Here is a 57671-nt window from a genome sequence, read left to right on the forward strand (position 1 = left end):
GCCTTGCTGCGAACTGCTGGCAGATGCTTTGGCAGTGCTGGTAAAGCGCTGAAATCACGCCACCGGAGTTGCCGCATCACTGTCTCCGAATGTTCTTGGTGGATCGGCTCGTGCGCTGCTGCCGCCCGTTTATGGCCTTCGGAACCGGGTTTGCATTCTTCGTGAAGTGCCGGTCGGAGGTGTTTGTCCAGAAGGTGGAATCAACGATATAGGCTTGGGGCGGGGGCAATTGTCGGGATACGACCTGCATGTACCGGCAGACGACATGGCCGTTGCCGCGCCATCACGGTCCGGCGCTCGAGGGCGCCCGGGCGTCGGGCTGCAGCCCATCCTGGCGAGCATGCGTCCCGCGGGCTTTGCGGGGTGCATCGCCGCCGCCGGTGCATGCGGATGGTGGTAATCGACGAGCTCCTGTCGTTTCCAGTAACGGCCTGGTCGGTTCCGGATTCGGCGGTGCGGCGGAAATGCCCATGATATGTGCCTGGGGCGGCTGCCGTTTCTCACTGCGATGCGGGCAGCGCTGAAACGGCAACAGACCTCAGGAACACATTCTCTTCCCGGAGCCATTCATGGCAATCAGCGTATTCGACATGTTCAAGATCGGCATCGGCCCCTCCAGCTCGCACACGGTCGGGCCCATGCGTGCCGCCGCCCTGTTCGCCAACGCCCTCGGCGAACAGGGGCTGCTGGCGCGGGTGCGGCGCGTCGAGGTGCGACTGTACGGTTCGTTATCGGCGACCGGTGTCGGCCACGGCAGCGATCGTGCGGTGTTGATGGGGTTGATGGGCGAATGGCCGGACAGCATCGACCCGGCGACCATCGCGCCGCGTATCGAGCGGTTGCTCAGCGAGGGGAGGCTGCACCTGCTCGGGCGCCAGGCGGTACGCTTCGATTGGCAGCGCGACCTGCTGCTGCTCGACGAAAACCTGCCTTATCACGCCAACGCGATGATCCTGGTCGCGGAGGGTGACGACGGCGTGCTATGGCAGAACACCTACTATTCCATTGGCGGCGGCTTCGTGCTCGATGCCGGGCAGGCGGCCCTGGGGCGCCTGGACGGCGATGCCAGCGTGCTGCCGTATCCCTTCGCCACCGGCAGGCAGTTGCTGCAGTTGTGCCGCGAGCAGGCTATGAGTGTCGCCCAGTTGATGCTGGAGAATGAGAAAAGCTGGCGGGACGAGGCCCAGATCCGCTCGAAGCTCTTGCGCATCTGGGCGGTGATGTGCGAGTGCGTCGAGAACGGCTTGCGCCATGATGGCATCCTCCCCGGTGGCCTCAATGTGCGCCGGCGGGCCGCCAGGCTGTATCGCAGCCTGCAGGCGCTGGAGCAGCCGAACGTGATCGGCTCGACCCTGAGTGCGCTGGAATGGGTCAACCTGTTCGCGCTGGCGGTCAACGAGGAAAACGCCGCCGGTGGGCGCATGGTCACGGCGCCGACCAATGGTGCCGCGGGCATCGTGCCGGCGGTGCTGCACTACTATATGAAGTTCAACCCGGCCGCTTGCGATGACGATGTGGTGCGTTTCATGCTGTCCGCGGCGGCGGTGGGCATCCTGTGCAAGATCAACGCTTCCATCTCCGGCGCCGAGGTCGGCTGCCAGGGCGAGGTCGGTTCGGCCTGCGCGATGGCGGCCGCGGGCCTCGCCGAAGTGCTCGGCGCCACCCCCGCGCAGGTCGAGAACGCCGCCGAGATCGCCCTGGAACACAACCTCGGCCTGACTTGCGACCCGGTCGGCGGGCTGGTCCAGGTGCCCTGTATCGAGCGCAATGCGATCGCGGCGGTGAAGGCGATCAATGCCGCGCAAATGGCCTTGCGCGGCGACGGCGAGCATTTCATCTCGCTGGACCGGGTGATCCGCACCATGCGCGACACTGGCGCGGATATGCATGACAAGTACAAGGAAACGTCCCGTGGTGGCCTGGCGGTCAGCTACATCGAGTGCTGAGGTGCGAGCCGTCGTGATGGCCCGGGGCCGGCCTGTGGCGTGTCGCTGCGACTGGACTGGCAATAGTGTGTCCGGCTGGCTTCTGGATCGTAGAGCGTGATCTCGGGATCATCGTCCCTGTGCGGATGCCAGGTGGCGGGACGGGGCACGCGCGAATACATCCCTGTAGCTCTTCGCCGCATCCGTACAGCCACCTCCAGCAGCGCCTGTGGGAAAGGGCCTGCGAAACCGCAAGCCCTGCCAATGATCCCGCAGTGCGCTGACGGCTTCTTCCATAGTCGCCATAGTAGTCGCCGCGGCCCCGGCCACCACCGCTACGAAACCTTCGCCGACAGGGGCGCCGACGAAGAACGCCCCCTTATTCATATGGGCGACGGGTTCATGCGTGTTTCGTTGCGAGGCTGACCGGGTTCGCGACAGTTCGGACAACAGAACACCGCCAGTGACATACGATGAGCTACAGACTTGGTTGCCAATACGGTCGTAGCGACCTATGCGCGCCCTGCGGCATACCCTGCGCCAGGCTGTTCGCCGAAACACCGATTCGCTTCAGGCCGGCGAGACAGCGTGCGATTTTTCCTGGGCGCCCGGAGCTATCATCTCGAAGACTTTGGAAAGGGTAGGGGGTGAATCCTTTTCGCCCATTCACTGGCTTGACCGCCTTGTTGTAGTGCAATTAATGGAGGCGGGGCGAATGCTCACACCGAGCCTGGTATGCCTGTACGAGGTGCCTGGCGCGCTTCCACGGGAGCTTCGCGGGGCAGGGGCTTTTATCGGGATTTACACTGTTCGGGAATGCCATTTGCATACCGATAGCGTCACGTTCGTAAAAAATGATGACATTCCCGGAGAGGAACCCTGCCGTGTCCCGTGTGAGGAGTAGCATATGTCGCAGTTCGACGCGAAGGTCTTGTCCCAGAACGCCGCCTCCCAGTCCGTTGGCTTTCTGCTGCTGGACAATTTCACCCTGATTTCCCTGGCTTCCGCCGTTGAGCCCCTGCGTATGGGCAACCAGCTTTCCGGTCGTGAGCTGTATCGCTGGTACACCATCAGCGTCGATGGTGCCGCGGTGCAGGCCAGCGATGGCCTGAAGATTACCCCCGATTGCAGTATCGCCCAGGTTCCGCCGATGGACATGCTGATCGTCTGTGGCGGCATCGATATCCAGAACAGCGTGCGCCGTGAACATCTCTCCTGGCTGCGTGCCCAGGCCCGCCGTGGCTGCCGGCTCGGAGCGGTGTGTACCGGCAGTTGGGTGCTGGCCCATGCCGGGTTGCTCAACGGTTACGAATGCAGCGTGCACTGGGAGTTGCTGGCCGCTTTGCAGGAAGCCTTTCCCCGGGTCAATGCCAGTACCCGCCTGTTTTCCATAGACCGCGACCGTTTCACCTGTTCTGGTGGTACCGCGCCGATGGACATCATGCTGCACATGATCGGCCGGGATCACGGCCGCGAGTTGTCGGCGGCGATTTCCGAGATGTTCATCTATGAGCGTATCCGCAACGAACAGGATCACCAGCGCGTGCCGCTCAAGCATGTGCTCGGCAGCAACCAGCCGAAGCTGCAGGAAATCGTCGCGCTGATGGAATCCAACCTGGAGGAGCCCATCGACCTCGACGAGTTGTCGGTATATGTCAATGTTTCCCGGCGCCAGTTGGAGCGGCTGTTCCAGAAATACCTGCACTGCTCGCCATCGCGCTACTACCTGAAGCTGCGCTTGGTGCGCGCCCGGCAGTTGCTCAAGCAGACGCCGATGTCGATCATCGAGGTGGCGTCGATCTGCGGTTTTGTCTCCACCCCGCACTTTTCCAAGTGCTATCGCGAGTACTTCGGTATTCCTCCACGCGACGAGCGCCTGGGGCGGAGCGCCGATGAGCCGGCCCAGGCGTTGCCGCTCGTTTCCATTCTACCGCCGGATGCCATCTCTTCCGGTTTCTCCAGCCTGTCGTTCGACGCGCTCAGCCGCGCCCGTGGCGAGGCTACCTTTGGTAGCGTGCGTATCTGAGGGCCGCTCTTCGGCAGGCGGGCAGGGCATGGAGATCGGCCCGGGCGGTGCCCGGGCCGGTTGGGGTGGGATCAGAAGAAGCTGTAGGGGTACTCGACGATCAGGCGGATCTGGTCGCTGGAGCTGTCGGAGGCGTCGTTGCCGATCCGGTGCGTCGCCTGGCGCAGGCGCAACGACAGGTCCTTGGCCTTGCCCGATTGCACCACGTACTGGATGTCGAAGTCGCGTTCCCAGTGTTCCTCGCTGCTCCCGTCGGCGTACCAGGTATAGGCGCTGTTGGCCGGGATATCGCTGGCATCGACATCGCTGCCTTTGATATAGCGGACGCCGAAGGTCAGGCCGGGCACGCCGTAGCCGGCGAAGTCCAGGTTGTAGAACACGCCATAGGACTTCTCGTTCGGTCCGTTGAAGTCCACCAGTTGCGATGAGTTGGCCAGGTAGATGGAGTCGTGGTAGCTGCCCGGGCCGAGGCCGAGGTAGTCGAACGGCGCATCGCCGTCGATTTTCTGGTAGGTCAGCTTGAAGGTGTGGGCGCCGATGCTATAGGCACCCGCCAGTGACCAGGCGGTGACGCCGAGGTCGCCGGCCAGGGCCTTGCCTTGCTCGTTGGTGCGGTAGATGTTGAGGTCGAAGTTCAGGCTCTGGCTGTCGTTGATCGGGTAGGTGTAGTTGGCGTTGCCGTAGTACTGGCGCCAGATGTCTTCGTACTCGGAACCGTAGAGGCTGAAGCTGAGCTGGTCGCTGACGGCGTAGCTGCCACCGATGAAGTCAACGCTGTTGCTGCTCACGCCGGCGTAGGCGGCGTAGAAGTCGTCGCTGCCGTTGGTGCTGTTGAAGTCCTTGGCCGCAGTGAGGTGGGCCGCCTCGGCGGACAGTCCGCTGATCTCGCTGCTGGTCAGCCACAGGCCGGTGGCGGTGCCGGGCACCAGGCGTGCATCGGCCGCGGCGAACACCGGGTTGTAGGGGCGCAGGTTGTTGCCGTATTTCAGTTCCGTTTCGGAGAGGCGCACTTTCACCGCCGCGCCGGCCGAGCTGGCCTCTCTGGCGCTGCCTCTGCCGTCCGGCACCAGTACGCCGGCTTCGCCCGAGTAGCCATTACCGCCGTCCAGCTTGATCAGGGCGTAGGCGCTGGCGTCGATGCCGAAACCCAGGGTGCCCTGGGTGTAGCCGGAGTTGTAGTCGAGGCGGAAGCCCTGGCCCCATTCGCGGCGGTCGTTGAGTTGGTCCTTGCGGTCATGGTTCCAGTACAGGTTGCGTGTCAGGAAATCGAGGTGGCCGTCCTCGATGAAGCCTTCGCTGTCCGCCTGGCCGGCCATGGCCAGCGGGCTGCCTGTCACGGTGGCGATTGCCAGCGCGAGTAGTTGCGCTCTTCTGGGTGTGGGCATGTTTTTCTTCTCCCTATTGCTGTTGGTCATCTCGGTGGCAGTGGAACGTTGTCGCGACGGATGTGAGTACCATGTTCGGCGCGAGAGCGTCCAGGCCTTGCCTGGCAAGGCTCTCTGCGAGCCTACGTCGCTGGAGGAATACGACTTGGACGAGAACGACCGCCACTGGCCTGAAAGCGACCCGCATGAGCCGATGGCGATCGAATGTGCGTTTCATCGCCGGCCGCCGGTGCTGTCCTGGTGCCCGTGCCGTCGCTAACCCGGCCAGCCTCGCGGCGAATACCGTGGTGGTGATGGAAAGAGCCGTCGGTGCGCTGCCCGAATCATTCGCCGTGCCGGCTCTTTCCCACAGGCGCCGCCAATAGTGGTTGTGCGGATGCCAGGTGGCGGGACGGGTCTGGCATTCGCACCGGGACGATGAGCCCGAGTTCACGTTCTGCGATCCTGAAGCCAGACACGCTATTGCCAATCCGCCCGCAATGAGGGGGCGCACGATTGCCCGGTCGGCACGACCATGGGCCGGGATTCCATGCGGTGCCATCCGGCCCTTGATCGTTGTTACGGCGCCAGGGCTGGCAGCAGCAAGCGGCAGATCGCCTCGCGCACGGACGGCAAGACACTGGCGCCACTGCCGAGCACTTCGGTGACCATCTGCCGCAGTGCCTGCGCCTGCACCGGATCGAGCCCTTGCAGGGCGTATTCGCAGGCCTGATATGGGTCGGCGTCGGCTGGCACGCGGATGCCCAACGCCTGCAGGCGATGACGGAAGTCCTCCTGGTCGATCAGCTCGGCGTACATCATGGTGTCGATTCCTCGGCGGCTTGGTCTGTTGATTCTGCTCGGACGCTGCGCCCGTGGGCAAGCGGACGCAACGCGGATGTCCGTGATGGGCAAATGGAGGTCGTTTTCGAACAGGGTCGGTCCCGGCCCGCTGCCGCATGTCCATCCGCGACCTGGGTTTGACGCTTTCGGCAATACCTCGGTCGTTTTTGTACCGGGTCGCTCGCCGGCTCAGGCATATGCTCCCCTCCAAGCGCCGCCCACCAGGAGCGGCGGATCGTTCGAGAATTTGAAGGGGACAGCCTGATGAGTCCAGCCGAACTGCACGCCGACAGCATCGTCATCGACGGTCTGATCATCGCCAAATGGAGCCGTGAACTCTTCGCCGACATGCGCAAGGGCGGCCTGACCGCGGCCAACTGCACCGTGTCGGTGTGGGAGGGCTTCCAGGCCACGGTCGACAATATCGTCGCCAGCAACCAACTGATCCGCGACAACGCCGACCTGGTGATCCCGGTGCGCAGCACCGCCGACATCCGCAGGGCCAAGGAGCAGGGCAAGACCGGCATCCTCTACGGCTTCCAGAACGCCCATGCGTTCGAGGACCGGATCGGCTACGTCGAGGTGTTCAAGCAGCTCGGCGTGGGCATCGTGCAGCTTTGCTACAACACCCAGAACCTGGTCGGCACCGGCTGCTACGAGCGCGACGGCGGGCTTTCCGGCTTCGGCCACGAGATCGTCGCCGAGATGAACCGCGTCGGCGTCATGTGCGACCTGTCCCATGTCGGCGGCAAGACCTCGGAGGAGGTCATCCTCGCCTCGAACAAGCCGGTCTGCTATTCCCACTGCCTGCCCTCGGGGCTCAAGGAACACCCGCGCAACAAATCCGACGGGGAACTGAAGTTCATCGCCGACCACGGTGGCTTCGTCGGCGTGACCATGTTCGCGCCGTTCCTGGCCAAGGGTATCGACTCGACCATCGAGGACTACGCCGAGGCCATCGAGTATGTGATGAACATCGTCGGCGAGGACGCCATCGGCATCGGCACCGACTTCACCCAGGGCCACGGCCACGACTTCTTCGAGTGGCTGACCCACGACAAGGGCTACGCCCGCAGGCTGACCAACTTCGGCAAGATCGTCAACCCGCTGGGCATCCGCACCGTCGGCGAATTCCCCAACCTCACCGAGACCCTGCTCAAGCGCGGTATGCCGGAACGCACCGTGCGCAAGGTCATGGGCGAGAACTGGGTGCGAGTCCTCGCGGACGTCTGGGGCGAATGAGCGATGCCTCGCCGGCCCTGCGGGTCGGTTGCCGGGCCACGCCCGCGGCTAACCCACCCTGTGACAGGCGCACCAAACACATTTGCCGGATGGGGTGAGCACGGCGATACCCATCAAGCACTACCACAACGAATTCTGGAGTCCGAACACATGTCCACCCACGCCCCTGAAATGCCCATTGAAGTCGACGACGAAACCGGTGTCTGGAGCACCGACGCGCTGCCGATGCTCTATGTGCCGAGGCACTTCTTCGTCAACAACCACATCGGCATCGAGGAAGTGCTCGGCGCCGAGCAGTACGCCGAAATCCTCTACCACGCCGGCTACAAATCCGCCTGGCACTGGTGCGAGAAGGAAGCCGAGTGCCACGGGCTCGAGGGCGCCGCGGTATTCGAGCATTACATGAAGCGCATTTCCCAGCGTGGCTGGGGCCTGTTCGACATCGAGCAGCTCGACCTGGAGAACGGCCATGCCCAGGTGCGCCTGCGCCACTCGGCCTTCGTCTACGTGTACGGCAAGGTCAAGCGCAAGGTGGACTATATGTTCACCGGCTGGTTCTCTGGCGCCATCGACCAGATCCTGGCCGCCGCCGGCAGCCCGCTCCGTACTGTCACCGTGCAGCAATACAGCGGCGCCGAGGAAGGCCACGACGATGGCCTGTTCGTGACCCGGCCGCTCTGACCATAAACACGCCGAGCGGCCCCGTGGCGGGCCGGCCGGCGCAGAAATGCCAATCCGCGAGGCCCGTGCCGCGGATGTGTTCCCGTGAGGTGCCGTGATGGCCTTTGAAGCGATGTTCCAACCGATCCAGATCGGTAAGCTCACCATTCGTAACCGGGTGCTTTCCACTGCCCACGCCGAGGTCTATGCCACCGACGGCGGCATGACCACCGAGCGCTACGTGAAGTACTACGAGGAAAAGGCCAAGGGCGGCATCGGCCTGGCCATCTGCGGCGGCTCCTCGGTGGTGGCCATCGACAGCCCGCAGCAGTGGTGGAGTTCGGTGAACCTGGCCACCGACCGTATCATCCCGCACTTCCAGAACCTGGCCGACGCCATGCACAAGCATGGCGCCAGGATCATGATCCAGATTACCCATATGGGCCGCCGGTCAAGATGGGATGGGTTCCACTGGCCGACCCTGATGTCGCCGTCCGGCATCCGCGAGCCGGTGCACCGCGCCACCTGCAAGACCATCGAGGTCGAGGAGATCTGGCGGGTCATCGGCAACTACGTGCAGGCCGCGCGCCGGGCCAAGGAAGGTGGCCTGGATGGCGTGGAACTCTCGGCGGTGCACCAGCATATGATCGACCAGTTCTGGTCGCCGCGGGTGAACAAGCGCACCGACGAATGGGGCGGCAGCTTCGAGAACCGCATGCGCTTCGGCCTGGAGGTGCTCAAGGCGGTGCGCGCCGAGGTGGGCGATGACTTCTGCGTCGGTATGCGCATCTGCGGCGACGAGTTCCACCCGGACGGCCTGTCCCACGAGGACATGAAACAGATCGCCGCCTACTACGACGCCACCGGCATGCTCGACTTCATCGGCGTGGTGGGCTCCGGCTGCGACACCCACAACACCCTGGCCAACGTCATCCCCAACATGAGCTACCCGCCGGAGCCGTTCCTGCACCTGGCGGCCGGGATCAAGGAAGTGGTCAAGGTGCCGGTGCTGCATGCGCAGAACATCAAGGACCCGAACCAGGCGACCCGTATTCTGGAAGGCGGCTATGTGGACATGGTCGGCATGACCCGCGCGCACATCGCCGATCCGCACCTGATCGCCAAGATCAAGATGGGCCAGGTCGACCAGATCCGCCAGTGCGTCGGTGCCAACTACTGCATCGACCGGCAATACCAAGGTTTGGACGTGCTGTGCATCCAGAATGCGGCGACCTCGCGCGAATACATGGACGTGCCGCACATCATCGGCAAATCCAGCGGGCCGAAGCGCAAGGTGGTGATCGTCGGTGGCGGCCCGGCAGGCATGGAGGCGGCCCGGGTGTCGGCCGAGCGTGGCCATGATGTGACGCTGTTCGAGAAGCAGGAGCAGCTCGGCGGGCAGATCACCCTGGCGTCGAAAGCACCGCAGCGCGACCAGATCGCCGGTATCACGCGCTGGTACCAACTGGAGATCGCCCGCCTCGGCGTCGACCTGCGCCTGGGCACCGCCGCCGATGCGGCGACTATCCTCGACCTGCGTCCGGACATCGTCATCCTGGCCAACGGCGGCCATCCCTTCCTCGAACAGAACGAGCACTGGGGGGCGGCCGAGGGCCTGGTAGTGAGCAGTTGGGACATCCTCAGCGGCAAGGTGGCGCCGGGCAAGAACGTACTGGTGTACGACACCATCTGCGAATTCACCGGCATGTCGGTGGCCGACTACCTGGCCGACAAGGGCGCCCAGGTGGAGATCGTCACCGACGATATCAAGCCTGGCGTGGCCATTGGCGGCACCAGCTTCCCCACCTATTACCGCAGCCTGTACCCGAAGGAAGTGATCATGACCGGCGACCTGATGCTGGAGAAGGTCTACCGCGAGGGCGACAAGTTGGTGGCGAGGCTGGCGAACGAATACACCGGAGCGGAAGAGGAAAGGGTGGTCGACCAGGTGGTGGTGGAGAACGGCGTACGTCCGGACGAGTCGCTGTACTACGCGCTCAAGCAGGGTTCGCGCAACAGGGGCCAGATCGACGTCGAGGCGCTGTTCGCGATCGCCCCGCAGCCCTGCCTGAGCGAGGACGGAGACGGCTACCTGCTGTTCCGCATCGGCGACTGCGTGGCCCAGCGCAACACCCACGCGGCGATCTACGACGCGCTGCGGCTCTGTAAGGACTTCTGATAAAGCCGTGGGAGGCTGGAGGCTGGAGGCTGGACGAAAGCGCGACACAGCCGCCTTTTCGTCCAGCCTCCAGCCTTCGGCCTTCAGCGAAAAGGCCGGTGACCCATGCTTAATACGATACTTCCCCTCCTGCTTTTCGCCGCCCTTGGCCTCGCCGTGCTGGGCGCGCTCAAGCGCTTTTTCATGTGGCGCCGCGGTCGGCCGGCCAAGGTCGAGTGGCTTGGTGGCCTGCTGGCGATGCCGCGCCGCTACCTGGTGGATCTGCACCACGTGGTCGAGCGCGACAAGTACATGTCCAGGACCCACGTGGCCACCGCCGGCGGTTTCGTCCTGGCGGCGCTGCTGGCGATCGCCGTGCATGGCTTCGGCCTGCACAACCGCATACTCGGTTTCGCCCTGCTGGCGGCCACGCTGTTGATGTTCGGCGGCGCGCTGTTCGTCGCCAAACGCCGGCGCAACCCGCCGGCGCGGCTGTCGAAGGGCCCGTGGATGCGCCTGCCGAAAAGCCTGCTGATGTTCTCGGCCAGCTTCTTTATCGCCACGCTGCCGGTGGCCGGCATCCTGCCGCAAGGCTTCGGCGGCTGGCTCCTCGCGGCGGTGCTGGCGCTCGGCGTGGCCTGGGGCGTCGGCGAACTGTTCCTCGGCATGAGCTGGGGCGGGCCGATGAAGCATGCCTTCGCCGGCGCCCTGCACCTGGCCTGGCACCGCCGCAGCGAGCGGTTCTCTAGAAAAGATGGGGGTGGTGGCCGCTCCACCGGGCTGAAAGCCCTCGATCTGGATGATCCCACCGCGCCGCTGGGCGTGGAAAAACCCAGCGACTTCACCTGGAACCAACTGCTCGGTTTCGACGCCTGCGTGCAGTGCGGCAAGTGCGAGGCCATGTGCCCGGCCTTCGCCGCCGGCCAGCCGCTGAACCCGAAGAAGCTGATCCAGGACATGGTGATCGGCCTGGCCGGTGGCAACGACGCCCGCTTCGCCGGCAGCCCCTACCCGGGCAAGCCGCTCGGGGAGCATGGCGGCGGCCCGCACCAGCCGATCGTCGCCCTGCAAGGCAAGGCGCTGGTGGACGCCGATACCCTGTGGTCCTGCACCACCTGCCGCGCCTGCGTCGAGGAGTGCCCGATGATGATCGAGCACGTCGATGCCATCGTCGACATGCGCCGCCACCTGACCCTGGAGAAAGGTGCCACGCCGAACAAGGGCGCCGAGTTGCTGGACAACCTGATCGCCACCGACAACCCCGGCGGCTTCGCCCCCGGCGGCCGGTTGAACTGGGCCGCCGATCTCGACTTGCCGCTGTTCAGTGAGAAGCGGCAGGCCGACGTGTTGTTCTGGGTCGGCGATGGCGCCTTCGATATGCGCAACCAGCGCACCTTGCGGGCGTTCGTGAAGATTCTCAAGGCGGCACAGGTGGATTTTGCCGTGCTCGGCCTGGAAGAGCGCGACAGCGGCGACGTGGCCCGACGCCTGGGCGACGAGGCGGTGTTCCAGCAACTGGCCCGGCGCAATATCGCCACCCTGGGCCAGTACCGTTTCCAGCGCATCGTCAGTTGCGACCCACACAGCTTCCATGTGCTGCGCAACGAATATGGCGCCCTTGGCGGTCATTACCGGGTCTTGCACCACAGTACCTTTATCGAGGAACTGCTGCGTGGCGGCCAGCTTCAGCTTGGCCGGCATCCGTTGTCCCGGGAGCGTGGTGGCAAGGTCACCTACCACGACCCCTGCTACCTGGGCCGCTACAACGGTGAATACCAGGCGCCCCGCCAAGTGCTCGCCGCCATCGGTATCGAGGTCAGGGAAATGCAGCGCTCGGGCTTTCGTTCGCGCTGCTGCGGTGGCGGTGGCGGGGCGCCGATCACCGATATTCCCGGCAAGCAGCGCATCCCCGATATGCGCATGGCCGATATCAAGGAGACCGCCGCCGAACTGGTGGCCGTCGGTTGCCCGCAGTGCACCCTGATGCTCGAAGGCGTGGTCGAGCCACGGCCACAGGTCAAGGACATCGCCGAACTGGTGGCCGAAGCGTTGCTCGAACCCGCGGCCACGCCAGCGAGGCAGCCGGCGCGGCGCGAGCTGGCGCAGGTGCAGTGATGGCCGGTGGGCAGATGCCGCTATGGGCGCGCCCCGCAGGCGCGGCCTTGGCCATGGGCAGCGCCGGTCGCTCGCCCATGCGGAGGCGGGAACCGTTCGAAAAAACCAGTGCACGGCGGAGCCCCGAGGGGCGAAGGCTGCGTGCCTGTCACCAGGAGATCGCCATATGAGCGACATCGTTCGCCGCGACCCACGTGCCGAGTGGATCGCCCGCAACCGTCTGCACCCGCTGCACGCGGCCCAGCAGAGCCGCGGCCAGGGCCGCTGGCCGGGCCCCGATGGCATCGTCCGCAAGAATCCGCACCTGGCCGCCGCCGGCTTTATCGGTGCGGCTGGTCTCAAGCGCATCGACCGCAGTGGCGTCCAGCAGGGCAGCGCTGGCCGGCGCAGTGTCGATCGCGGCGAGGTGCAACTGCCGCTGCATATAGTCGAGCAGCCGGCTTTCTATATCGCGGTGGCGCCGGACATGGTCGGCGGTCGCCTTTCCAGCCATGACCGGGATCTGCTCGGCCTTGCCCGGCAGTTGGCCGGCAGTGCCGGAGCGGTACTCGCCGTGGTGTTTGGCGAGCACAAGGAAAGTGGCTTCGAGGGTGCTGGCGTGGATCGCCTGCTGTTGCTCGACGCCGCCGAATACCAAGGCTACGTGCCGGAACAGCGGTTGTTGGCCCTGCGTGCCGTGGAGGCCCGTTTCGCCCCGCGTCACTGGCTGTTGCCCGACAGTCGCAGCGGCGGTGGCGAGCTGGGCCGGCGCCTGGCCGCGAGCCTTGGCGAGCGCCCGGCGACCCGCGTCTGGCAAGTCAAGGATGGCCAGTGCAGTGGCCGTGCCGGTGCCGGCCGCGAAGACCTCGTGCGACCCTTGCCGCGCCTGCTGCTGGCGGCCGCGGAATGCGCCGAGCCGGTTGGCGAGACACGCCACGAGGCCCGCCCCGTGGTCCTTGAGGGCGGCGTGGCGCGCAACCTGCCGCGTATCGAGAACCTCGGCCCGGTGGCCGTGGACCCGGCGCGGATTCCGATGGCCGAGGCCGAGTTCATTCTCTCCGGCGGCAATGGCGTCAGCGACTGGGCGCTGTTCCACCGCGCCGCCGAGGCCCTCGGTGCCACCGAGGGCGCCTCGCGCGTGGCGGTGGACAACGACCATATGCCGCGTTCGCGACAGGTCGGTGCCACCGGCACCTGGGTCACCGCACGGGTCTACCTCGCCGTCGGCATTTCCGGCGCCATCCAGCACCTGCAGGGCATCGGCGCCTGCGACAAAGTGGTGGCGGTGAACCTGGACGCCGGTTGCGACATGATCAAGCGTGCCGATTTGTCGGTGATCGGCGATTCCGCCGCGATCCTCCAGGCGCTGATCGAAAAAGTCACAGCCTATCGCCAGGGAGGTAGCCGCGATGCAGCCTGAGCTGAATATTCTTGCGCTGGTTTCCATCGGCGCCCACCCGGCTTCCGGGCGCCTGCGCCGCGCCGAGCAGGATGCCCGCGCGGTGGAGCTCGGCCTGCTGCTGGCCGGCCCGCGCCTGCGCGTGCTGCACGCCGGCGACCCGCACCAGGAAGCCCTGCGTGGCTATCTCGGCATGGGCCTGGACGAGCTCGTCGTGCTGGAGCAACCAGCCACTGCCGATGCCTTGCCGGCGGTGGCCGGGTACCTCGCCGGCAGCGATGTGCAACTGGTGCTGACCGGCAGCCAGGCGGAAACCGGCGAAGGTTCGGGCATGCTGCCGTTCCTGCTCGCCGAGCGGCTGGGCTGGCCGCTGGTGGTGGGGCTGGCGGAAGTGGAGAGCATCGACGATGGCTGCGCCCAGCTTCTCCAGGCCCTGCCGCGTGGCCAGCGGCGGCGCTTGAGGGTGCGCCTGCCATTCGTCGCCAGTGTCGACAGTGCCGCCGCGGTGGCGCGCCAGAGCGCTTTCGGCCCGGCCCGGCGCGGGCGCCTCGAGCCGCACGAGGTCGAGGTGGTGGACGACCCGCTGCTGGGCGAGGCCAGCCTGCAACCGGCCCGGCCACGGCCGAAGCGCCTCAAGGTGATCAAGGCGAAGACCGCCGCCGAACGGATGAAGGCCGCCACCGCCAAGGCCGGCGGCGGCAGCGGGCAGGTGCTCGAGGGGCTTTGTGCCGAGCGGGGCGCCGAGGCGATCTTCAAGCTGCTGCTGGAGGAAGGGGTGCTGCGCTAGGGGCAGTTGCCGTTTCGTCGCGACAACGCGGCTCGCGATGAAACGGCAACAGACCCAAGTGGTGTCAACGATCAAATGTCGCGGACGGCAGCCACCTTCGGCAGCGCCTGTGGGAAAGGGCGCGAAAGCGAAAGCCCTACGGGTTCGCGACACGGGCATCAGGACACCGCCAGCGGTATACGATCGATCGCAGACTTGATGGCCAATCCGCTCGCGACCAGACGGAGGCAGCAGAGAAAAGGAGCGGTGAGCCCAGGCGCTCTGGTCGTGACGCACTGTGCTTTTTCTTGCGATGGCGATGGCGATGGGGGACGGGCCGGCGGGCGGCCCGTCCCGAGTGGCCTCAACCGGCCGAGGAGACTTCGCGCAGGTGGGCGGATTGTTCGCCGAGGTTGTTGAGCATCCGCTCGCTGTACCAGTCGAGGAAGTTGATCACGCCGAACTCGTAGGTCTGCGAGTAGGGGCCGGGCTGGTAGGCGCTGGAGTTGATACCGCGCTGGTTTTCCTCCGCCAGGATGCGGTCCTGGTCGTTGGTGGCATCCCATACCCTGCGCAGGTTCTGTGGGTCGTAGTCGACGCCTTCCACGGCATCCTTGTTCACCAGCCACTTGGTGGTCACCAGGGTTTCCTGCGGCCCGACCGGCCACACGGTGAAGACGATCATGTGGTCGCCCATGCAGTGGTTCCAGGAGTGCGGCAGGTGCAGGATGCGCATCGAACCGAGGTCCGGGTCGTTGATGCGGCCCATCAGCTTCTTGCAGCCTTGCGTGCCGTCGATGGTCATCGAGACGGTGCCGGCGAGCAGCGGCATGCGCACGATGCGGTTGCGCAGGCCGAAGCTGGCGTGGGCGTAGGGAATGTTGTCGGCTTCCCAGCGTGTGGTGCAGGCGGCCACCTGTTCCTTGAACGCCTGGCTGGCGCGCGGGTCGGTAACGTCGTCCCATTCCAGCAGGGTGTTGAGCAGTTCCGGGTGGGAGCCGCCGCAGTGGTAGCACTCGCGGTTGTTCTCGATCACCAGTTTCCAGTTGGCCTTTTCCAGCAGCGTGCTCTGCACCGCGACCTTGGTGTTCTCCATGTCGTAGGGTTCCATGTAGTGCTCGAGGGTGCGCAGGAACTCGTCGATGGCCGGCGGCTCCTCGGCCAGCGAGATGAAGATGTAGCCGCCGGCGGCCTTCACCTGGACCGGCTTGAGGCTGTGATCGGCAAGGCTGAAGTCGGTGCCCATCTCGGTGCCGGCGAACAGCAGGCGACCGTCCAGTTCATAGGTCCATTGGTGGTAGGGGCAGACCAGCTTGGCCACCTTGCCCTTGTCGCTGACGCACAGCCGCGAGCCGCGATGGCGGCAGACGTTGTGGAAGGCGAAGATCCGGCCTTCGGCACCGCGTACCACGATCACCGGGCTGTTGCCGACCTGCACACTGATGAAGTTGCCCTTGGCGGGGATCTCGCAGGTCATGCCGGCGATCAGCCATTCCTTCTGGAAAATCTCCTGCATATCGATCTGGAACAGCCGCTCATCGTTGTAGAAGGGCTGTGGCAGGCTGTAGCCGTGGTCGCGGCTGCGCAGCATTTCGGCGGTGGCCTCGCGGGCATTGCCCAGTGGGTCGGCCAGGCTCAGGGTAGTGGTGTCGTCCATCGTAGGTTCCTCACGGCCGGGCAGGGTGCCGGCGTCTTTGGGCAGGTTCGGTTCGCACACAGGGCTCGCTCGGCATGGCGAGAGGCCGTCCGCTCCGCTGGCAATAGGGCTCGCCTGGTTCGAGGGCGTTGTTCGGCTGGGCGCAGTGTCGCCGGGCCTCGGTCGCCGGCCATATCCAACCGCGACAAGAGCCAATCCGTTTCCGACCTGTCGGCCACTGTGAGGGCTGGCAGGTCGCGATAAGCATGTCGATGTCGCGGATGGATATGTGGTGCCCGCACGGCCTGAGCAGAATCGGGGCCGACCCCGGCCGCGTGGCGGCCCCTTGCGTGCGAGTAGCGACCATGACCAGCAATTTCCTCAATCCCGTCACTACCCAGACCTGGAGCAACGGCCGCCATGTGGTGCGTTGTGTCAAGGTGATCCAGGAGACCTGGGACGTTCGAACCTTCTGCTTCATGGCGGAACAGCCGTTGATGTTCTTCTTCAAGCCCGGCCAGTTCGTCACCCTGGAGCTGCAGGTCGACGGCCAGCAGGTGATGCGCTCCTACACCATCGCCAGTTCGCCGGCGGTGCCCTACAGCTTCTCCATCACCGTCAAGCGGGTGGCCGGCGGCCTGCTGTCGAACTGGCTGCACGACAATATGGCGCTGGGCCACACGCTGGCCGTGCACGGCCCGGTGGGGGCCTTCAACGCCATCGACTTTCCGGCCGACAAGGTGCTGCTGCTGTCCGGCGGGGTCGGCATCACCCCGCTGATGTCGATGGCGCGCTGGTTCTGCGACACCAACGCCGGGGTCGACATGGTGTTCGTGCACAGCGCCCGCTCGCCGCGCGACATCATTTTCCAGCGCGAGCTGGAGAATATGGCGGCGCGGCTGGACAACTTCGCCTTGCACCTGATTTGCGAGAAACACGGTTTCGGCGAGGCCTGGACCGGCTACCGGGGCTATCTCAGCGCGCCGATGCTGGAGCTGATCGCCGCGGATTTCCGCGAACGGGAAATCTTCTGCTGCGGTCCCGCGCCCTATATGCGCGCGGTCCGGCAGTTGCTGGAGAGCCGTGGCTACGACATGCAGCATTACCACGAGGAAGCCTTCGGCCCGACCCCGACCGAGGTTCGTACGGAAGCCCGCGAGCAGGCCGCCGAGGCCGCCGACGCGGAGCCCGCGGCCAGGCAGTTCGAGGTGGCGTTCCAGGCTTCCGGCAAGAGCGTGCGCATCGCCCCCGGCGAAACCGTGCATGCCGCCGCCGCCAAGCTCGGCCTGCATATTCCCAAGGCCTGCGGCATGGGCATCTGCGGCACCTGCCGGGTGCTCAAGAGCAGTGGCGAGGTTGAGATGGAACACAACGGCGGGATCACCGAGGAAGACGAGGCGGAGGGCTACATCCTGTCCTGCTGCTGCGTACCGAAAAGCGACCTGGTGATCGATTTCTGAAACCTTTGCCAGGGCCCCCGCCTGGGCGCTGTGGCCCGCCGTGCCTGCGTTGCCTGCCTTGGCCCGGCGCTTGCGGCGGCTTGCGGGCGATGTCGCAAACGAATCGTCGCGTGGCGTGCACAGGCATCTTCGTGGCGCAGGGCGGACCTACCATCGCACTCAAACCGGCCATCCGGACCGGTCCAGACATGCCGGCGCACAGTGACGCGCCACAGGGGGATACATGTTCAGCAAGACCGATCAGATCAAGGGTTACGACGACGAACTGCTCGCCGCGATAGACGAGGAAGATCTGCGCCAGGAACGCCATATCGAACTGATCGCCTCGGAAAACTACGCCAGCAAGCGGGTCATGCAGGCACAGGGCAGCGGGCTGACCAACAAGTATGCCGAGGGCTATCCGGGCAAGCGCTACTACGGTGGCTGCGAGTACGTCGACAAGGTCGAGCAACTGGCCATCGAGCGCGCCAAGGCGTTGTTCGGCGCCGGTTACGCCAACGTCCAGCCGCATTCCGGCTCCCAGGCCAACGCCGCGGTCTACCTGGCGCTGCTCAATCCCGGCGACACCATTCTCGGCATGAGCCTGGCCCATGGCGGCCACCTGACCCACGGCGCCAAGGTCAGCTCCTCGGGCAAGCTGTACAACGCGGTGCAGTACGGCCTGGATTCGGCCAGCGGGCTGATCGACTACGAGCAAGTGCGGCGCCTGGCCCTGGAGCACAAGCCGAAGCTGATCGTCGCCGGCTTCTCCGCCTACTCGAAAATCCTCGATTTCGCCCGCTTCCGCGAGATCGCCGACGAGGTCGGCGCCTATCTGTTCGTCGACATGGCCCACGTCGCCGGCCTGGTCGCCGCGGGCCTGTATCCCAACCCGCTGCCCTATGCCGATGTCGTCACCAGTACCACCCACAAGACCCTGCGCGGCCCGCGCGGCGGGCTGATCCTGGCCAAGGCCGACGCGGAACTGGAGAAGAAACTCAACTCCGCGGTGTTCCCCGGCCAGCAGGGCGGCCCGCTGATGCACGTGATCGCCGCCAAGGCGGTGTGCTTCAAGGAAGCGATGGAACCCCAATTCGTCGCCTACCAGAAACAGGTGGTGAACAACGCCAAGGCCATGGCCGAGGTTTTCATCGAGCGTGGCTACGAAGTGGTTTCCGGCGGCACCGACAACCACCTGTTCCTGCTCTCGCTGATCAAGCAGGGCCTGACCGGCAAGGAGGCCGACGCCGCCCTCGGCCGGGTCGGTATCACGGTGAACAAGAACGCCGTGCCCAACGACCCGCAGTCGCCCTTCGTCACCTCTGGCATCCGTATCGGTACGCCGGCGATCACCACCCGCGGGCTCAAGGAGCCGCAGAGCCGCGAACTGGCCTGCTGGATCTGTGACGTGCTCGACCACCTGGGCGATGCCGATGTCGAGGCCATGATCGGCCGCGAGGTCGCCGGCCTGTGCGCCGATTACCCGGTCTACCGCTGACCCGTGCGAGGAATCCGCAATGCAACGCTATTCAGGCTTCGCCCTGCTGAAGAACGCCTTCAGCCACCACGAGAACTGGCAGCGCCAATGGCGCAACCCGACGCCCAGGCCGGTCTACGATGTGCTCATCGTCGGCGGCGGCCTGCACGGCCTGGCTACTGCCTATTACCTGGCCAAGGAGCACGGTATCCGTAACGTGGCGGTGCTCGAGAAGGGCCACCTGGGCGGCGGTAACGCCTGCCGCAACACCACCATCGTGCGCTCCAACTACCTGTGGGACGAGTCGGCGCAACTCTATGAGCACGCGATGAAACTGTGGGAGGGCCTGTCCCTGGACCTCAACTACAACGTGATGTTTTCCCAGCGTGGCTGCTACCACCTGTGCCATACCCTGCAGGACCTGCGCGACAACCAGCGACTGGTCAGCGCCAACCGCCTCAACGGTATCGACAATGAATTGCTCGATGCCCGCCAGGTGGAGCAGGAGATTCCTTTCCTCAACCTCCACAACGCCCGTTACCCGGTGCTCGGCGCCAGCGTCCAGCGGCGCGCCGGCAATGCCCGCCACGATGCCGTGGCCTGGGGCTTCGCACGGGCCGCCGACGCCCTCGGCGTCGACCTGATCCAGAACACCGAGGTGACCGGCTTCCGCAAGCAGGATGGCGCGGTGATCGGTGTCGAAACCCGCAACGGTTTCATCGGCGCCAAGCGCGTCGGCATGGTGGTGGCCGGCAATAGCGGCCACCTCGCCGGCCTGGCCGGCTTCAAGCTGCCGCTGGAGTCGCACCCGTTGCAGGCGCTGGTTTCCGAACCGCTCAAGCCGGTGATCGACACCGTCATCATGTCCAACGCCGTGCACGGCTATATCAGCCAGTCGGACAAGGGCGACCTGGTGATCGGCGCCGGTATCGACACCTGGGTCGGTTATGGCCAGCGCGGCTCCTATCCGGTGATCGAACACACCCTGCAGGCCATCGTCGAAATGTTCCCGGTGCTCTCGCGGGTGCGCATGAATCGCCAATGGGGCGGCATCGTCGACACCACCCCGGATGCCTGCCCGATCATCGGCAGCACGCCGCTGAAGAACCTGTTCATCAACTGTGGCTGGGGTACTGGCGGCTTCAAGGCCACGCCGGGCTCGGGCAACGTGTTCGCCGCCACCCTGGCCAGGGGTGAGCCGCACCCGCTGGCCAAGCCCTTCGCCCTGGAGCGTTTCCATAGCGGCGCGCTGATCGACGAACACGGCGCCGCCGCCGTGGCCCACTGAACAAGGCGGAAAGACCACCAGAGCGCTGCAGGCCGCAGGCTGGACGAGAGCCCGGTCGCCCCCGTCCAGCCTCCGGCCCGCAGCGAAACCGAGCCAGCTCAAATGCTCATCGAGGTGCCGAAATGCTTCTTATCCATTGCCCGTATTGTGGCGAATCGCGCTCCGAAGAGGAGTTTCACGCCCGTGGCCAGGCGCATATCGCCCGCCCCCTGGATCCCGAGGCCTGCTCCGACCGGGAGTGGGGCGAATATATGTGGTTCCGTGACAACACCCGTGGCGTGCACCGTGAACTGTGGGTGCACGCCGCCGGCTGCCGCAAATACTTCAACGTCGCCCGTCATACGGTGACTTACGAGATCCTCGAAACCTACCCGATCGGCCGCCCATCGCGACTGGCCGCTGACGAACAGGCCGCCGCGCAGCAAGGAGAAACCGCATGAGCCAGGGCAAGCGCCTCGCCCAGGGAGGCCGCATCGACCGCGGCCAGCCACTGAGCTTCACCTTCAACGGCAAGCGCTACCAGGGCTATGCCGGGGATAGCCTGGCCTCGGCCCTGCTGGCCAACGGCATCGACGTGGTCGGTCGCAGCTTCAAGTATTCGCGCCCGCGTGGCCTGGTCGCCGCTGGCGCCGAAGAGCCGAACGCGATCCTCCAGCTCGGCTCCCGCGAAGAGACCCAGGTGCCGAATATCCGCGCCACCCAGCAGGCACTGTACGAAGGCTTGGTCGCCCGCAGCAGCAACGGCTGGCCGAACGTCGACAGCGATATCATGGGGGTGCTCGGCAAGTTCGCCGGCAAGCTGATGCCGCCGGGCTTCTACAACAAGACCTTCATGTACCCGGCCTCCATGTGGATGAGCTACGAGAAGGTCATCCGCAAGGCCGCGGGCCTGGGGCGGGCGCCCACCGCCACCGACCCCGATCGCTACGACCTGGTCAACCGCCACTGCGACGTGCTGGTGGTCGGCGCCGGCCCCGCCGGCCTGGCCGCCGCGTTGTCGGCGGCGCGCAGTGGCGCGCGGGTGATCGTCGCCGACGAGCAGGAGGCGTTCGGCGGCAGCCTGCTGGATTGCCGCGAGACCCTCGATGGTCGTCCGGCGATGGCTTGGGTCGAAGCGGCGCTGGGCGAACTGCGTGGCTGCGAGGAGGTGCTGCTGCTGCCACGGGCCACCGTCAACGGCTACCACGACCAGAACTTCCTGACCATTCATGAACGCCGTACCGACCACCTTGGTGAAGCCGCCCCGGCCGGCCAGGTGCGCCAGCGCCTGCACCGGGTGCGCGCCGGCCGGGTGGTGCTGGCCTGCGGCGCCCATGAGCGGCCGCTGGTCTACGCCAACAACGATGTGCCCGGCAATCTGCTGGCCGGGGCGGTTTCCTGTTATCTGCGGCGCTACGGCGTGGCAGCGGGCCAGCGCCTGCTGCTGTCGACCAACAATGACTACGCCTACCGGACCGCCCTCGACTGGCTGGACGCCGGTCTCGAAGTGGTCGCTGTCGCCGATGCCCGGCCCGATCCACATGGCACCTGGGTCGAGGCGGTGCGTGCGCGCGGCGTGAACGTGCTCGGCGGCAGCGCGGTGATCGAGGCGCGTGGCGGCAAGTGCGTCGAGGCTGGCATGGTGGCCGCCATCGATGTCGCCGGCCATCGTGTACTCAGTGCCGGCCAGTGGCTGGACTGCGACCTGATCGCCACCTCCGGCGGCTACAGCCCGGTGGTCCACCTGGCCTCGCACCTCGGTGGCCGGCCGCTGTGGCGCGACGATATCCAGGGTTTCGTGCCCGGCGACAGCGTCGGTATCCAGCGCCGCGTCTGCGCCGGTGCGGTGCATGGTGTATTCAGCCTTGGCGACGTGCTCGCCGACGGCTTCGAGGCCGGTGCCAGGGCGGCCGCCGATGTCGGCTTCATGGCCCCGCCGGCCAGTGTGCCGGTCACCAGCCGGGTGATCGAAGAGCCATTGCTCGGGTTGTTCCTGGTGCCGCACCACAAGCCGGTGTCACAGGCGCCCAAGCAGTTCGTCGACCTGCAGAACGACGTTACCGCGGCGGCCATCGAACTGGCCTGCCGCGAAGGTTTCGAGGCCATCGAGCACGTCAAGCGCTACACCGCGATGGGCTTCGGCACCGACCAGGGCAAACTCGGCAACATCAACGGCATGGCCATCGCCGCGCGTGTCCAGGGCAAGCGCATTGCCGAAGTCGGCACCACCATGTTCCGCCCCAACTACACGCCGGTGAGCTTCGGCGCCGTGGCCGGTCGCCATTGCGGCGAACTGTTCGAGCCGGTGCGCACCACCGCCCTGCATGCCTGGCATGAGCGCAATGGCGCGCTGTTCGAGGACGTTGGCCAGTGGAAGCGCCCCTGGTACTACCCGCGCCAGGGGGAGGACATGCACGCCGCGGTGGCGCGCGAATGCCGCGCGGTGCGCGAGGCGGTGGGCCTGCTGGATGCCACCACCCTGGGCAAGATCGACATTCAGGGTGCGGATGCCCGCGAGTTCCTCAACCGCGTCTACACCAACGCCTGGACCAGGCTGGACGTGGGCAAGGCGCGCTACGGGCTGATGTGCAAGGAAGACGGCATGGTCTTCGACGACGGCGTCACCGCCTGCCTGGCCGACAACCACTTCCTGATGACCACCACCACCGGCGGCGCGGCGCGGGTGCTGGAGTGGCTGGAGCTGTACCACCAGACCGAGTGGCCGGAACTGAAGGTGTACTTCACCTCGGTCACCGACCACTGGGCGACCATGACCCTGTCCGGCCCCAATAGCCGCAAGCTGCTGGGCGAATTGACCGACCTCGACCTAGGCCGCGAGGCTTTCCCGTTCATGAGCTGGAAGGAGGGCGAGGTCGCCGGAGTGCCGGCGCGGGTGTTCCGCATCTCCTTCACCGGCGAATTGTCCTACGAGATCAACGTCCAGGCCGACTATGCCCTGGCGGTATGGAAGCGCCTGCTGGAGATTGGCGCCCAGTATGGCCTGACCCCCTACGGTACCGAGACCATGCACCTGTTGCGCGCCGAGAAGGGCTTCATCATCGTCGGCCAGGACACCGATGCCACGGTCACCCCGTTCGACCTCAACATGGGCTGGGCGGTGGGCAAGAGCAAGCCATTCTCCTGGATCGGCTGGCGCGGCATGAACCGCGAGGACTGCGTGCGGGAAGGGCGCAAGCAACTGGTCGGGCTCAAGCCGCTGGACCCCCGCGAGGTGCTGCCGGAAGGCGCGCAACTGGTCGACGACCCTGGCCATCCGCTGCCGGTGCCGATGGTCGGCCACGTCACTTCCAGCTACATGAGCGCCACCCTCGGCCATGGTTTCGCCATGGCGCTGGTGAAGAATGGCCTCGCACGCATCGGCGAGAAAGTCTATGCGCCACTGGAGAACGGGCGTTGCATCGTCGCGGAAATCGTCGGGTCGGTGTTCTACGATCCGCAGGGCGAGCGGCAGAACCTGGAATGAGGCGGCGGGCCGGCGACGCCGGCCCCTGGAATGGCTTATCGCCGGAGGCGCCATGTGCCTTCGGTCGGGGAAAACGACATGAGCACTGTAAATGTTTACCTGCAACGCCCGAATGCTTCCATCGCGGGCGAACCCCCGCTGCAACGCGCCGGCCTGCTGGCCGGACCTGGCCCGGCCACGGCCGGGGTGATCCTGCGCGAGCGTGGCCTGCTCGGCCATCTGCTGCTGCGCGGCGACGCCAGCGACGACGCTTTCGCCAGCGCGCTGAACGAGGTGCTCGGGGTGGAACTGCCGGGCGCCCTGACGGTGGTGGCCGAGGGCGAGCTGTCCCTGCAATGGCTGGCACCGGATGAATGGCTGCTGATCGTTCCTGGCGGCGAGGAGCTGGCCTATGAGCGGCGCCTGCGTGCGGCCCTGGGGGCCGATCTGCACTACTCCGTGGTCAACGTCAGCGGCGGTCAGACCCTGCTCGAACTGTCCGGCCCGCACGTCCGCGACCTGTTGATGAAATCCACTCCCTACGATGTCCATCCACGCAACTTCCCGCCGGGCAAGGCCGTCGGCAGTGTGTTCGCCAAGTCCCAGTGCCTGATCCGCCGCACCGGGGAAGACACCTGGGAACTGCTGATCCGCCGCAGTTTCAGCGACTACTTCAGCCTCTGGCTGCGCGATGCCGCGGCGGAGTATGGCCTGTGGGTGCGCGCCTGAGCGTTGCGGCAACGATGGAGTGGCCCGGTGGGTAATCGCGCCCCTGTGTCGGGTGTTCCGCACGTACCTGGGCGATTGGCGTGGTCGGCTCCGGTGCGCATGGCGCACCCTGCGCCAAGGCCCCCGGACATTCGTTCACCAATGGTGCATGCGGCATCGCGGCAGGGGTGGCGCCAGGCTCTGCTTCAGCCTGTTCGATCCTGCTGCCTGGTAGCCTGCAACAGCCGCACGATGGCGGCATCGAGTTCGTCCAGGGCTATTTCCGCGCTGTAGTGCTCCTGCTTGAGCAGGATTTCGCTGCGCTGGCAGGCGTTGCGCAATTGCGGGACGCCACTGTAGCGGGTGGCGCCATGCAGGCGATGCACCCGCTCCAGCAATGCCTGCCTGTCGTTCGTGTCACGGGCCTGGCGAATGGCCTGGCGTTCGTCTTCGAGCGATTCCAGCAGCATGTCCAGCATCTCGGCCGCCAGTTCCGGCTTGCCCGCCGCCAGGCGCAGGCCTTCTTCGTGATCCAGCACCTTCGCTTCGTTTTTCACCAGCGGCGTATCGACCCCTTGTTTGCCGCCCTGCGGGCGCAGGTTGAGGCCGGTCCACTTGAGGACGATCTGCTCCAGTTGGCGTTCGCTGATCGGCTTGGTCAGGTAGTCGTCCAGGCCGCTCTGCAGCAGCGAGCGCTTTTCACTGGCCATGGCGTGGGCGGTCAGCGCCACGATCGGTGTGGTGCGGGCGCCGCTGCTTTGCTCCCACTGGCGTATGGCCTCGGTGGTCTGGCGGCCATCCATGCCCGGCATCTGTATGTCCATCAGTACCATGTCGAAGGTTTGCTGGCTGATGGTCTCGAGGGCCTTGCGACCGCTATCCACGGCTACCACTTGCGCGCCCATATCCCGCAGCAGGGTTTCCACCAGCATCAGGTTGGCCGGGTTGTCGTCGACACACAGCAGGCGTGCCGGATGGCTGTCGCTGGCCGGCGCGGTGCCGCTGGTGATCTGTTGCGGGCAGCAGAACTCCAGCAATGCCTGCTGCAGCTTGCGGGTGGCGGTGGGTTTGCTTTGCAACTGGAGACCGGCATGGGGCTCCGGGAGTATCTCGTGATAGCGCGCCTGCTCGGTGGTCGGGCAGAGCACGATGCACTTGCAGCCGAGGTCGATGATTTCCTGCAGCTTCTGGTAGAGGCGGTGGGGCGTGCCATCCTGTTGCGTGATGCCCAGGATGGCAATGCCGATGCGTTGCCCGGGTTCCGCGCTGCTCAGGTCCTGGCGCAGTTGTTCCAGGTTGTCGTATGCCGTCACCTGCAAACCACAGCTCTCGAGCTGGTGCTGCAAGGCCTGGCGAGTCAGCGGGTGTGCCTCGAACAGGGCCACGCGGCGTCCGAGCAGCGCCATGTGCGGCAGGTCCTCGATGTCGTCGCGCGCTTTCGGCAATTTCAGCCTGATCCAGAATTCGGAGCCTTCCTCGAGAATGCTGTCGACGCCGATCTCGCCGCCCATCTGCTCGATCAACCGGCGTGAAATGACCAGGCCGAGGCCAGTGCCGCCAGGTTGGCGGGACAGCGAGTTGTCCGCCTGGCTGAAGGCCTGGAACAGGGCGCGTATGTCCTGCTCGGTGAGGCCGATGCCGGTGTCCTGGACACTGATGCGCAACTGGGGACATTCGCTGTCCTCCTCCTCGAGCATGGCGCGCACGGTGATGCAGCCCTGGCTGGTGAACTTGATGGCATTGCTGACCAGGTTGGTCAGTACCTGGCGCAGCCGCAGCGGGTCGCCGATCAGCGACAGCGGCGTATCCCGATAGACCAGGCTGACCAGCTCCAGGTGTTTCTCGTGGGCGGAGGGCGCGAGAATGGTCAGGGTGTCCTCGATCAGGTCGCGCAGGTTGAAGGGGATGTTCTCCAGTACCAGTTTGCCGGCCTCGATCTTCGAGAAGTCGAGGATTTCATTGATGATCGCCAGCAGGTTGTCGGCGGATTTCTCTATGGTGCCGAGATAATCCTGCTGGCGTGGCGTGAGGTCGCTTTTCTGCAGCAAGTGGGTGAAGCCGAGGATGCCGTTGAGCGGCGTGCGAATTTCATGGCTCATGTTGGCGAGGAACTCCGACTTGATGCGGCTCGCCTCCAGCGCCTCCTTGCGCGCCATATCCAGCTCGATGTTCTGGATCTCGATGGTCTCCAGGTTCTGCTGCACGTCCTCGGTGGCCTGGTCGATGCTTTGCTGCAGTTCTTCCCGTGCGCTGAGCAGGGCCTCGGCCATGCGATTGATGCCCGAGGCGAGTTCGTCCATCTCATGCCCACCGAGGGCCGGCAGGCGGGTTTCCAGGTGTCCTTCCTTGAGCTGGGCGACCGTATGCTTGATGCGTTGCAGTGGCAGGCTGATGCTGCGGCCCATGCGCAGGGCGAACAGGGCCGTGATCACCAGGCCGGCGCCGATCAGCAGCAGGCTGGTGAACAGGCTGCGGTAGCCGCGTACCAGGGTGGCATGGTGCGACAGTTCCAGGTCCAGCCAGCCGATCAGGCGCACATCGTCGCCGCGCAGATCGTCCTCCAGATGCAGGTGGCGGGCCTGGACCGGCATCAGGATACGTGTGGTGTCGAGGCTGCTGACATGGGTCAGGTCCTGCGGGTCGCTGGGCGGCGGCGGCGTGAGCATACTGGGGCCGGCATGGAGCTTCAGTGTGCGCTCGGGATCGAGGATCGCCACCGCCCTGACATCGGGGTGATCCAGCATCTGGTTGAGGATGCGCTGCAACCGCCAGTCCTGCCCTTGGGCGATAGGGGAGGCGACCAGGGGCGCCAGTTGCCTGGCGATCAACTGGCCGCGTTCGTCGAGTTGCTGGTGCATCTGCGCAAGCTGCGACCAGGAAAAATAACCGCCCAGGGCAATGGCCAGCAGGCTCCCAGGCAGTAGTGTCAGGACCAGCAGGCGGGTTCTGATTCCCAGATCTTTGAACACGTTCCATCTCCCCCGGCCTGGCACGCCGCAGACTTCGAGCCGACTCCAAGTGTAGCGGCTCGCTGTGGCGATTGGGGCAATATTGGCAACAGACCCAGGGCAATCGCACAGGGACGATGAGCCCGAGGCCGCGCTTTACGATCCTGAAGCCAGACACACTATTGCCAATCCGCTCCGCGGCGAGGCGGCGCACGATTACCCGGCTTCCATGGCCATTGAGCGGGAAGCAGCCCTGGCCGGGCGGTCAGTCCAGGCCGCGGATATCCTTGTCCTGGAAGCTGGGCAGCCGCCAATGGAAGGCCACGGCCAGTACACGGAACAGGAAGCCGCTGCCCAGTGCGAGCAGCGAAGCGCTGTTGCTGCCGATGCCCGCATGCAGCAAGGCCACGTACAGCAGGCCGGTGAACAGGGCGACGGTGGCATAGAGTTCGCGCTGCAGCACCATCGGCACCTGGGTGCAGAGCATGTCGCGCAGCAGGCCGCCGAAAATGCCGGTGATGACGCCGGCCAGGACCACGATCGACGGGTGTGAGCCCATGCTCATGGCGACATCGCAGCCGATCACGGTGAATGCCACCAGGCCCAGGCCATCGACCAGCAGGAAGACCATCCGCAGGTGGTGCAGGTGGCGGGCGATGAAGCCGGTGACGATGGCGGCGCCGATGGTGAAGGTCAGGTACTCGGGGTTGGCTATCCAGCCGACCGGGTAGTGTCCCAGCAGGATATCCCGTGCGGTGCCGCCACCCAGCGCGGTGACGCTGCCCAGCAGGCAGATGCCGAACAGGTCCATGCCCTTGCGCATGCCCATGATGGCGCCGGACATGGCTTCGGCGGTGATCGCGATCAGGTAGATGGTATGCAGTAGCGTCACTGTCGTCTCCACGGTGCCCGGGGCTGAAAAGTGCGCGATTATGGGGCAGACTGGTGGCCGGATAGCTATGGCTAAGTATTTATAGGCCAGGCAAAATTTTTCTTAATCAAGGGCGGCAGCATGAATCTCGACCCCAGGCAGACCGAGGCTTTTCGCGTGGTGATCGAAACCGGCAGCTTCGAACAGGCCGCCGTACGCCTGCACCTGACGCCGCCAGCCATTTCCCAGCGGGTACGGGCGCTGGAAAGTACGCTGGGCAGCGCCCTGGTGGTGCGCAGCCGTCCATGCCGGGCCACGGAGGCCGGCCAGCGCCTGCTGCAATACCTGCGGCGGGCGATGCTGCTGGAGGACGATCTGCTGGCCGCGCTGGCGCAGCGCGAGGATGCGCCGCTGGTGGTGGTGGCCGCCCTCAACGCCGATAGCCTGGGCACCTGGTTCTTTCCCGCGCTGGCCGAGGTGCTGATTCGCGAACGCGTGCTGCTCGACCTGACGGTCGAGGACCAGGACCACACCTACAACCTGCTGGAGAGTGGCCTGGCGATCGCCTGCATCAGCACCGAAGCCCGGCCGATGCGCGGCTGCAGCGCCAGCGCGCTGGGGCGCATGCGCTATCGCCTGGTGGCCTCGCGGGATTTCGTCCGGCGCAGCTTCTCCGCAGGCTTCACCCGCGAGGCCGCGCGCAGGGCGCCGGTGGTCGCCTATACCCGCAAGGACACCCTGCAATCCTCGTTCCTCCTGCGGCGCTTCGGGCTGCCCGCGGGCGCCTACCCCAGCCACTACGTGCCGGGAGCCGAGCCGCATTTCAACGCCATCCGCCACGGGCTGGGCTACGGCATGGTGCCCGAGCTGCTGCTGAGCGATGTCCTGGCCTCGGGGGAAATGCTCGACCTGGCGGCGGATGAGCCGCTGGACATCTCCCTTTACTGGCACACCTGGACCGTGCAATCGCCCAGGATGGAACACCTGTCCCGGCAGATCATCGAGGCGGCGCCGAAGATCCTGGCGTGGCCGCTCTAGTGTCACGACACGCATCAACTGTCGGCATGTGGTCAGCTCTCTGTGGGGCGGGGTAGGGTGCGCCGTGCGCACCTGGGATAGATGTGCCGATCGTTCAGGTACGCGCGGCGCACCGACAAGGCGGCCGTCCGCGACATTTGATCGTTGACGCCAACCAGGGCCGAATGCCATGCCGGGCCATGTGGGGCGGTGGCGCAGGCGCTGGATTGCCTGGTGCGCGACCGCCACGATCGCTCAAGCCCCCACGTGCCAGTCCTTGGCCCGCTGCTGCGCTTGCCACATGCGCGCGTAGCGCCCCGCGCGTGCCAGCAGTTCGGCGTGCCGGCCTGTTTCGAGCACCTGGCCGTCGTCGATCACCAGGATCTGGTCGGCCGCCGCGATGGTGGAGAGTCGGTGGGCGATAACGATCACCGTGCGTTCGCGCACCAGCGTGTCGATGGCCGCCTGCACTGCCACCTCGCTTTCGGTGTCCAGCGCGGCGGTGGGTTCGTCCAGGATCACGATCGGCGCGTCCTTGAGTATGGCGCGGGCGATGCTGATGCGCTGGCGTTCGCCACCCGACAGCCGCCCGCCGATGTCGCCCACGCGGGTCCGGTAGCCTTCGGGCAGGCGCTGGATGAAGGTGTGGCAGTGCGCCGCGCGCGCGGCAGCTTCCACTTCTTCGTCGCTGGCCTCGGGCCGGGCCATGCGGATATTGGCGAGGATGCTGTCGTCGAACAGGTAGACATCCTGGAACACCACCGACACCAGCGCGTTCAGCCGCTCCGGCGGCAGGCTGCGGATGTTCACGCCGCCGATCAGGATGCGCCCGGCCTGCGGGTCGGCATGGCGCATCAACAGGCGCGCCACGGTGGATTTGCCCGCGCCGGACGGCCCCACCAGCGCGGTCAGGCCGTGGGCGGGCAGTACGGCCGAGAAGTCGCGTAGCGTGGGCCGTTCGCTGCCCGCATAGGCGAAGCTCACATCGACGAAGTTCACCTCGAAATGCGCCGGCTCGCCCGTCGGGGCCTGCTGCGGCAACGGCGCGATCGACAGTAGTGCGTCGATCTTGCCCAGCGCCGCTTCGATCAGGTCGATGACCTTGGCGTACAGCACGAAGGTCGCCAGCGGTTCGGCAAAGCGCACCACGATTACCAGCAGCGCCGCCAGCACCGCCACCTCCAGCGAGCCCTGTAGCACCAGCAACGTGCCGAGGAACACCACCAGCAGGATGCCCAGCTCCATCACCGTGGCCAGGATCAAGTTCGGCTTGGCGCCTTTCTTCTGGCCGATGGTCTGGATGGCCTGCAGATGCGCGAAGCCGGCCTGCAGGCGCTCGGCCTTGGCGCCGGTGCAGCAGGCCGCGCGCAGCACCGGCAGGCCCTGGGTGTATTCCAGGATGTCGGCACCGGTGCGCGCGTTGGCATCGGCCAGCATGCGCAGGCCACGCCCATAGGCTGGCCGCCGCCAGCGGTACAGTGGGATCAGCAGCGGGAACAGCGCCAGCAGCAGCAACCCCAGGCGCCAGTCGAAATACAGCGCCGCCAGCGCCACCACCAGCGGCGTGATGAGCGCATGGGCCATCAGGCCGGCCACGGTCAGCAGGTAGCTCAGGTTCTCATCGACGCTGCCCAGCAACGTGGCATGGACCTCGCCAGCGCGCTTGTCCTGCAGGCGTTCCAGCGGAATGCGGCGCAACTGCTGGCCCAGCGCGCTGCGCAGCTCGTGGGTGTTCTGCACCATGTCGCCGCAATAGTCGAAGCCCTGCGCCCACCAGCGGAGCAGGGTGCTCGCCAGCATCAGCGCCGTCATCGCCAGCAGCCAGGGCCATGCAGACTGCCAGTCGGCTACCGGGATCAGTGCCCGGAACAGCGGCATCAGGCAGGCCAGCGCCAGGCCCTGTACGGCGGCGGCTAGGCCCAGGCCGATCAGGCTGGCGCGCAGGTGCGGCGCGCGGCTACGGGCGCTGGCCATCAACTGGCGCCATGTCTCGCGCAGTGGGGTGACCCGCGCCGAGGTGGTATTACCTGTGCTCATGCCCGCTCTCCCGCCAGTGCCCAGTGTTGTGCCCGTTCGTAATTGCGCCACAGCCGGGCATAGACGCCTTCCTCGGCCACCAGCGTGTCATGTCGGCCGCGTTCGACCAGCCGGCCCCGGTCGAACACCAGGATCTGGTCCGCGTCGCGGATGGTCGAAAGCCGGTGCGCCACCATCAGCACCGTCTTGCCGCGCACCAGGTTCGCCAGCGCCGCCACCAGTGCCGCCTCGTTCTCCGGGTCGGCGAAGGCCGTGGCTTCGTCCAGCACCAGGATTGGCCGGTTCTGCAGGATGGCGCGGGCGATGCTGATGCGCTGGCGCTGTCCACCCGAAAGAAAGATGCCGCGCTCGCCGGCCGGCGTGTCGTAGCCCTGTGGCAGCGCCATGATGAACTCGTGCGCCTGTGCCGCCCGGGCGGCGGCGATCACCTCGTCGATGCCCGCATCGGGCAGGCCCAGGCGGATGTTGTCGGCAATGCTGTCGGCAAACAGAAAGGTGTCCTGGAACACGAAGGCCACCTGCCGCATCAGCGTTTCGGGCAGCATCTCGCGCACATCCACGCCGCCCACCCGGATGCAGCCCGCGCTCACCTCCCAGAAGCGCGGGATCAGTCGCGCCACCGTGGTCTTGCCCGCGCCCGACGGCCCCACCAGCGCCGTGATGCTGCCCTGCGGCACGCTAAAGCTCACGTCCTCCAGCACCCGCGGGCCACCTTCCGCGTAACGGAAGTCCACCCGCTCGAAGACCACGCTGGCGTTTCGTGGTGTCCGCGCCCGCGTGGCCTCCGGCACCGGCAGCGGCGGTACGGCCATTACCTCGTGGATGCGCTGGATGCTCATCTCGGTCTTGCCGACCAGGTGCTTGAGCGAGATCAGCGGCATCAACGATTCGGCCATGCCGGTGCCCACCAGCAGCGCCGCCAGCCAGGCGGCGGTGTCCAGTGCATCGTGGCTCACCAGCCAGGCGCCCAGCCACACCAGTACGGCCAGCGTCGGCAGCGGATTGAGGATGGCCTGCGCCAGGCGCGAAGACACCCCCGCCATGCGATACCAGCGCGTCACCACCTCGCGATAGGCGTCCAGCGCCCGCTGGTAGCGGCCGAAGGTCACCGTGCCGGTATCGAAGGTGCGCACCACCGGCATGGCCTGCACATATTCCACCACCGCCTGGCCGACGTTCTCTCCGGCTGCGTTGTACTGTCGCATCATGTCCTGGCTGCCACGCAGCGCCAGCGCCATCACCGCCAGGCCCACCGCCAGCACCGCCGTGGCCGCCAGCGCCAGGCGCCAGTCCAGCCACCACAGCAGCGCGAAGGTCAGCAGCGGCGAGACGTAGGCGCGCGCGTACAGCGGCGTGCTGTCGGCCACGAACACGTGCAGCGCCTTCACATCTTCCATCAGTACCTTGCCCAGCGCCCCGGAACCGGTCTGCTGCACATAGCCCAGCGGCACCCGCGCCAAGTGCTCGGACAGCTCGGTGCGCAGCCGCGTCTCCAACCGGAAGGCGGCGAAATGCGACTGGTTGAAGGCGGCCAGCCGCAGTACATAGCCCAGCACCGTCAGCGCCGCCGCCAGCAGCAGGGGCAGCCACGGCCACTGGCCGGGTGCCACCAGCAGCGCATGCACCGACCAGGCCAATGCGCCCTGCGCACCCAGCGCCGCCAGCGTGGCGCTGCCCGCCAGCGCCAGCGCCAGGCGGATCTGCCCGCGCACCGGGTGGATGATGGCCCATGCACTCTTGTCTCCCGACTTGTCAGCGGCCATGCGTAGCCTCCACTTGCGTGCTGGACGAGAGCCTCTCGGCACCTGCCTGGCGCCTGACCGCGAGCAGCGCGATCAGCGTCAGCCCCGCGGCCAGCCCGAAGCAGAACGCATAGCCCAGGTGCTGGGCCAGCCAACCCCCGGCCACGCCGCAGGCCACGGCCAGCAGCGCGTCGGCGCTCTGGAAAATGGTGAAGTCCACTCCCGCTTGCAGCGGCGAGGCGATCCCCATCAGTGCCGAGTACAGCGCCACCCACAGGCAGCCCAGCACCGCGAACAGCAGCCCCAGCAGAACCGTCAACCCGGCCAGCGATGCGGGGGCCGCGGCCACGCTCAGCAGCGCGAACACGGCGGCCTTGAGCGCCAGCGCGATCCACACCGCCCGCCAGCCTGGCGCTGCGCGCACCAGCACACCGCCCAGCACCGCGCCGGTCAGCCCGGCGACGATGTGCAGTGAGCCGAACAGCCAGCCCACCTGCTCCAGGCTCATGCCGCGATCGAGCATGAACGGACCGAACATGCCCAGCGTCAGCCGCACGCCGAGGCTCGACAGCAGTAACAGCGTCAGCCCGATCTGCACCTGCGGGCGGCGCAGCGCATGCAGCAGGCCGGGGCGGTGGCCCTGGGCCGCCAACGCGCGCGCGCGCGGCGGCTCGCGCAGCGGCAGCATCGGCACGCTCAGCAACACGATCGCCAGGCTGGCCGCCAGCAGCGCCCACGGCCAGCCGAACCGCCCGGCCACCAGCAGGAAGCCGCCAGCGCCGAGCATCGCGCCGACGTAGCTGCCGCCCACCTGTGCCACGTTGCCCCAGCCGCGCTGACGGCTGGCCAACTGATCCACGGTGAAGCCGTCGCTGGCCACGTCGCTGGTGGCCGCCACCAGCGCCGCCAGCAGCAGGCCACCGAGAATCCAGCCGGCATGCCCGTCCAGGAAGAAGTACCCGCCAAGCCCCGCCAGACCCAGGCCCAGCAGGATCGCCGCGATCAGCCACTGGCCCGCCAGCACCAGGGTGCGTGAGCGTCGCTCCAGCCGCCCGGCCGGCAGGCGCCAGCGCTCCACCGCCGGTGCCCACAGGAAGCGAATGCCCCAGGGTATCCACAGCAGGGCGGTCAGCCCGGCCACCTCCAGCGAAGCACCGGCATCGCGCAGCAACGAAGGCAGCGCCTGGGTGGTCATGGCCGTGATGACGGTCTGGCTGATATAGATGCCCGCGATGGCGGGCAGCACCTGCCGCGCACTCAGGCGCGGCGAGGCGGTAGAAGGGTTCGACATGAAGGAAATCCGCAATCCGTTGATTGGCTGGAGATCGTCGTTCGCCCATGGCGAGCGTGTACCGAGGACATTGATGGTCGTGCCTGAATGGAGAAGAATCGTGCCTGTTGCGTGCTTATTCGAACAAAACCAATGTAAACGACAATCGTTATTGACTATGATTGGCCGGATGGAGAAACGCCGCTAACGGTTTCCAGGAAAAACTTGACTTTCTCAGGATAAATTTCATGCAGGGGACGACACCGATACGGTCCGGCCAGCCGGCTCTGGAGCCGACCCAACTGCAGCAGGACGGCCTGCAATCCGTGGATGAGCGCTGGCGGCACGCCATGTACCTGCACCAGCCCTGCGAAGGCCTGTACGTCAGTTGCATCAACGGCCGTCCCGCTAGCCAGTGGGCATTCCGCGCCGAAGGCCCACCCGCTTTCAGCATCAACATCCTGCTCGAAGGGCGCATACAGACCGCTCTCGATGATGGCAGCGTGCTCGACGTGCGCTCCGGCTCCGCCATCCTGATGGCGTCCGGTCAGCACGTTTCCGGCTGGGACGTGCTCGACGGCAAGTCCGAGGGCGCCTTCCGCCTGGCCAGCATCCATATCCCGCAAGCCGTCATGAGCAGCCTGACCGGCCTGGAGATGGACGAGCTGCGCCGCCGCGCCCACGCCATCGGCGGCAGCCAGTCGCATATCGACGCCTTCCTGGCCGCCATTCCTGCTTCCAGCGGCCTGCGGCGCGTGGCCAGCGATCTCATCGGTCTGAGCAGCGGTCATCCCGGCGCTTGTCTTGCGCGCGACCTCTACCTGCGCGCCAAGGCCTTCGAGGCCATCGCCTGCTTCGTGCAGGAAAACCTGACGCGGCGGCAGGCGGCGCTACCCGTGCCCGGCGACCGTGCGCGGCTGGTCGAGGCGCGTGCCCTGCTGGAGCAGGGCTACGAGCAGAACTGGACCCTGCAAACCCTGTCGCGCGCCGTGGGGTTGCACGAAAAACGCCTGCAGTCGGGTTTCCAGGCGCTGTTCGGCGGCTCGGTGCATGCCTGCCTCACCCGCATTCGCATCAATGCCGCCATCACCCAACTGCAACGCGGCGTCTCCGTGACCGAAACCGCCTTCAATTGCGGCTTCGCCAACCTCAGCTATTTCAGCCGGGTGTTCCGCAGCCACACCGGCCTCTCGCCCAAGCAGTGTGCAATGGGCGGCAACCCCAGGATGCCGCCGCTGGCCGGCGATGCCTTCCAGGCCCTGAACTGAACTGCGGCAAGAGCCTGCCCGCGAGCCTTGCGCGGCTTCTCCATAATGACATCGACAGTGCGGCGTACGGCACTGGGCGTCATTCCTGAGGGCCGAGCCATACCCACCGGGGAACCCGGCTGTTTCAATTGCTCAAGCGCCAGCAAGCACGCTGCCGGTTTCAGCGCCTCGTCGAAAAAAATCCTGGGAAAGTCAAGTTTTTCCTGAATACCGTTAGCGGTCATGGATGTCATTGCCAATCATTCACATCCAGCCTGGCCGTGGATCGCCTTCTGCCGCCACCCGCCTTGATATCCGCGTCGTTCCAGCACGGGACTGGCCTGGTGCGGATGGGGTTTTGCGCAGGCGGGGGATGTGGCGGTCTTCGCTGGTTTTTGCAACGGATTCTTTTTTGACTTTGTATCTTGCGGGGGAGATTTTCATGACATTCAGCAACAGCGTGGCCGAGACGCCACCGATGGCGCGCACTAACCTGCACCGGGCAACTGCCGCAACCCCGTGCGAGCGGGGCATGCCGGCCCTGCGGCCCAACCGGGTGTGGTTGGCCGTGGCCCTGGCGCTGGCCGGTCCGTACGCGCTGGCGCAGCCAGCCCAGCCTGAACCGCAGGCGCAGAATACCCGGCAGGCCAGCGACACCATGCATACCCTCGATGAGGTGACGGTGATCGGTAGCGCCGAAGAAGAAAAGAAGATCGGCATTAGCGAGGGGGCTGACCAGGAACTGATCGAACGGCGTAATGCCAGCCATATGAGCGACCTGATCGACCAGATCTCGGGCACCTCGGTCAATAGCCTCTATGCGCGGCCGGAAGTGTCGGTAGGCGTGCAGGGTATTGCCGGGCATGGGCGTGTGGCGCAATCGCTCGAGGGCATCACCCAGAATTTCCATGCCTTTACCAAAGACATTGGGCAAACGGGTTCTATCTTCGTTGACCCCCAGTTCCTGAAGTCCATTGACGTAACCCGGGGGGTCAATAGCAGCACCGGAAGCCTGGGGAGTTTGGGGGGGGCGGTCGATTTCAAATACCTTGACCTCGATGACATATTGCTTCCCGACAGAAGCATGGGCGGTATGGTTCGGGGTTCCACCGGGTTCAGCAAATACGCTAACGGCCAGAAAACCTCGGGTTCGGCTTTTCTGGCCAGCCGCACCGAACGCTGGGATTTCATGCTGGGCGCGTCCGACAGTGAGAATGACGCCTACAGCGTCGGCAGCCATTTCAATGAAGGGGATATGCTGCGCTATACCCATGCCAAGAATTTTGGATTTTGGCTTAACGACGGAGCACAACAGCAATCACCGAGCAACTGCCGCTATTCGGGAATACTGGGAATGTCGGGAGGATTCCAGGACGGCTTCCACAATTGCCAGTTCAACAAGCAGCAAGTGCAATGGCTGAAACAGGCTGCCAAATCAGGCGCGCTGACCGGTACCGAGAAGGAAGGCGATTCCCAGATGCTGAGAGTGCGTCATTACTTCAACGATGCCTATGACCAGAGTCTGGAACTGTTCGCCACCACCAGCCATGCAAAATACCAGACCGATCAGGAGCCGGAGGTATGGGTGCCGACGGATGGCGGAAATGCCTATTGGGGGAAGAAGATCTGGTCTGTCGGCGCGGAATTGGACAATCAGGTGATCAGTCTGAAATACAAGGGGGCCTTTTCCGATTGGGTCAACCCGGAAGTGCATTTTTATCACGAAAAGCAGGAACGAGAACAGCGCTGGACAGGTGTCCCAGGTTCATACGGCATGGGAGAACCCATGCATTATTTCGTCGAAAATGCATCGAACGGATTGAAGATCAGCAACGCCAGTCATTTCGATGCACCGAAGATAGGTCCTCTGCGGCTGGATACCGGGCTGGAATTACGGCGCACGGATAAAGAAGTCGACAGTCTGACCGAGGATCAGTGGTATCAAAAGCATCAGCAAAGCCTGGGGTACGATTATAAGGAGCTGGTATGGGATCCGGATTCCCGCAACGATACCCTGGCGCTGGCGTTAGCATTAAGCACCGAGGACAGCGGCCCATGGCAGGCCAGCGTTGGGGTTGGCTGGCAGCGCGTATCAATGGACGTCTATTCGCCGATGTTCGAGTCCGGGAATATCACCAAGGCGGGTACACTGCCAACTTACGGATCTCTTAGAAATCTTTATCGCAGCCAGGGGTATTCGTCCAGCGAGGCCCGGCAAATGGCTTTGGCTGCAGCATCGGAATATATCAAAGATTTTCATATCGATGATGATAGCGGTGACACTCGCTATATTTCTGACAACCAGAAGCATAACTACAACCTGAAGTCAGCCAATTTCGGGCTGCAATATACCCGGCCGGGTTCCGGTCTGACCACCTACGCCAGCATCGGCTACGGCGAGCGCGCGCCCACCAGCAATGAAATGTATATCAACGGCGTGTGGATGAGACAGGGCTTTACCGCCAACCCCGACCTAGAACCGGAAAAAAATATATCCCTGCAACTGGGCGCGAATTACCAGCGTGCCGGTTGGCTGGCGCGCGAAGATAAGATCGATGTGGGCGTCGGCTTCTACCGCAACCATATCCGTAATTATATTGGCTACGGCCCTATCGTAAGAAGTGGTGAGCCGCTTAACGAACAGGGCGGTACGCAGGTAGCCAACAGTTACGTCGCCAATGTCAATAATCTGGAGACTGTGATTCGCCAGGGGTTCGAGCTAAATCTGGCCTATCGCCAGCCGCTGTTCTATCTGCGCGGTAATTTGACCATTCCGCTACGCCACGACAACAAGATGTGCAGTTGGCAGTCGCCTAGCGGGCAAGCTTATTACAGGAGCACGGATACTGATGACAACACCGTCTATACCCCGATGGGCAAGGGCAAACGCCTGTGCTATTCCGGCTGGAACTGGATGGAAACCAGCCTGATCGAGCCGATCCGCGGCAGCCTGACCGCCGCGCTGACGCCCTATGAGGGCAAGCTGGAACTGGGCGCCACCACGCATTTCCGCGGCAAACAGCGCGCCGCCTACTATTACGTCGATAGCGTTCAAAGCTCTGGCAGCGCTCATCCCGGCAATAGTTCTTCGGCAGCGTTGCCGAGTGACAATGGCTGGATAGATGCCTATCTCTGGCCCAGGGTGGTCAAGCTGGATTTGTTCGCCAACTACCGTTTCAACGAGCAGCTCAAGGTCGGCCTCTATCTGGCCAACCTGACCGACGAGATGGAGGCCACGCCGACCACGCTGGGCTACAACTTCTACCCCGGCCGCACCCTGACCGGCAATCTGGAGTACCGCTTTTAGGATTTCTCCGCTTCGAGCCTGGACTGTTGCCTGCTGGAAACCCGCCGTGGCGGGGCTCGGCGGGTAGCGGGCGGGAGCGCTGTTGAAGTCATCATGAAATTGAAAGGCATGCCTCCAATTGCCTGCCGATCCGCTGCCCCTCCATGGGCCGTTGCCGGTATCATGTGCGACTTTTCAGGCCGTGCGGTTCAACGACGTCATGACTACCCATTATCCGACCATCGCCGATTGTGTCGGCAACACGCCCCTGGTGCGGCTGCAACGCCTGCCGGGTGAAACCAGCAATACCCTGTTGGTGAAACTGGAGGGCAACAACCCTGCGGGTTCGGTCAAGGACCGGCCGGCGCTGTCGATGATCAACCGGGCCGAGTTGCGTGGCGACATCGCGCCCGGGGACACGCTGATCGAGGCCACCTCCGGCAACACCGGCATCGCCCTGGCCATGGCGGCGGCGATCAAGGGCTACCGGATGATCCTGATCATGCCGGACAACTCCAGTGCCGAGCGCAAGGCGGCGATGACCGCCTATGGCGCCGAGCTGATCCTGGTCAGCCAGGAAGAGGGCATGGAGGGCGCGCGCGACCTGGCCTTGAAGCTGCAGGCGGAAGGGCGTGGCAAGGTGCTGGACCAGTTCGCCAATGGCGACAATCCACAGGCGCACTACACTAGCACCGGCCCCGAGATCTGGCGCCAGACCGCTGGCACCATCACCCATTTCATCAGCTCGATGGGCACCACCGGGACCATCATGGGCGTCTCGCGCTACCTCAAGGAGCAGAACCCCGCCGTGCAGATCATCGGCCTGCAGCCGCTGGAAGGCTCGGCCATCCCCGGCATCCGCCGCTGGCCGCAGGCGTACCTGCCGAAGATCTTCGAGGCCGAGCGGGTCGATCGCGTGGTCGATATGTCCCAGCACGAAGCCGAGCAGGTCATGCGCCGCATGGCCCGTGAAGAAGGCATCTTCTGCGGGGTGTCGTCGGGTGGGGCGGTGGCGGCGGCCCTGCGCTTGTCGCGGGAAGTGGAAAATGCGGTGATCGTGGCCATCATCTGCGATCGTGGCGATCGCTACCTGTCGACTGGTGTCTATGACGCGCCGGTCTGAATTCCCTGAAGGAAAACGCTGATGGCCAGGCGTACATCCGGCTTGCGCTTCCAGCCCAGTGGCGGCGAGAAGGCGGCGCAACTGCCGGTGGGCAAGAAGCAGCGCCTGAGCATCGAGCGCCTGTCCAACGACGGGCGCGGTATCGGTTTCAACGCTGCGCGTACCTGGTTCGTCGAGGGTGCGCTGCCTGGCGAACAGGTCGAGGCGCGGGTGTTGGCCGCGCGCCGGCAGATTGTCGAGGCGCGTTGCGAGCAGGTGCTGCAGGCCAGCCCGGCACGCCGTGCCGAGACCTGCCGGCATGCCCGCCAGTGTGGTGGTTGCACACTGCAGCATGCTTCGGCGGAGGATCAACTGGCGCTGAAGCAGGCCGCCCTGGCGGACCATCTGCGCCGTAGCGGCGGGCTCGAGCCGCAGGACTGGGCGCCGGCCCTGGCTGGCCCCGAATTCGGCTACCGGCGCCGGGCACGGCTGGCGGTACGCTGGGACGAACGCAATGCCCGCCTGGAGGTCGGTTTTCGCGCCCGTTCCAGCCAGGACATCATCGCCCTGGAGCAATGCCCGGTGCTGGTACGGCCCTTGCAAAATCTCCTGCCGGACTTGCTTGGCGTCTTGCACGAACTGCAGCGGCCACGGGTGCTCGGGCATATCGAATTGTTCAGCGGTGTCGGCGAAGCGTTGCTGGTGCGCCATATCGGTGCGCTGGCGCCGGCGGATCACCAGCGCCTGCTGGCGTTCGCCGTGCAGTACCGCTTGCAACTCTGGCTGCAGGGTGATGGCGAGCCGCAGCCTGTCGAGGACTATGGCTTCCTCGGCTATCGCCTGGAACCCTGGGCGCTCGAGCTGGCCTGGCGGCCGGGGGATTTCGTGCAGGTGAATGCCGTCGTCAACCAGGCCATGGTGAAGCAAGCCCTGGACTGGCTGGCATTGCTCCCGGGAGAGCGGGTGCTCGATCTGTTCTGTGGGCTGGGTAATTTCGCCCTGCCGATGGCGCGTTGCACTGCGCAGGTGGTGGCGGTCGAAGGTGTCGAAGCGATGGTGGCGCGCGCGCGCGAAAATGCCCTGCGCAATGCCTTGGGCAATGTGCACTTTTTCCAGGCCGATCTGTCGAAGCCGCTGGCCGATGCGCCCTGGGCGGTGGGCGGGTTTTCCGCGGCGCTGCTCGATCCGCCGCGCGAGGGGGCCCTGGAGGTGGTGCGGCAGGTCGCGGCGCTGGGGGTGCGGCGGCTGGTTTATGTATCCTGCAACCCGGCGACGCTGGCGCGCGACAGCGCCGAACTGATCGCCCAGGGCTACCGGCTGAAACGGGCCGGTGTACTGGATATGTTTCCGCAGACTGCGCATGTGGAGGCGATGGCGCTGTTCGAGCGCTGAGGGGGGCACCCCGTGTCGGTGGTCGGCGTGATCCGGCCGGTCCGGCATGCACGTTCGACGAACGTCCGGCTTATGGTTCAATCGGTCGGCATCGAGAATGCCGATAATAGACGCGTAGCGTCTGCGTAGAGGAATGGCGAGATGGTACAGGTTAGAGCGCTTCAAACGGTCAACGACGACGGCACTGTCAACCTGGAAGGTTGGCTGGATCATGTGTTGTCGATGGATCCGGCGCTGGACCGGGAGGGCTTGCGCCAGGCCTGCGAGTTCATACACGACGCCGAGCAGCAGGCCGATCTGCGCAACAAGGCGGCAAACACCGAAGGACTCTCCTGCTACCTGGCCGGCCTGGATATCGCGATCATCCTGGCGGACCTCAAGCTCGACCAGGAAAGCCTGGTGGCGGCGCTGATCTACCGTGGCGTGCGCGAGGGCAAGGTCGCCCTCGAAGACGTGCGCGGCCGTTTCGGCCCGGTGGTTTCCAAGCTGATCGAGGGTGTGCTGCGCATGGCCGCCATCAGCGCCAGCCTCAACCCACGGGATTCGCTGGTGCTCGGCAGCCAGACCCAAGTGGACAACCTGCGCAAGATGCTGGTGGCAATGGTCGATGACGTGCGCGTCGCGCTGATCAAGCTGGCCGAGCGCACCTGTGCCATCCGCACGGTGAAGAACGCCGATGACGAGCGCCGCCTGCGTATTGCCCGCGAGGTCTTCGATATCTACGCGCCGCTGGCCCACCGGCTGGGGATCGGCCATATCAAGTGGGAGCTGGAGGACCTGTCCTTCCGCTACCTGGAGCCCGAGCAGTACAAGAAGATCGCCCAGTTGCTGCATGAGCGCCGCCTCGACCGCGAGCAGTACATCCAGAGTGTGGTGAGGCAACTCAAGGATGAACTGGCGGCCACCGGCATCCAGGCCGAGATCGATGGGCGGGCCAAACATATCTACTCGATCTGGCGCAAGATGCAGCGCAAGGGCCTGCAGTTCAGCCAGATCTACGATGTGCGCGCCGTGCGCGTGCTGGTGCCCGAAGTGCGTGACTGCTACACCACCCTGGGTATCGTGCATACGCTGTGGCGGCATATCCCCCGGGAATTCGACGACTATATCGCCAACCCCAAGGAGAACGGCTACCGCTCCCTGCATACGGCGGTGCTCGGCCCCGAGGGCAAGGTGCTAGAGGTGCAGATACGCACCCAGGCCATGCACGAGGAAGCGGAACTGGGGGTCTGTGCGCACTGGCGCTACAAGGGCACGGATGTCAATTCCGGCTCCAACCATTACGAGGAAAAGATCGCCTGGCTGCGCCAGGTGCTCGAATGGCACGAGGAACTCGGCGACATCGGCGGCCTGGCCGAGCAGTTGCGCGGCGATATCGAGCCCGATCGGGTCTATGTCTTCACCCCCGATGGTCACGCCATCGACCTGCCCAAGGGCGCCACGCCGCTGGACTTCGCCTATCGCGTGCACACCGAGATCGGCCACAACTGCCGTGGCGCCAAGGTCAACGGGCGCATCGTGCCGCTCAACTACAGCCTGCAGACCGGCGAGCAGGTCGAGATCATCACCGGCAAGCAGGGCGGGCCGAGCCGCGATTGGCTGAACCCCAACCTGGGCTACGTCACCTCGAACCGCTCGCGGGCGAAGATCGTGCACTGGTTCAAGCTGCAGGCGCGCGACCAGAACGTCGCCGCCGGGCATGCCTTGCTGGAGCGCGAGTTGGGGCGCCTGGACTTCCCCTCGGTGGACTTCGAGCGCCTGGCCGAGAAGGCCAACCTGAAGGCCGCCGAGGACATGTTCGCCGCCCTGGGCGCCGGCGACCTGCGCCTGGCGCACCTGGTCGGGCTGGCCCAGCAGATGGTCGAGCCGGAACGCGGCGCGGACCAGTTGGAGCTGATCCCGCGCCGTCCGCTCCCGGTCAAGCCGGGCCGGCGCGACGATGTGCAGATCGAGGGCGTGGGCAACCTGCTGACGCAGATGGCCGGCTGCTGCCAGCCGCTGCCGGGCGACCCGATCGTCGGTTATATCACCCAGGGCCGTGGCGTCAGTATCCACCGCCAGGACTGTGCCTCGGTGCTGCAACTGGCCGGGCGCGAGCCGGAGCGCATCATCCAGGTCAACTGGGGGCCGATACCGGAGAAGACCTATCCGGTGGATATCGTCATCCGTGCCTATGACCGCGCCGGGTTGCTGCGCGACGTTTCGCAGATGCTGCTCAACGAGCGCATCAACGTGCTTTCGGTGAATACCCGTTCGAACAAGGAGGACAGTACCGCGCAGATGTCGCTGACCATCGAGATTCCCGGCCTGGGCGCGCTGGGCCGGTTGCTCGGGCGTATTTCCCAGTTGCCGAATATCATCGAAGCGCGTCGCCAGCGGGCCTCATGATGGAAAAGCTCGATTCGACTTACCGGCTGGACGATCTGCTGCACCTCATGGCGCGCCTGCGCGATCCACGGCATGGCTGCCCGTGGGACTTGCGCCAGGACTATCGCAGCATCGTGCCGCATACCCTGGAAGAAGCCTACGAAGTGGCGGACACCATCGAGCGCGGCGATTTCCAGCAACTGCCGGGGGAACTGGGCGACCTGCTGTTCCAGGTGGTCTATTACAGCCAGTTGGGGACGGAGGAGGGGCGTTTCGGTTTCAGCGATGTGGTCGATGGCATCACCCGCAAGCTGATCCGCCGCCACCCCCATGTATTTCCCGATGGCGACCTGTATGGCGCGGTCGATCTGCCGCGCCTGGACGAAGAAGCGATCAACCGGCGCTGGGAGGAGATCAAGGCGCAGGAGCGCGCCGAGCGTGCCGAAAGCCCGCAGCAATTGTCGCTGCTGGATGATGTGCCGGTGGCGCTGCCGGCGCTGAACCGGGCGGCCAGGTTGCAGAAGCGCGCGGCACGGGTCGGCTTCGACTGGCCCGAGGTGGCGCCGGTGGCGGAGAAGGTTCGCGAGGAACTGAACGAGGTGTTGGCTGCCTCGCAGCCGCAGGCGGTGGCCGAGGAACTGGGCGACCTGCTGTTTGCCGTAGTGAACCTGGCGCGCCACCTGGATGTGGACCCGGAAGCCGGGCTGCGGGCCGCCAACGAGAAATTCGAGCGACGTTTCCGCTTCATCGAGGAGCAGCTGCGCCTCCAGGGCAAGGCCATCGAGCAGGCCACCCTGGCTGAGCAGGATGCCCTGTGGGAGCTGTCCAAACAGCATGAGAAGCATGCGCAGGCGTCGACGGACAGGCTATGATTCGGCCTTTCGTCTGGCGGTGATTGTCACCTGATTGGGGGAGGTTATGGGTCTTTCATTACGCGACCAGTTGCTCAAGGCAGGGCTGGTCAATGAGAAGCAGGCCAAGCAGGCAGGCAAGCAGCAACAGAAGCAGCAGCGCCTGGAGAAGAAAGGGCAGGTCGAGAAAGATGACTCGCAGCGCCAGGCCGCCTTGCAGGCCCAGGCCGAGAAACTGGCGCGGGACCAGGAGCTCAATCGCCAGCAGAAGGAAAAGGCCGAGCAGAAGGCGCGTGCCGCCCAGGTCAAGCAACTGATCGAAACCAGCCGTTTGCCGAAGCTGGATGTCGATGACTACTACAACTTCGTCGATGACAAGAAGGTCAAGCGCCTGTCGGTCAACGCGCTGATGCGCGACAAGCTTTCCAGCGGCTCCCTGGCCATCGTGCGCCATGGCGGTGGCTATGAAGTGATTCCGCGCGAAGCCGCGCTGAAGGTGCAGGAGCGCGACCCGCGGCGTATCGTCCTGCTCAACGAGCGGACCGCGGAGCCTGATGCCGACGATCCCTACGCCGCCTACCAGGTGCCGGATGACCTGATGTGGTGAGCCATGACGGGGGAGAGGGCATGAGCCAGGATGATCGCATCAAGCTCGAAGCCAGTTGGAAAGAAGCCCTGCATGAGGAATTCCACAAGCCCTATATGCAGTCCATCCGCGATTTCCTGCTGCGCGAGAAACAGGCTGGCAAGGTGATCTACCCGCCAGGGCCAAAGATCTTCAGCGCGCTGGACTCCACACCCTTGGACCGGGTGAAGGTGGTCATCCTCGGCCAGGACCCTTACCACGGTCCGGGCCAGGCCCATGGCCTGTGCTTTTCGGTACAGCCCGGGGTGCCGGCGCCGCCTTCGTTGCAGAACATCTACAAGGAGCTCAAGCGCGATCTCAACCTTGAGATTCCCGCTCACGGCTATCTGCAGCACTGGGCCGACCAAGGTGTGCTGTTGCTCAACACCTCCCTGACCGTCGAGCGCGCCCAGGCCGGCTCGCACGCCAAGATCGGCTGGCAGACGTTCACCGACCGGATCATCCAGGTGGTGAGCGAGCGGCGTCCGCACCTGGTGTTTATCCTCTGGGGCTCGCATGCCCAGAGCAAGGCCCCGCTGATCGACCCTACCCGGCACCTGTTGCTCAAGTCGGTGCACCCTTCGCCGCTGTCGGCGCACCGTGGTTTCATCGGCAATGGCCACTTCAGCCGCGCCAACCAGTTCCTGCAGCAGCATGGCATGGAGCCGATAGACTGGCAGTTGCCAGAGCAGGTCTGACATTGGCAGGCCGTCGAGCGACGGCCTGTTGGCCTGAAGCGATCAGCGCAGTAGCTGCCTGGCTTCCAGGGTATCGATGAGCGATTCGTCGTCCTGGCGGAACTGGCTGATAGGGTCGATGCCCAGTTTCCTGAAGGCGGGCACTTCGGCCCAGGGCATGCTGGCATAGGGGTGGGATGTGCCTCGGTAGCTTTGCAGAATGGCCACCTGGACGATGTCGGTGTAGTCCTGCGTAATGGAGTCACGCTCGAAGTCCTGATACTGGACGGGCACCAGGGCGATCGCGTCGATGAACTCCCAGGCGCGTAGCAGCTTTTCGCCGAGAATCGGGTGGATCTTGTCGATCACATGGTTGAGGCTGATTTCGTCGGCCAGCAAGGCCCGGTTTTCTTCGGCATAGGTGAGGATCGGCAGTACGCCGATCTGATACAACAGGCCTGCCAGGGTGGCCTGGTCCGGCATCAGCCTGGATGAGTGGCGGCGGCAAAGGGCGTGGCTGATACCGGCGATCTCGGTGCTCTTCTGCCAGACCTCGCGCATCTTGCGGTTGACCACGTCGGTGGTGGCACGAAACATCTGTTCCATGGCCAGGCCGGTCGCCAGGTTGCTGGTGTAGTTGACCCCCAGGCGGTTGATGGCGGCATGCAGGTCGTTGATTTCCTTGCTGGCCCGCAGCAGCGGGCTGTTGACCACCTTGATGATGCGGGCGCTCAGGGCCACGTCGCTGCCAATGACCCGGCATAGTTCGCTGGTGCGTATTTCCGGGTTGGCAGCGGCCTCTCGGACGGTCTGTGCGACTTCGGGCAGCGTGGGCAGAATCAGGTCATCGTTTTCGATGGCCTGAATCAGTTCGCACTGAACTTTCTCGGCTAGGCTGCTCATCCTGTTCCTCGTCGTCAGCGCTGAATTTCCCGGTCGCTGTTCAGTTCATAGGGCAGCTTCAGCAGCCTCAGTACGGGACCGTCCGGCGCGCCGAGATGAATGCGGCCATCGTTCACGGCGTTCTCCTGCAAGACGGCCAGCAGTTCGAAACCCTCGGCATCGCTTGCCGATACGACGACCTCGCCGACACTGGAGTCGTGCACTGGCGAGAACAGTTCGCTGCCCGGCGCCGGCAATTCGTGCCCGGGCACGTCGCTGCGCAGGCGTTGCAGCCTGCGCTTGAGTTTGCCGAGGTATTGCATCCGCGCGACGATTTCCTGGCCGGTGTAGCAGCCCTTCTTGAAACTTACGCCGCCCACGGCCTGCAGATTGATCATCTGCGGGATGAACAGTTCACGTGTCTGGGCAAAGACCTGGCCGACCCCGGCACGGATCTGCGCCAGCAACCAGTCGTTCAGTGGAGCGCTGGCGACCGTCTGCAAGGTGGCTGCGACCTGTTCGGCCCTCGCCGGGGAGGCCCACAACTCTACCCGCATGCCGCCGAGGCCGATGGCGATCAGCCCTTCGCTGCGTACGACCTGGTTATCCCTGTCCGGTGCGCTCAGCCCCAGCGCTGCGAGTTGCGCGGTGCAGGCGAACAGACCATGGCGTGTCCAGTAGCCGCTTTCATCACTCAGTTCGCACTTGGAAAAAACCGCATATTTGCCCAGGTCGGCCTGCTGCGCCTCGAGCAGTTCACGGGCCATGGCAAGGAGATAGCCGTCTTCATGGGAGCAGATGCGAAAGCTCGACTGCATGCGCCCTTTGGAGGTGCAGCGGGCGCCGAGGCTGGCCTGTTCGGATGTCAGATAACTGATGTTGCAGGTCAGTTGCCCCTGCAGGAATTTGCTGGCGTCCGGCCCGCGTACGGCAAGAACGCCTTCATATGACAGGAGGCAGGAAAAAGCGGTGTCGGTCATGGGGGGCCGTCGTCGTGATTCCGGGATGGGCATCATAGCAGCGAGCAGTAGGAGGCTGGTAAGGTCGGTCGTGCGAAAAAGTGCTTTCTTTTCATGGTGACGGATGGCTACGGCTATACTGTGCGGCCTGTCCAAAGGAGTTGTGTGGCATGCTCGATCAATCCGAACTCAATCGTCTTTTCTGGCAGAGCCGCCGCGGCATGCTGGAGTTGGACGTACTGCTGGTGCCATTTCTGCAGGAGGTCTACAGCGATCTCGACGAAGAGGACCAGCGTCGCTACCGCAAGCTGCTCGACTGTGAGGACCAGGACCTGTTCGGCTGGTTCATGCAGCGCTCGGAGCCGGAGGATGCCGACCTGCGGCGGATGGTGCGGATGATCCTCGATCGTGTCCAGCCCGGCTAGCAGCTTCGAATGCACCTGGCAGCCTTCCCGTGGGCTGCTGGCACTCTACCTGCTCGGCTGGATGGTTGCCCTGGCGGCGGTCCTGTGCTGTGGCGCACCGCTCGTGCTGGCGGCAGTGCTGCTGCTGTGCTGCCTGCTCCACGCCGGCTGGTGCCTGCCCGGCGCAATCCTGCTGCGGGGGCCGCGGGCATGGCGCGGGCTACGGCATGACGGGCAGGGCTGGCGGCTGTGGAATGCCCATGGCGGCTGGCAGGGAGTGACGTTGTGTGCCGACACCCTGGTGTCGCCTGCGCTTGTCGTCCTGCGTTTTCAGCGCCCGGGCCGTCCATTCGCTGAAAGCCTGTGCCTGCCTGCCGACGCCATGTTGGCCGATGACCATCGACGGCTGCGGGTCCTGCTGAAATTCAGCCGCCATAGATGGGCGGTTGCAGAATAGTGTCCTGTGCCGTGGGCAAGCTGTCCGGGTAGTCCAGCGTATAGTGCAGGCCCCGGCTTTCCTTGCGTTGCATGGCGGAGCGGATGATCAGCTCGGCGACCAGTGCCAGGTTGCGTAGCTCGATCAGGTCGCGGCTGACCTTGTAGTTGCTGTAGAACTCGTCTATCTCGCTTTGCAGCAGGCGAACCCTGTGTTGCGCACGGGCCAGGCGCTTGTCGGTGCGCACGATGCCGACGTAGTCCCACATGAAGCGCCGCAGCTCATCCCAGTTGTGCGCGATGATTACATCTTCGTCCGAGTCCGTGACCTGAGTGGCGTCCCAGTCGGGCAGCACGGGCGACGGCTGCGGGATGTCGGCCTGGCGAACGATGTCCTGCGCCGCCGAGCGGCCATATACCACGCATTCCAGCAGGGAGTTACTGGCCAGGCGATTGGCGCCATGCAGGCCGGTGAAGCTGGTTTCGCCGATGGCATAGAGGCCCGGTACGTCGGTGTGCCCATGCTGGTCGACGACGACACCGCCGCAAGTGTAGTGCGCGGCGGGCACCACCGGGATGGCCTGCCGGGTGATGTCGATGCCATAGCCCAGGCAGCGTTCGTAGACCGTGGGAAAGTGGCTGGTGATGAAATCGGCCGGTTTGTGACTGATGTCGAGATAGACGCAGTCGATCCCCAGGCGCTTCATCTCATGGTCGATGGCGCGCGCCACGATATCCCGTGGCGCCAGTTCGGCGCGCGGATCGAACTGTGGCATGAAGCGCTCGCCGCTGGGCAGCTTGAGTTGCGCACCTTCGCCGCGCAGTGCCTCGGTGATGAGGAAGTTCTTCGCTTGCGGGTGGTACAGGCAAGTCGGGTGGAACTGGTTGAACTCCAGGTTGCCGACCCGGCAGCCGGCGCGCCAGGCCATGGCGATACCGTCGCCGCAGGCGCCGTCGGAATTGCTGGTGTAGAGGTAGACCTTGGCGGCGCCGCCGGACGCGAGCACGACGAAGCGCGCCTGGTAGGTATCGACTTCGCCACGCTGGCGATCGAGTACATAGGCGCCCAGGCAGCGCTTGCCGGGCATGCCCAGTTTGCTTTCGGTGATCAGGTCGATGGCCACGCGCTGCTGCTGCAACTCGATATTGGCGCGGGCCTTGGCGCACTCGAGCAGGGTGTTGAATATCGCGGCGCCGGTTGCATCCGCGGCGTGGATGATTCTCCGGTGACTGTGGCCGCCTTCGCGAGTCAGGTGGAATTCGAAGCTGCTGGCTTCATCGCCTTGCGTATCGCGGGTGAAGGGGACGCCCTGGCGGATCAGCCACTCGATGGACTCCCGGCTGTGCTCGACCGTGAAGCGCACGGCATCCTCCCGGCACAGCCCACCACCGGCATCCAGGGTATCTTCGACATGCGCGTCGACCGTGTCGCTTTCGTCCAGCACCGCCGCGACGCCCCCCTGGGCCCAGTAGGTCGAGCCATTGGCAAGGTCGCCCTTGCTGAGAACGGCGATGCGGAAGTGTTCTGGCAGGTTAAGGGCCAGTGTTAGGCCGGCGGCACCGCTGCCGATCACCAGAACGTCGTATCGATGGTAGTGGCTCATGTGGAAGTCCGCGCAGAGAAGCGCCGCCTGATCATGGATAAGCGCCGCCTGGTTATAGAGAGACACCGCCTAGTATAGAGAGTCGCCACCTAGTATATAGATGGTGCGCTGCGGCAAAATAGTCTTGGCAACGCCTGGGAACTTTTGTTCCCGGGCCTTTTCTATAGACGGATGATGGATGCAAACTGCCATCGCTTCCCCTGTGTGGGTAGTTGCCGCAATATTTGCCAATCAGAACGGCATCCCTGGTTGTCCGGGGAGACCGCATGCAATGCCAAGATGCATTGTGGAAAGCGTGCTATGAGGGGGAGAACTTTTGCAGAAGGTCCGGGTCTATTCAGGCAGGTCGGTTTGCTGGTGTGAGCGGATACCCTTCGTATCGACGGAGGCGCATTCGTGATGACCCAGGAGCAGGATCAGCAGTTGGTCGAGCGGGTGCAACGAGGAGACAAACGGGCTTTCGATCTGCTTGTGCTTAAGTATCAGCACAAGATTCTCGGCCTGATCGTGCGTTTCGTGCACGACTCCCATGAGGCCCAGGATGTGGCGCAGGAAGCGTTCATAAAGGCTTACCGGGCGCTCAGCAATTTCCGTGGTGACAGTGCTTTTTATACGTGGTTGTACCGCATTGCCATCAATACGGCGAAAAATCATCTGGTCGCGCGTGGACGACGCCCACCAGATAACGATGTGAGTTCCGAGGATGCCGAGTTCTATGAAGGCGATCATGCCCTCAAGGACATCGAATCACCGGAGCGATCTTTGCTCAGGGACGAGATAGAAGGCACTGTGCACCGGACCATTCAGCAGTTGCCCGAGGATTTGCGTACGGCACTGACCCTGCGTGAGTTCGACGGCCTCAGCTATGAGGAAATTGCCAGTGTGATGCAATGCCCGGTGGGCACCGTGCGTTCGAGGATATTCCGTGCGCGCGAAGCAATCGATAAGGCGTTGCAACCCTTGTTACATGAGTCCTGAGACAGCGGCGACAGCCAAGAGAGGAATCGCAATGAGTCGTGAAGCACTGCATGAATCGCTGTCCGCGGTGATGGATAACGAAGCGGACGAGTTGGAGTTACGCCGAGTGCTCGCCGCAGGTGGCGATGCAGTCGATGGTGGTGATGAGGAAGTGCGTTCGACCTGGTTGCGATACCAGGTGGCGCGTGCCGCCATGCACAAGGAACTGCTCGAGCCACGGCTGGATATCGCAGCCGCCGTATCCGCCGCGCTTGCCGATGAACCTGTCCACGCCTCCGAAGCGGTTCCGGCCGCGCTGGCTGCGCCGGTGCAGCGAGTGCGTTCCGCATGGCGCAGTGTCGGGCGCCTGGCCGTCGCCGCATCGGTGACCGTTGCGGTGCTGGCTGGCGTGCGCCTGTACAACCAGCAGGACGTTGCCGGGCCGCAGTTGGCGCAGCAGGCTGCGCAGCCGAGCCTGAGCGCACCTGTGGCGGCCCAGGGGCCGACCATCCTGGCGGGCTACAGCGAGGAAGAGGGCGCCAAGGTGCAAACGGTTTCCGAGGTGGGTTCTGCCAATGGCTGGCATGAGCAGCGTTTGCCTACCTATATCCGCCAGCATGCGCAGCAGGCTGTCTTTGGCGCGGGTGCCGAGACTCCGGTGCCGCATGCCCAGTCCGCGAGCATGGAAGAGCGCTGAGTAGACCCTGGATGTACCGTTCTCCGCTGCTCGTTGCGCTATGGGGCTGCCTATCGATGCCAGCCCTTGCCGCTGATGCCGATGAGTGGATGAGTCGCTTCATCGAGGCCGAGCACCGGCGAAGCTATTCCGGTACGTTCGTTTACGAGAAGGATGGCAACCTGTCGACCCACGCGGTATGGCAGGTTGCCCATGACGGGGTACTCCGCGAGCGGCTCTTGCAGCTCGATGGGGACCCTGTGGAACTGGTTCAGGGCAATGGGCACTCTGCCTGCATGTCCGACGAAGTGCCGGCCCCGATTGGCGTCCTGCAACTCTGGCAGGCCGTCCCGTTCGATCTGGAAACGCTTTCCAGGTATTACCAATTCCGCCTGACTGGCGAATCGAGAATCGCCGCGAGGCCAGCCGTGGTCCTTGTCATCGAGGCGAGGGATCAGTTCCGGCACAGTCTCGAACTGCATCTGGATCGTGAAACCGCCCTGTTGCTCAAGTCCGTGGTCCGTGACGATCAGCAGTTGCCGCTCGAGCGCCTGCAATTCGTGAGTTTCGATTTGTCGACTGCCTCCGCGGAAGATTTCCGCCCCGGCGAGGCATGCAAGCCCGTCAGCCATGAGCCGCATTCCTCGGTGGAGCAACAGGCCCAATGGCGTCTGGACTGGCTACCGCCCGGGTTTCGTTTGCTCGCCAGCGAGACCAGGCCCGACCCTCTTTCCGGGGTGCCTGTGGCCTGGTTCGGTTATGGTGATGGCGTGGCCAGGTTCTCGATCTTTCTCGAACCATTGAACGAGCAGGCTGCAGACAGCATGAGCCGCCAGATCGGTTCCACGGTTGCCGTTTCCCATCGAATCAGTACGCAGGATGGCGGCGTCATGGCCACGGTGCTCGGGGATATTCCCCTGGGCGCGGCCGAGCGGGTGGCCTGGTCGATGCGTTATACCGGAGGTATTGGCCGCTGAGGCGCCGGACAGGTATCTTGCCGTGGCAATGCGCCTTGTTTATCTTCTTCTGCTTCGCCTGCTCCAGGCGGGAATGAGCCGGGCGGGCGAGAGAAATTCGCTGTATCGGGAATGTGTCGTGCTGGAAGTTGATCCAGTAGTGGTTTTCTAGGCTTTATTCAGTGGGGACTTGGATCATGTTCAATCGAAAGACGTGTCTGGCTTTCTGTGCCGGCCTTGCATTGCTGGGGCAGGCGCTGCTTGCCCACGCCGACCTGCCGGACTTCACCTCGCTGGTCGAGAAGGCTTCTCCAGCGGTGGTCAATATCAGTACCAAGCAGAATGTTCCGGTGCGCAGCGCCAGTGCCCAGATGCCGGATCTTGAGGGCTTGCCGCCGATCTTCCGCGAGTTCTTCGAACGCAGCATTCCCCAGGCTCCCGGCGGGCGGGGCCAGCAGCGTGAGGCCCAGTCGCTGGGTTCGGGCTTCATCATTTCCGATGATGGCTACATATTGACCAACAATCATGTGGTGGCCGATGCCGACGAGATCATCGTGCGCCTGCCTGATCGCAGTGAACTGGAAGCGAAACTGATCGGTGCCGACCCGAGAACCGACGTGGCCGTGCTCAAGGTCGAAGGCAAGGGATTACCGACGGTCAAGCTCGGGGATTCCAGCAAGCTGAAAGTGGGTGAGTGGGTGCTGGCCATCGGCTCTCCGTTCGGTTTCGACCATACGGTCACCTCGGGTATCGTCAGCGCCACCGGGCGCAACCTGCCCAATGACAGCTATGTGCCTTTCATCCAGACCGACGTGGCGATCAATCCGGGCAATTCCGGCGGGCCGCTGTTCAACCTCGGTGGCGAGGTTGTCGGTATCAACTCGCAGATATTCACTCGCTCCGGAGGCTTCATGGGGCTGTCCTTCGCCATTCCGATCGATGTCGCCATGGATGTGGCCGAGCAGTTGCGTGCCACGGGCAAGGTCAATCGCGGCTGGCTGGGCGTGGTCATCCAGGAAGTGAACAAGGACCTGGCAGAGTCTTTCGGCCTCGAGCGTCCTGCCGGCGCCCTGGTCGCCCAGGTACTCGACGGCGGCCCGGCGGCCAAGGGTGGCCTGCGTGTCGGCGATGTGATCCTCAGCCTCAATGGCAAGCCGATCGTCATGTCCGCCGATCTTCCGCACCTGGTCGGCTCGTTGAAGCCGGGCAGCAAGGCGAAGATGGAAGTCGTTCGTGACGGTGATCGCAAGACCCTGAACGTCGCCATCGGCGCCTTGCCGGAGGAAGGCGAGGAGGTCGCGGCCAGCGGCAGTGGTCCGGCCAAGAGCAGCAATCGCCTGGGCGTCAAGGTGACCGAGCTGACTGCCGAGCAGAAGCGCAATCTCGATCTGCAGGGTGGTGTGGTGATTACCGAGGTCATGGATGGCCCGGCTGCGATGATTGGCCTGCGCCCGGGGGATGTGATCACTCACCTGAACAATCAGGCGATCAACAGTGCGAGCACTTTCGGCAAGGTGGCCGAGCAGTTGCCGAAGAATCGTTCGGTTTCCATGCGCGTGCTGCGTCAGGGGCGTGCCAGTTTCATCACCTTCAAGCTGGCCGAGTGAGTTCTGGCGGTGGGGCGGGCTTGCCCGCTCTCATCGAGCCGGAATTATCCAGTTGAAGCCGCAGGAGTGGCCGTGGCCGCTCCTGCGGCTTCTGTTTGCGCGCGCTATTCCTGGGCCGGCCAGAAGCGCAGGGGGTGGCCTTCCGCCGGCCAGAGACGCATCTGGTCGATATTGGATATGTCCCAGCGTTCGACCTGGCCCAGAAGGTCGAGGAAGTGCCGTTCCTGCTGCATGATTTCCTCGAGGCACAGCTTGCGTGTGCTGCCGATGTCACTGAAGCGAATGCTCTGGCCATCGAGCCGGTAGTTGGCGAACCAGTGGTTGCAGCCGGCATTGCCATAGGCGCGATCGTCCGCCAGGGTCAGGGATACCGGGTTGCGGCCGATCACTGCGGTGTCTCCGACCCATTCCGCGATATAGGTGAGGTAGGTCTGCGGTGCCTGGGGGGCGCCGCTTTCGCGGGCGCAGCCGGCCACCGCCAGTCCGAGGGCGATGGGCAGAAAGCTGTGTTTCACTGTGCGTGCTCCTTGCATGCGGGGCATAGATGGCGTCCTTGACGCTCTTCCCAGCCCAGTTCGGCTATGCGCGCCTGGGCTGATTGCGAGCGTTGCGCCTGGCCGTTGGCTGCGTCGTGGGCGAATTCGAAGTCGAGGCTTTTGCCGCAGTCGTCGCAGTTGACCTGCCAGGTGAGGATTTCCAGTTCACGGAAGATCGGCCCGTTGGCGACCGCGATCCACTGCCCGGGCGGGTTGATCAGGTGGCGGACCTTTTCCACGACCAGGCGCTGGGACAATTCCCGGCTACCCCTGAGGGTGACGAGCAGGGTGTCCTCGGGGCGTATCGAGCCACCGCTGCCGGTGACCTGGTAGCGCCCTGGCATCAGCGCACGGCATTCGGTCAGGGTATGGGCGGGGTTCAGCAGGGTGTAGCGGAAGTCGTGTTCGGCCATGGTTCTGTCAGTCGCTCTGCGAAGGGCGACAATGCTAGGGGCTGTTGACGTTTAAAGCTACAGGAGCGGTGATGCGCGCTTGCCGTATGTCATTCGTCGCGGCCTTCGAGCATGGTCCGCTTGAGCATCACATAGACCGAGCCGGTACCGCCGTGGCGTGGCAGGCAAGAGGTGAAGCCTAGCACTTGCGGGTGCTGGCGCAACCAGGTGTTGACGTGGCTCTTGATCAGGGGGCGCTTGCCGTCCAGCCGGGCGGCCTTGCCGTGGGTGATGCGCACGCAACGGATCTCGTAGCGGTTGGCTTCCGCGATAAAGGCCCACATCTGTTCCCGGGCCTTTTCGACCGAAAGCCCATGCAGGTCCAGGCTGCCTTCGAAGGCTATCTGCCCGGCCTTGAGTCTGCGCATCTGGCTGTCCTGGACGCCGTCGCGGGCCCAGTGGAGTTCTTCCTCCGCGGCCACGTCTATGACGAACTGATCGGACAGCCCGTCTATCCGGAGGGAAACCTGGCTGGTGGTCGCATGGGCGCGGCGCTTGGCGATCTGCTGTTGATTGCGGCGCGTCTTGCCGGTATCGGCACGGTCGTGGGTGATCTGTTTCACACCGCGTACCGCGTCCTTGAACAGTGAAAAATCGTCGTCTTGCATGGGAGCCTCCAAAGTGGTGGCAGTTTACTCCATGACATCCGTCGCAGGTTTTCAGTCGCGCTTTTTCATCAGGTCCGGGGACAGACTCAGCGAGCTGGTCTGGCGCATGCGGCGGCGCAGGCGGCGCCAGAACGAAATCCCGCCCCACAGTAGCAATACCCCCACGATCAGCAGTGTGCTGCCGGTGGCGCGGTTGGCTTGCATGGCAATGACTTCGCCGCGATCGAACAGCAGCAGTGCGCCGCTGAGCGCGAAGGCGAGCCCGGCAGCGGCGATCAGGAATGCCAGCAGGGCGCCCAGGCACCAGCGCCAGCCCTGTTTCTGCTTGCGCGGGCGCAGGCGGCGTGCGTCGAACCTGTCTGATAGTTTCATACCGGTCACCTCTTGCATTAACAGGGCTATGACCGGAGCGGCAAAGGCAGGTTCAGTCACCTGCCCGACGGATGGCTTATTTCAGATGAGCGCGTCGGCATCCTCGACGCAGATGGCGAAGTTGTCGGCAAGGGCGGTCATTTCCACACGATGCACCCGTTCGGCGTCGATCTGGCCATCGCCCTGTGGCAGATGGCGGGTGGCGCAGGCATTCTCCACCAGGGTGCAGCGATAGCCGTAGTCCTTGGCGGCTCGCACGGTGCTGCTGACACTGGAGTGGGTCATGTAGCCACAGACGATCAGGTCCAGGCGGCCATGTTTCTGCAGCAGGTCGTGCAGCTCCGTGCCGGCGAAGGCGTTGGGCAGTCGCTTGGCGACCACCGACTCGCCCGGCAATGGCGCGGCTTCCGGCATGATCTGGCCTCGCAGCCCCTGGGGGTCGAACAGGCCGGAAGTGATGCCAAGGTGATGGATGTGTACGACAGGGGCACCGGCTTCGCGGGCGGTTTTCAGCAGGCGAGTGATCTGCGCGAGCGAGGATTCGAGGTTCGGCAATGCGAGGGCACCGCTGCGGTATTCTTCCTGAGCGTCAATGACCAGAAGGGTGGCATTGGCCCACCTGGCAGGGGCATAGCTGCGGCCACTGAGTTGAAGCAGGGTCTGTGGCTTGGACATTTCGGACTCCTTGTTGAGGTCAGGGGCTGGCCTGGGGATGATTGTCGCGCTGGATTCGAGGGTTGTGAACCTTCGCAGGCGCAGGCGGCCTGCCCTGGAATCGCAATCGGCCCGTGATGGCGGTGCAAGAGGCTATCTTAGAGGAGACGGGGAGGAAAGCTCAGTCGCCTTTGGGCTAAACTGGCGGCCTTTTGTCCAGGAGTCGCCACCGTGATCGCTTCGCCTTCCCGCCTGCGCACCTTGCGCGATTATATCCGCTGGGCTGTCAGCCGTTTTCATGCCGAGCAACTGTTCTTCGGCCATGGCACGGATAACGCCTGGGACGAGGCGCGGCAACTGGTACTGGGGGCGTTGCACTTGCCCTGGCAGATGGCCGACCACTATCTGGATTGCCGCCTTGAAGATGACGAGTGCGAGGCATTGCACGAACTGTTGCGCCGCCGTATCGAAGAGCGGGTGCCGACCGCCTATCTGCTGGGGCAGGCCTGGTTCTGCGGCCTGCCCTTCGTGGTCGATGAGCGGGTGCTGATCCCGCGCTCGCCGATCGCCGAGCTGATCGAGCAGCGTTTCGAACCCTGGCTGGCGCAGGAACCGGCGCGGATTCTCGATCTGTGTACCGGTTCGGGCTGCATCGGCATCGCCTGTGCCT

The 57671-nt window shown here is 64.8% G+C and carries 46 protein-coding genes (1 of these 46 running past the window's edge); 30 read left to right on the forward strand and 16 right to left on the reverse strand.

What is annotated here, in order from left to right; translation table 11 throughout:
• The first annotated feature begins 569 nt into the window (after nucleotides 1–569).
• Together DNJ95_RS02895 and gbdR are read left to right on the forward strand one after the other, a co-directional pair.
• On the forward strand, nucleotides 570–1946 hold the full coding sequence (locus tag DNJ95_RS02895) for an L-serine ammonia-lyase (RefSeq protein WP_131183220.1): 1377 nt from the start codon (nucleotides 570–572) through the stop codon (nucleotides 1944–1946).
• 886 nt (nucleotides 1947–2832) lie between these two features.
• Nucleotides 2833–3951 carry a choline metabolism transcriptional regulator GbdR gene (gene gbdR, locus DNJ95_RS02900; RefSeq protein WP_131183221.1) on the forward strand — a complete coding sequence of 373 codons (1119 nt, stop codon included), beginning with the start codon at nucleotides 2833–2835 and terminating at the stop codon, nucleotides 3949–3951.
• Nucleotides 3952–4022: 71 nt separating this feature from the next.
• Here the strand turns inward: gbdR and DNJ95_RS02905 are convergent, their stop codons facing one another.
• Both DNJ95_RS02905 and DNJ95_RS02910 read right to left on the reverse strand, forming a co-directional pair.
• On the reverse strand, nucleotides 4023–5336 hold the full coding sequence (locus tag DNJ95_RS02905; protein WP_131183222.1) for an OprD family porin: 1314 nt from the start codon (nucleotides 5334–5336) through the stop codon (nucleotides 4023–4025).
• A 558-nt stretch (nucleotides 5337–5894) separates the two neighbouring features.
• Nucleotides 5895–6137: a hypothetical protein gene (locus DNJ95_RS02910; protein ID WP_131183223.1), complete on the reverse strand. Its 243-nt coding sequence runs from the start codon at nucleotides 6135–6137 to the stop codon at nucleotides 5895–5897.
• Between the two features lie 285 nt (nucleotides 6138–6422).
• On the opposite strand from DNJ95_RS02910, the gene DNJ95_RS02915 reads away from it, so the two are divergent.
• The 6 genes from DNJ95_RS02915 to etfB all read left to right on the forward strand — a co-directional run bounded on the left by DNJ95_RS02915 (nucleotide 6423) and on the right by etfB (nucleotide 14498).
• Nucleotides 6423–7400, forward strand: a complete 978-nt coding sequence (locus DNJ95_RS02915; protein ID WP_131183224.1) for a dipeptidase — start codon at nucleotides 6423–6425, stop codon at nucleotides 7398–7400.
• A gap of 150 nt (nucleotides 7401–7550) precedes the next feature.
• Nucleotides 7551–8081 carry a DUF5943 domain-containing protein gene (locus tag DNJ95_RS02920; RefSeq protein ID WP_131183225.1) on the forward strand — a complete coding sequence of 177 codons (531 nt, stop codon included), beginning with the start codon at nucleotides 7551–7553 and terminating at the stop codon, nucleotides 8079–8081.
• 97 nt (nucleotides 8082–8178) lie between these two features.
• A complete protein-coding gene (gene dgcA / locus DNJ95_RS02925) occupies nucleotides 8179–10239 on the forward strand; it encodes a dimethylglycine demethylation protein DgcA (RefSeq protein WP_131183226.1) in 2061 nt (686 codons plus the stop codon).
• 105 nt (nucleotides 10240–10344) lie between these two features.
• Nucleotides 10345–12333, forward strand: coding sequence for a dimethylglycine demethylation protein DgcB (dgcB, locus tag DNJ95_RS02930; RefSeq protein WP_131183227.1), 1989 nt, complete (start codon nucleotides 10345–10347; stop codon nucleotides 12331–12333).
• Nucleotides 12334–12499: 166 nt separating this feature from the next.
• Nucleotides 12500–13732: an electron transfer flavoprotein subunit alpha gene (gene etfA, locus DNJ95_RS02940; protein WP_131183228.1), complete on the forward strand. Its 1233-nt coding sequence runs from the start codon at nucleotides 12500–12502 to the stop codon at nucleotides 13730–13732.
• Nucleotides 13722–14498 (forward strand): electron transfer flavoprotein subunit beta, encoded by a 777-nt coding sequence (etfB, locus tag DNJ95_RS02945; RefSeq protein ID WP_131183229.1) that lies wholly within the window; start codon nucleotides 13722–13724, stop codon nucleotides 14496–14498. Before etfA ends, etfB begins: the two co-directional genes overlap by 11 nt.
• A 343-nt stretch (nucleotides 14499–14841) precedes the next feature.
• On the opposite strand, the gene gbcA is transcribed toward etfB, so the two are convergent.
• Nucleotides 14842–16134: a glycine-betaine demethylase subunit GbcA gene (gene gbcA, locus DNJ95_RS02950; RefSeq protein ID WP_131183230.1), complete on the reverse strand. Its 1293-nt coding sequence runs from the start codon at nucleotides 16132–16134 to the stop codon at nucleotides 14842–14844.
• Nucleotides 16135–16478: 344 nt separating this feature from the next.
• On the opposite strand from gbcA, the gene DNJ95_RS02955 reads away from it, so the two are divergent.
• The 6 genes from DNJ95_RS02955 (at nucleotide 16479) to DNJ95_RS02980 (ending at nucleotide 24488) form a co-directional block, all read left to right on the forward strand.
• Nucleotides 16479–17573: an FAD-binding oxidoreductase gene (locus DNJ95_RS02955; protein WP_131183231.1), complete on the forward strand. Its 1095-nt coding sequence runs from the start codon at nucleotides 16479–16481 to the stop codon at nucleotides 17571–17573.
• 223 nt (nucleotides 17574–17796) lie between these two features.
• On the forward strand, nucleotides 17797–19050 hold the full coding sequence (glyA, locus tag DNJ95_RS02960; protein ID WP_131183232.1) for a serine hydroxymethyltransferase: 1254 nt from the start codon (nucleotides 17797–17799) through the stop codon (nucleotides 19048–19050).
• A gap of 19 nt (nucleotides 19051–19069) precedes the next feature.
• A complete protein-coding gene (locus DNJ95_RS02965; protein WP_131183233.1) occupies nucleotides 19070–20317 on the forward strand; it encodes a sarcosine oxidase subunit beta family protein in 1248 nt (415 codons plus the stop codon).
• Nucleotides 20318–20439: 122 nt separating this feature from the next.
• Nucleotides 20440–20757, forward strand: coding sequence for a sarcosine oxidase subunit delta (locus tag DNJ95_RS02970; protein ID WP_131183234.1), 318 nt, complete (start codon nucleotides 20440–20442; stop codon nucleotides 20755–20757).
• On the forward strand, nucleotides 20754–23780 hold the full coding sequence (locus DNJ95_RS02975) for a sarcosine oxidase subunit alpha (RefSeq protein WP_131183235.1): 3027 nt from the start codon (nucleotides 20754–20756) through the stop codon (nucleotides 23778–23780). The genes DNJ95_RS02970 and DNJ95_RS02975 overlap by 4 nt, the downstream gene beginning before the upstream one ends.
• Nucleotides 23781–23858: 78 nt before the next feature.
• Nucleotides 23859–24488: a sarcosine oxidase subunit gamma gene (locus DNJ95_RS02980; RefSeq protein ID WP_131183236.1), complete on the forward strand. Its 630-nt coding sequence runs from the start codon at nucleotides 23859–23861 to the stop codon at nucleotides 24486–24488.
• A 185-nt stretch (nucleotides 24489–24673) separates the two neighbouring features.
• Here DNJ95_RS02980 and DNJ95_RS02985 read toward each other — a convergent pair whose 3' ends face one another.
• The gene (locus DNJ95_RS02985) at nucleotides 24674–27436 is read right to left on the reverse strand and encodes a response regulator (RefSeq protein WP_181953366.1); all 2763 of its coding nucleotides are present in this window, start codon (nucleotides 27434–27436) and stop codon (nucleotides 24674–24676) included.
• 244 nt (nucleotides 27437–27680) lie between these two features.
• Nucleotides 27681–28307: a trimeric intracellular cation channel family protein gene (locus DNJ95_RS02990; RefSeq protein WP_131183237.1), complete on the reverse strand. Its 627-nt coding sequence runs from the start codon at nucleotides 28305–28307 to the stop codon at nucleotides 27681–27683.
• 120 nt (nucleotides 28308–28427) lie between these two features.
• Between DNJ95_RS02990 and DNJ95_RS02995 the strand changes: the two genes are divergently transcribed.
• Nucleotides 28428–29324 carry an HTH-type transcriptional regulator ArgP gene (locus DNJ95_RS02995; protein ID WP_131183238.1) on the forward strand — a complete coding sequence of 299 codons (897 nt, stop codon included), beginning with the start codon at nucleotides 28428–28430 and terminating at the stop codon, nucleotides 29322–29324.
• 234 nt (nucleotides 29325–29558) lie between these two features.
• Here DNJ95_RS02995 and DNJ95_RS03000 read toward each other — a convergent pair whose 3' ends face one another.
• The 3 genes from DNJ95_RS03000 to DNJ95_RS03010 are packed head-to-tail and all read right to left on the reverse strand — an operon-like array spanning nucleotide 29559 to nucleotide 34373.
• Nucleotides 29559–31340, reverse strand: a complete 1782-nt coding sequence (locus DNJ95_RS03000; RefSeq protein WP_131183239.1) for an ABC transporter ATP-binding protein — start codon at nucleotides 31338–31340, stop codon at nucleotides 29559–29561.
• A complete protein-coding gene (locus DNJ95_RS03005) occupies nucleotides 31337–33103 on the reverse strand; it encodes an ABC transporter ATP-binding protein (RefSeq protein ID WP_131183240.1) in 1767 nt (588 codons plus the stop codon). The genes DNJ95_RS03000 and DNJ95_RS03005 overlap by 4 nt, the downstream gene beginning before the upstream one ends.
• Nucleotides 33093–34373 (reverse strand): MFS transporter, encoded by a 1281-nt coding sequence (locus tag DNJ95_RS03010; RefSeq protein ID WP_131183241.1) that lies wholly within the window; start codon nucleotides 34371–34373, stop codon nucleotides 33093–33095. Before DNJ95_RS03010 ends, DNJ95_RS03005 begins: the two co-directional genes overlap by 11 nt.
• Before the next feature lie 227 nt (nucleotides 34374–34600).
• Between DNJ95_RS03010 and DNJ95_RS03015 the strand changes: the two genes are divergently transcribed.
• The 8 genes from DNJ95_RS03015 (at nucleotide 34601) to ung (ending at nucleotide 45920) form a co-directional block, all read left to right on the forward strand.
• Nucleotides 34601–35620, forward strand: coding sequence for a helix-turn-helix transcriptional regulator (locus DNJ95_RS03015; protein ID WP_131183242.1), 1020 nt, complete (start codon nucleotides 34601–34603; stop codon nucleotides 35618–35620).
• A 421-nt stretch (nucleotides 35621–36041) separates the two neighbouring features.
• The gene (locus DNJ95_RS03020) at nucleotides 36042–38906 is read left to right on the forward strand and encodes a TonB-dependent receptor domain-containing protein (RefSeq protein WP_131183243.1); all 2865 of its coding nucleotides are present in this window, start codon (nucleotides 36042–36044) and stop codon (nucleotides 38904–38906) included.
• 199 nt (nucleotides 38907–39105) lie between these two features.
• Nucleotides 39106–40008 (forward strand): cysteine synthase CysM, encoded by a 903-nt coding sequence (gene cysM, locus DNJ95_RS03025; protein ID WP_131183244.1) that lies wholly within the window; start codon nucleotides 39106–39108, stop codon nucleotides 40006–40008.
• Nucleotides 40009–40029: 21 nt separating this feature from the next.
• Nucleotides 40030–41379 carry a 23S rRNA (uracil(1939)-C(5))-methyltransferase RlmD gene (gene rlmD, locus DNJ95_RS03030; protein WP_131183245.1) on the forward strand — a complete coding sequence of 450 codons (1350 nt, stop codon included), beginning with the start codon at nucleotides 40030–40032 and terminating at the stop codon, nucleotides 41377–41379.
• A gap of 141 nt (nucleotides 41380–41520) precedes the next feature.
• The gene (relA, locus tag DNJ95_RS03035) at nucleotides 41521–43767 is read left to right on the forward strand and encodes a GTP diphosphokinase (RefSeq protein ID WP_131183246.1); all 2247 of its coding nucleotides are present in this window, start codon (nucleotides 41521–41523) and stop codon (nucleotides 43765–43767) included.
• Nucleotides 43764–44618, forward strand: a complete 855-nt coding sequence (mazG, locus tag DNJ95_RS03040) for a nucleoside triphosphate pyrophosphohydrolase (RefSeq protein ID WP_242671847.1) — start codon at nucleotides 43764–43766, stop codon at nucleotides 44616–44618. The genes relA and mazG overlap by 4 nt, the downstream gene beginning before the upstream one ends.
• Before the next feature lie 46 nt (nucleotides 44619–44664).
• The gene (locus DNJ95_RS03045) at nucleotides 44665–45204 is read left to right on the forward strand and encodes a DUF2058 domain-containing protein (protein WP_131183247.1); all 540 of its coding nucleotides are present in this window, start codon (nucleotides 44665–44667) and stop codon (nucleotides 45202–45204) included.
• Between the two features lie 20 nt (nucleotides 45205–45224).
• Nucleotides 45225–45920 (forward strand): uracil-DNA glycosylase, encoded by a 696-nt coding sequence (ung, locus tag DNJ95_RS03050; protein WP_131183248.1) that lies wholly within the window; start codon nucleotides 45225–45227, stop codon nucleotides 45918–45920.
• Between the two features lie 42 nt (nucleotides 45921–45962).
• On the opposite strand, the gene DNJ95_RS03055 is transcribed toward ung, so the two are convergent.
• Together DNJ95_RS03055 and ygfZ are read right to left on the reverse strand one after the other, a co-directional pair.
• Nucleotides 45963–46802 carry an HDOD domain-containing protein gene (locus DNJ95_RS03055; protein ID WP_131183249.1) on the reverse strand — a complete coding sequence of 280 codons (840 nt, stop codon included), beginning with the start codon at nucleotides 46800–46802 and terminating at the stop codon, nucleotides 45963–45965.
• Nucleotides 46803–46816: 14 nt separating this feature from the next.
• On the reverse strand, nucleotides 46817–47761 hold the full coding sequence (gene ygfZ, locus DNJ95_RS03060; protein ID WP_131183250.1) for a CAF17-like 4Fe-4S cluster assembly/insertion protein YgfZ: 945 nt from the start codon (nucleotides 47759–47761) through the stop codon (nucleotides 46817–46819).
• A gap of 149 nt (nucleotides 47762–47910) precedes the next feature.
• On the opposite strand from ygfZ, the gene DNJ95_RS03065 reads away from it, so the two are divergent.
• Nucleotides 47911–48165, forward strand: a complete 255-nt coding sequence (locus DNJ95_RS03065) for an FAD assembly factor SdhE (RefSeq protein WP_131183251.1) — start codon at nucleotides 47911–47913, stop codon at nucleotides 48163–48165.
• Complete coding sequence (locus tag DNJ95_RS03070) at nucleotides 48149–48601, forward strand: protein YgfX (protein WP_131183252.1); 453 nt, start codon at nucleotides 48149–48151, stop codon at nucleotides 48599–48601. The genes DNJ95_RS03065 and DNJ95_RS03070 overlap by 17 nt, the downstream gene beginning before the upstream one ends.
• Here the strand turns inward: DNJ95_RS03070 and nadB are convergent.
• Entirely contained in the window at nucleotides 48570–50183 is a 1614-nt protein-coding gene (gene nadB, locus DNJ95_RS03075; protein ID WP_131183253.1) for an L-aspartate oxidase, read from the reverse strand. The two genes, DNJ95_RS03070 and nadB, sit on opposite strands and share 32 nt — an antisense overlap.
• A 396-nt stretch (nucleotides 50184–50579) precedes the next feature.
• On the opposite strand from nadB, the gene rpoE reads away from it, so the two are divergent.
• From rpoE to DNJ95_RS03095, 4 genes are all read left to right on the forward strand, one after another.
• On the forward strand, nucleotides 50580–51161 hold the full coding sequence (gene rpoE / locus DNJ95_RS03080; protein WP_131183254.1) for an RNA polymerase sigma factor RpoE/AlgU: 582 nt from the start codon (nucleotides 50580–50582) through the stop codon (nucleotides 51159–51161).
• Between the two features lie 31 nt (nucleotides 51162–51192).
• Complete coding sequence (locus DNJ95_RS03085; RefSeq protein WP_131183255.1) at nucleotides 51193–51837, forward strand: sigma-E factor negative regulatory protein; 645 nt, start codon at nucleotides 51193–51195, stop codon at nucleotides 51835–51837.
• Between the two features lie 56 nt (nucleotides 51838–51893).
• Complete coding sequence (locus tag DNJ95_RS03090) at nucleotides 51894–52793, forward strand: MucB/RseB C-terminal domain-containing protein (protein WP_276330872.1); 900 nt, start codon at nucleotides 51894–51896, stop codon at nucleotides 52791–52793.
• Between the two features lie 176 nt (nucleotides 52794–52969).
• Nucleotides 52970–54379 carry a DegQ family serine endoprotease gene (locus tag DNJ95_RS03095; RefSeq protein ID WP_131183257.1) on the forward strand — a complete coding sequence of 470 codons (1410 nt, stop codon included), beginning with the start codon at nucleotides 52970–52972 and terminating at the stop codon, nucleotides 54377–54379.
• Nucleotides 54380–54483: 104 nt separating this feature from the next.
• On the opposite strand, the gene DNJ95_RS03100 is transcribed toward DNJ95_RS03095, so the two are convergent.
• From DNJ95_RS03100 to DNJ95_RS03120, 5 genes are all read right to left on the reverse strand, one after another.
• A complete protein-coding gene (locus tag DNJ95_RS03100; RefSeq protein WP_242671845.1) occupies nucleotides 54484–54894 on the reverse strand; it encodes an META domain-containing protein in 411 nt (136 codons plus the stop codon).
• Nucleotides 54891–55328, reverse strand: a complete 438-nt coding sequence (locus DNJ95_RS03105) for a hypothetical protein (RefSeq protein WP_131183258.1) — start codon at nucleotides 55326–55328, stop codon at nucleotides 54891–54893. The genes DNJ95_RS03100 and DNJ95_RS03105 overlap by 4 nt, the downstream gene beginning before the upstream one ends.
• A gap of 89 nt (nucleotides 55329–55417) precedes the next feature.
• Nucleotides 55418–55975 (reverse strand): Smr/MutS family protein, encoded by a 558-nt coding sequence (locus tag DNJ95_RS03110; RefSeq protein WP_131183259.1) that lies wholly within the window; start codon nucleotides 55973–55975, stop codon nucleotides 55418–55420.
• 51 nt (nucleotides 55976–56026) lie between these two features.
• A complete protein-coding gene (locus DNJ95_RS03115; protein ID WP_131183260.1) occupies nucleotides 56027–56347 on the reverse strand; it encodes a hypothetical protein in 321 nt (106 codons plus the stop codon).
• Between the two features lie 81 nt (nucleotides 56348–56428).
• Nucleotides 56429–57022, reverse strand: a complete 594-nt coding sequence (locus tag DNJ95_RS03120) for a cysteine hydrolase family protein (protein ID WP_131183261.1) — start codon at nucleotides 57020–57022, stop codon at nucleotides 56429–56431.
• 210 nt (nucleotides 57023–57232) lie between these two features.
• On the opposite strand from DNJ95_RS03120, the gene prmB reads away from it, so the two are divergent.
• Nucleotides 57233–57671, forward strand: partial view of a 50S ribosomal protein L3 N(5)-glutamine methyltransferase gene (gene prmB / locus DNJ95_RS03125; protein ID WP_131183262.1) — the start only. 485 nt of this gene lie beyond the right edge of the window; the window shows 439 of its 924 coding nt (coding positions 1–439); it begins with the start codon at nucleotides 57233–57235; the stop codon falls past the right edge of the window.

The sequence above is a fragment of the Stutzerimonas kirkiae genome (assembly GCF_004327335.1).
GTDB lineage: Bacteria > Pseudomonadota > Gammaproteobacteria > Pseudomonadales > Pseudomonadaceae > Stutzerimonas > Stutzerimonas kirkiae.

Excerpts from the sequence above, each read along its gene's own strand:
- DNJ95_RS02895 (WP_131183220.1), top strand. The coding sequence starts at position 570 with ATGGCAATCAGCGTATTCGACATGTTCAAGATCGGCATCGGCCCCTCC.
- gbdR (WP_131183221.1), top strand. The coding sequence starts at position 2,833 with ATGTCGCAGTTCGACGCGAAGGTCTTGTCCCAGAACGCCGCCTCCCAG.
- DNJ95_RS02905 (WP_131183222.1), bottom strand. The coding sequence starts at position 5,336 with ATGCCCACACCCAGAAGAGCGCAACTACTCGCGCTGGCAATCGCCACC.
- DNJ95_RS02910 (WP_131183223.1), bottom strand. The coding sequence starts at position 6,137 with ATGATGTACGCCGAGCTGATCGACCAGGAGGACTTCCGTCATCGCCTG.
- DNJ95_RS02915 (WP_131183224.1), top strand. The coding sequence starts at position 6,423 with ATGAGTCCAGCCGAACTGCACGCCGACAGCATCGTCATCGACGGTCTG.
- DNJ95_RS02920 (WP_131183225.1), top strand. The coding sequence starts at position 7,551 with ATGTCCACCCACGCCCCTGAAATGCCCATTGAAGTCGACGACGAAACC.
- dgcA (WP_131183226.1), top strand. The coding sequence starts at position 8,179 with ATGGCCTTTGAAGCGATGTTCCAACCGATCCAGATCGGTAAGCTCACC.
- dgcB (WP_131183227.1), top strand. The coding sequence starts at position 10,345 with ATGCTTAATACGATACTTCCCCTCCTGCTTTTCGCCGCCCTTGGCCTC.
- etfA (WP_131183228.1), top strand. The coding sequence starts at position 12,500 with ATGAGCGACATCGTTCGCCGCGACCCACGTGCCGAGTGGATCGCCCGC.
- etfB (WP_131183229.1), top strand. The coding sequence starts at position 13,722 with ATGCAGCCTGAGCTGAATATTCTTGCGCTGGTTTCCATCGGCGCCCAC.
- gbcA (WP_131183230.1), bottom strand. The coding sequence starts at position 16,134 with ATGGACGACACCACTACCCTGAGCCTGGCCGACCCACTGGGCAATGCC.
- DNJ95_RS02955 (WP_131183231.1), top strand. The coding sequence starts at position 16,479 with ATGACCAGCAATTTCCTCAATCCCGTCACTACCCAGACCTGGAGCAAC.
- glyA (WP_131183232.1), top strand. The coding sequence starts at position 17,797 with ATGTTCAGCAAGACCGATCAGATCAAGGGTTACGACGACGAACTGCTC.
- DNJ95_RS02965 (WP_131183233.1), top strand. The coding sequence starts at position 19,070 with ATGCAACGCTATTCAGGCTTCGCCCTGCTGAAGAACGCCTTCAGCCAC.
- DNJ95_RS02970 (WP_131183234.1), top strand. The coding sequence starts at position 20,440 with ATGCTTCTTATCCATTGCCCGTATTGTGGCGAATCGCGCTCCGAAGAG.
- DNJ95_RS02975 (WP_131183235.1), top strand. The coding sequence starts at position 20,754 with ATGAGCCAGGGCAAGCGCCTCGCCCAGGGAGGCCGCATCGACCGCGGC.
- DNJ95_RS02980 (WP_131183236.1), top strand. The coding sequence starts at position 23,859 with ATGAGCACTGTAAATGTTTACCTGCAACGCCCGAATGCTTCCATCGCG.
- DNJ95_RS02995 (WP_131183238.1), top strand. The coding sequence starts at position 28,428 with ATGAATCTCGACCCCAGGCAGACCGAGGCTTTTCGCGTGGTGATCGAA.
- DNJ95_RS03000 (WP_131183239.1), bottom strand. The coding sequence starts at position 31,340 with ATGAGCACAGGTAATACCACCTCGGCGCGGGTCACCCCACTGCGCGAG.
- DNJ95_RS03005 (WP_131183240.1), bottom strand. The coding sequence starts at position 33,103 with ATGGCCGCTGACAAGTCGGGAGACAAGAGTGCATGGGCCATCATCCAC.
- DNJ95_RS03010 (WP_131183241.1), bottom strand. The coding sequence starts at position 34,373 with ATGTCGAACCCTTCTACCGCCTCGCCGCGCCTGAGTGCGCGGCAGGTG.
- DNJ95_RS03015 (WP_131183242.1), top strand. The coding sequence starts at position 34,601 with ATGCAGGGGACGACACCGATACGGTCCGGCCAGCCGGCTCTGGAGCCG.
- DNJ95_RS03020 (WP_131183243.1), top strand. The coding sequence starts at position 36,042 with ATGACATTCAGCAACAGCGTGGCCGAGACGCCACCGATGGCGCGCACT.
- cysM (WP_131183244.1), top strand. The coding sequence starts at position 39,106 with ATGACTACCCATTATCCGACCATCGCCGATTGTGTCGGCAACACGCCC.
- rlmD (WP_131183245.1), top strand. The coding sequence starts at position 40,030 with ATGGCCAGGCGTACATCCGGCTTGCGCTTCCAGCCCAGTGGCGGCGAG.
- relA (WP_131183246.1), top strand. The coding sequence starts at position 41,521 with ATGGTACAGGTTAGAGCGCTTCAAACGGTCAACGACGACGGCACTGTC.
- mazG (WP_242671847.1), top strand. The coding sequence starts at position 43,764 with ATGATGGAAAAGCTCGATTCGACTTACCGGCTGGACGATCTGCTGCAC.
- DNJ95_RS03045 (WP_131183247.1), top strand. The coding sequence starts at position 44,665 with ATGGGTCTTTCATTACGCGACCAGTTGCTCAAGGCAGGGCTGGTCAAT.
- ung (WP_131183248.1), top strand. The coding sequence starts at position 45,225 with ATGAGCCAGGATGATCGCATCAAGCTCGAAGCCAGTTGGAAAGAAGCC.
- DNJ95_RS03055 (WP_131183249.1), bottom strand. The coding sequence starts at position 46,802 with ATGAGCAGCCTAGCCGAGAAAGTTCAGTGCGAACTGATTCAGGCCATC.
- ygfZ (WP_131183250.1), bottom strand. The coding sequence starts at position 47,761 with ATGACCGACACCGCTTTTTCCTGCCTCCTGTCATATGAAGGCGTTCTT.
- DNJ95_RS03065 (WP_131183251.1), top strand. The coding sequence starts at position 47,911 with ATGCTCGATCAATCCGAACTCAATCGTCTTTTCTGGCAGAGCCGCCGC.
- nadB (WP_131183253.1), bottom strand. The coding sequence starts at position 50,183 with ATGAGCCACTACCATCGATACGACGTTCTGGTGATCGGCAGCGGTGCC.
- DNJ95_RS03085 (WP_131183255.1), top strand. The coding sequence starts at position 51,193 with ATGAGTCGTGAAGCACTGCATGAATCGCTGTCCGCGGTGATGGATAAC.
- DNJ95_RS03090 (WP_276330872.1), top strand. The coding sequence starts at position 51,894 with ATGCCAGCCCTTGCCGCTGATGCCGATGAGTGGATGAGTCGCTTCATC.
- DNJ95_RS03095 (WP_131183257.1), top strand. The coding sequence starts at position 52,970 with ATGTTCAATCGAAAGACGTGTCTGGCTTTCTGTGCCGGCCTTGCATTG.
- DNJ95_RS03105 (WP_131183258.1), bottom strand. The coding sequence starts at position 55,328 with ATGGCCGAACACGACTTCCGCTACACCCTGCTGAACCCCGCCCATACC.
- DNJ95_RS03110 (WP_131183259.1), bottom strand. The coding sequence starts at position 55,975 with ATGCAAGACGACGATTTTTCACTGTTCAAGGACGCGGTACGCGGTGTG.
- DNJ95_RS03115 (WP_131183260.1), bottom strand. The coding sequence starts at position 56,347 with ATGAAACTATCAGACAGGTTCGACGCACGCCGCCTGCGCCCGCGCAAG.
- DNJ95_RS03120 (WP_131183261.1), bottom strand. The coding sequence starts at position 57,022 with ATGTCCAAGCCACAGACCCTGCTTCAACTCAGTGGCCGCAGCTATGCC.